Below are 57,671 nucleotides of genomic sequence, written 5' to 3'. Positions count from 1 at the left end.
GCGATAATCGCGGCGGTACTGACGATGATATCGTTGCGCTCGGCAGGCTTAAACAAGGGACTTTTTGGCGAAAAATGAGAACCAGGCCCCCGACCCGGCGATCGCTTAAACAAATAAACCGGATAAGCAATCAGGGGCGCATAGAAACGGACAAGTTTCTCCGCAAAACCCATCTGGTCATATTTTGACTCTGGGATTGGGTACCAACTCTCATCGGTATCAATGTTGCCCGTGTTGGAGTGGTGGGTGCGGTGGGAAATACGCCAACCATGGAAAGGCACCAAAATCGGCGTGTGGCTCAAATGCCCAATCAAGTTGTTGAGCCATTTGGACTTAGAAAAAGATCCGTGGCCGCAATCATGGCCAACCACAAACAAAGCCCAAAACATGGTGCCCTGGGCAAACCAAAAAATGGGATAGAAAAACCAAGAATCTAAATAAGCGGCGATCGCATAGAGGCCAGCGATGATCCCAATATCAAGAAAAAAATAGGCGAGGGAACGGAAGACAGAAGGCTGAAAACAGTAGTCTGGGATGGCTGCTTTCACATCCTTGAGGGTGAAGGGCAGATCTTGCCGTAGAGACTCGCGACTCCCTGGGGAGCGGACTGTACTTTGCATTCAGTTTCAAAAAGAGATTAACAAATGTTTACAATTCTACTGCCTTTTGTCAGGATGCAGGGGAAATCGCCGCAAAATTCCTGAATTTCGTTTAATTTTTCCCATTGTTTGGCCCTGGCGATCGCCACAGAACTTCTTCAAGACTTCTCTGTAGAATAGGAGCTAGTCCATTGCAGAAAAAGTTTTATGTCCACTACCACTGAACCCACAGATCGTTTATTTGGGGCCTTACCTTACCTATTACCCCTCGTCTACGCTTTGCCCTTCGGTCTGCCGTTTTTAATGCGCTTTCCGATCCTGGCGGTAATCTATGTGCCTTTACAACCCCTAATCCGCCTTTATTCATTTCCCTTTGCAGGGCTGATTATTTTCTTCATTCTCTATGCTGCGGTGGTACGCAACAGCAAAATTAGCCACTTCATTCGCTTCAATACCCTCCAGGCGATTTTGATTGACATTGCCCTGGTGTTGTTCGGGATTTTAATTCGCTTTTTTGGCTTTGGGGGCGGCAGTCTTCTCGTTGAAACCCTTTCAAATGTTGCCTTTCTCGGTACTTTAGTGGCTTGTCTCTATGCAATGGTGCAATCGATCCTCGGCAAATATGCGGAGTTGCCGACTATTTCCCAGGCTGCCTATTCCCAATTACCTTATTAATCAGACGAAATAGGCAAAATTCTGGAAATTTAGGGTCTAATCGGGAAACTTTTTTGGGGTCATCCCCGACAGATAATCATGGTGAAGTATTAGGGAAATACAATGGCGAAGTTGATGATGTTAGAGCCTTATCAATTATTGTTGGGCGGCGTAGTGGCGATCGCCTTTCTCACGGTGGGCCTGACGGTGGGGGTCAGCAATGCCCTGGGGCGCAATATTCTTAAACCCCGGCAGTTTACCTGTCAGCCCGTCATAGAACCCCAAACAGGAGACTTGATGTGGACGGTCTTTCATCAGGGCCAAGGGCAACCGCAACCTTGGCTGCAAATGGTGCCGGGCATGGAAGGGGATGTGTCCCCCAAAAGTCGTTGTGAGCAGGTCGCCCAGCGCCTAGATTCCCTAGTGCCACAGCAACTCCGCGCCCTCACCTATCAGCCCAACCCAGCCACCCCAGAACGGGAAGCAATTTGTGCTCTGACTCAAACGAAAGGCGGCCCTTGTACGACGCTCCTAATTTTGAAGCCAGAGACAGACCCAACGCAGTTTTTTGCGGATCTGACCCTGCCCCTACGCCGATGGGGAGAGGGGATGCAATTAGAAACCGCAAACCAGGTGCCCCTCGACCTACAGCCCTTACTGGAGCCAGCTTCTCCCTAGAGTTCTGGGCGGCTTAAATGTGGCCTAAATTTCACCTGGGCGATCGCCAAGACAAATCCCTAAGCCCCGCGCGGTTTTCACCAAAGTTCCCTCCGGATCAACGACCCGATTGATCTCAATGGCCTCACTAATGGGCGCACTAGACACCTGGCCATTTTGCCAAGTCACCATGTGATCAAATTTGCCCTGGGCGATTAAATCCACCGCCGCGACCCCAAAGGCCGAGGCCAGCAAACGGTCTAGGGGTGAGGCGATGCCCCCCCGTTGGATGTGGCCCAATACCGTTACCCGCGTCTCTGCGCCAGTCTTTTTGGCCACCTCATCGCCCATGTATTGACCGATGCCCCCCAGGCGACATTCCCCAAATTGCAATTCGTGTTTGAGGGTTTCCCCAGAGGTGGTACAGACCGCCTCTGAAACAACGACAAGGGTATGACCATTACCGGAATTTTGGCGATCGCAAATAAACTCACACACCGTCTGTAAGTCGTAGGCAATCTCTGGGATCAAGATTACATGGGCACCGCCAGCAATCCCTGCATTTAAGGCGATGTGGCCGGCATCTCGCCCCATGACTTCCACAATCATTACTCGGTTGTGACTTGCCGCCGTAAAATGCAGTCGATCTAAAGCTTCTGTGGCAATATTGACCGCTGTTTCAAACCCAATGGAACGTTCCGTAATGCCCACATCATTGTCAATGGTTTTGGGGATGCCCACGAGGTTCATGCCCCCCAGGTGTGCTAATTTCTGGAGAATCGCCAAGCTACCATCGCCGCCAATCCCGACCAGTGCATCCAGCCCCAAGCGGTGATAGGCTTCGCCAATTTCTTGAGATCGATCCTTTAGGGAACCGTCTTCCATGGGAAAAGCAAAGGGATTACCTTTATTGGTTGTCCCTAACATGGTGCCCCCCATCGTTAACCAAGTATCGACTTGATCTTCGGTGAGGACGATGGTTTCTGGTGGCTCCTGGAGCAGGCCTAGGGTCGCTCGACAGATACCAATCACTTCCCAACCGTATTGATGTCGGGCACAGCGAGTTACAGCCCGAATCGCTGCATTCAAGCCGGAGCAGTCGCCGCCACTGGTGAGTACACCAATTTTTTTTACGTTTCCCATAACTGATGCTGTTTACCGTTGTCCTAAAGCATTTATGACCTGGGGCCATTGGGCCTATTGTTAATCAGGAAACGGCGATCGCCACAGCCTCTGAGATGATTCGTTTAATTTTTTGACAGTTATTTACTGATATGGCTGATAAGTCAGCGATCGCTCACATCCCCAGGGAAATTTACAGGGAAACTTTAGGATGCGAGGTAATGGGGAATAATCACATCAGGAATACTTTGCCCCGTCAAACAATGCCAATGGCAGGTAAACAGGTCTGGTTGTTGGCAGCGCAGAGAGGCGATCGCCGGTGCTGCCGGGAAAGGCCAGAGTCGATCAAAAATCAACCGCTTTTCCGGCGAGAAGGAAAACTGTAGCAGGTAAACCCCAGGCGTAGCCCCAATGGAATCGAGGAGTTGGTAGCCCAGATAATACAAGCTTTGGCGCTGTTCATCCCGGAGATCGATGGGCTGGTGGTAGGAGTTGGGCATTACCCCTTCACCGATCACTTCGCCGTACAAAGGCCCCTTCGCCGTGTAGATAATTGGTAGCCAGTGATCACCTAAATAGTTGTGGTTACAGACCCGGTGGGTTGTGTGTTTCTGCACCCACTGACGCCGCTCCTCAATTTTGCGACAGGCTTGAAATACTTTTTGGTGCGTGAAAGAAAAAGGCTCTGGTAAATCAATCGTCAAGGGACAAACGAGGACGTCGCGACCCTGGGACTGGCCCCCGTGCCGAACCATCGCCGGTGTGAGCACTTCTACTTCTGTGCCCTCGGCCTGCTGCACAATTGCCGTTTTAAATGCCTTAATCATCCGCTCCGTAACGGGGGAAGCAGAGATAAATTTGCCAGAATGCTTTAATTCAGCATTGACTAAGATGATGACCTTAGAGGGTGCTGAACGTCGGGATGGGGCTGCCACCTTTGGGGTTAAATGTGGGTAATTCAATCTCAGACAGGCTATGACGACGATTTTTCACTGCAAGGCGGTAACTCACACTTTGTAAGTCGGCGTGGAGTTGGCGATTCTCCCTTTGCAGCTTCTCTACTTTATCGCGAACTGTTGCCATTCTCTCAGCAAATTTTTGCCGATAGATCTGCGGTAGTTCCTGAACCACCTGTTCTAACCGCCGACTGCGATCGCCTAATTCTTTAACGGATTGGCGCAATTGGGAAATTTCTTGATCTTTCTGGGTCAAGCGCTCTTGATAAAAAACGACTTGCTGTTCAACCTCTTGGAACTGCTCCCGGAGGCGCTGGAGTTCTTCTTGGTGCTGGGCTTCTAGCTCCGGGGCCGGGTCATCATTGCCCTTGACGAGACGAAATAACTCCTGGGACAGTTGCTGCACCAGTTGATCCCGCAGTTGGAGTTCCTGCTGGAGTTGGGCGACATCGAGGGGTTGGGATTGACGGGGTTCGGTTGTTGCCACGGTTATTCATCACTCCATTGATCAAGGGTTTGGGGTTAAATCGTCCGATATGTACATCAATCTAGACAAAATTTGCACCGCCCGAAGGATAGAAAAGACAGTCTTTCGCCTATGACTTTTTACTGGAACTGGCCAGTATAGACCTAATAATATCTAATGCTTTGGAAAAATGCCTGTCTTCGGGGAAATTTTGTAAGAAAATCGCCATTCGTGGTTTCCCCCTTGCGGATAAGATAAAGGGGATTTTTAACAAGCCCTGTTTTTCTTCACATGAGTATTGCAAGCAATCCCCCGATTAAGTTTGGCACTGACGGTTGGCGTGGCATTATCGCCGATGATTTTACCTTCGCTAATGTTTGTAAAGTGACCCGGGCGATCGCCAGCTACCTAGAGACGGCCTATGGGAAGGATCGTCCGGTGCTGGTGGCCTATGACACCCGTTTTTTTGCAGACGAATTTGCCCAGACTGCGGCGGAAGTGCTCGCGGATCTCGGTTGGACGGTGCAGGTGGTAGAGCGGGATTGCCCGACCCCGGTGATTGCCTACAATGCGAAGTTTCTTAATTCTGCCGGCGCGTTGATGTTTACGGCTAGCCACAATCCGGCCCCCTACTGCGGGATCAAATATATTCCCGATTACGCCGGGCCAGCGACCCCAGAAATCACCGACACGATTGTGGCGAATATTGCCAGTGCTTCGGCGGAGATGCCCACGGGCAAAAATGGCGACAAAATTTCTCGGTTTGACCCGAAACCTGCCTATTTAAAATTCATCTACACCCTCCTGGATGTGGACAAGATTCGTTCAGCGGGCCTGAAGGTGAAATATGATGCGCTGTATTCCACGTCGCGCGGTTATTTAGATGAAGTACTCGCCCACTGCGGCTGTGAAACGGAATCATTTAATACCAGCCGTGATGTTTTGTTTGGCGGTGGGATGCCAGAACCGAAAGGCTCTCAGTTGGTGGGCCTCGTGGATGCGGTAAAAGCGGATCAAGCGGATCTAGGCTTGGCGACCGATGGTGACAGCGATCGCTTTGGGGTTGTGGATGAATTGGGGAATGTTTTAACGCCCAACACAATTCTGCTCTTGCTCGCGCGGCACCTGCTGAAAAACAAAGGTCAAAAAGGGGCAATCGTCCGCACGGTGGCCACAACCCATTTGCTCGACAATTTGGCCGCAAAATATGGCTTAGAAATTTTTGAAACGGCAGTCGGCTTCAAGTACATCGGCGAAAAAATGCGCGAAACCGCTGTCCTCATTGGCGGGGAAGAATCCGGTGGTTTGAGTGTGCTCGGTCATATCCCGGAAAAAGATGGCATTTTGGCGGATATGCTCGTGGCCGAGGCGATCGCCTACGAAGGTAAGCCCCTGTCTCAGTTAGTCAAAGAAGCCCTCGAAGATGCCGCTGGGCCGCTCTTCAACAAACGCTTGGATCTGCACCTGGAAGAACCCCACAAAAAGGCTGTCTTGGACTTCTATAAGGCGACGCCCCCGAAAACCGTGGCTGGTTTAGCGGTCAAGGAAGTGGGCTTAAAAGATGGTGTGAAACTGTACCTCGAAAATGGCAGTTGGGTGCTCCTGCGTCCTTCTGGTACAGAGCCGTTGATGCGGGTTTACATGGAAACGGATTCTGCGGCCCTTGAAGCGAAAATTGCCTCAGAAATGGAAGCGGCGATCGCCAAACTTGATCCCGCGAAATAAACGAATTTCCTGTTGAACTTTTTCGACCTCCTTAAGAAGCTTAAGGAGGTTTTTGGTAGTATTTGCCTCAAAGAAAAAATCGCAAATAAGGCTGTATCGAAATTTTCAAAAAAATAGCAATCCACCAAAAGTTATTATAATTGATAGCCTGTCAGACTTTAAAAGCTAGCGATTACTAGATTAGAATTCATAAAATGATTTTGTTTGATTTACCAAAAACGAGCCCCTCCTTCAAATAAGCTTCTGATGCTGTCATCTAAAGAAACGCCATTGTTGATCTGTTCCAATTCATCAAAAATATCTGGAACATCTGGAATAGAGTGGAGTACCAATTTTCTTTGTAACGTATAAAAATGAGTGTATGTTCCCTCTGTTTCTATTGAGCAAGCAACTATATAAAAACCCTGTAAACCCAGGTGATTTAAGCAGTCATGCAATGTTTTGAATTTGTTGGCGACACTTTTTCCATTGATATATAAACTTAAAATTTCATTAGTGATACCGCGCCCTAAAAGCTGTACTCGAAGATTCAAAGACTGATAAACATTTAAAGACTGATAGGCTTTGGTTTCGTTGTGATTGCTGTTTTTGACTAAGTGGTTGGGTGAAGATTTACTCTGTTGTTGACTAGGTGGAAGATTTTGATTTAATACTTCTTTTGATTCTTGTGGCTGCTTCTCTTCAAGTTCGGGTATGTATAGAATTGGTTTAACCATTCTCCATTCGGGAGCCTCTCCATTTACTCTGGCATAAAACTGGGCAGATTTTATTAGAATTGTCTTAGTGCTAGGAATCTTATTAAAAACACTTAATATTTTCTCGGAGATAAATTCATATTCTAAAGGAGTCTTTTGGACGTCTTTTGGTCTTGTTATGACTACCAATAACATTGGTGATTTTAGTTGCAAATTACAGGTGACTTTACTTCCACGCACCATCTGGTTGACATACTTCTCGACTTCAGGAAGATTCGAGAATGTCAATTCATCAATCGACATAAATATAGCCCAATAAGTTTAGATTTTGTCTACTCCATATCATTAAAACCAAAATGCATAATATTTTCCACTCGAAAGCTTGTAATCTTTCTTAAATGAGTGTTTTTTCAAAAATTATAGACAGATACTTTATATGCACAGTTCACAATTTAGGCGATCGCCTTGAGATTTTTCTCGATGTGCGCCTGGGGATCATGGTCACGAATTTGGCGAATAAAGAAATCCTCTAGGGAAACTCGCGCCAATTTCAAATCTAATAATCGCGCCTTCATCAAGCTTAGGGAAGCGATAAACTTTTGGGGATCTCCCTCCAAATGGCCGATCCAATGGTGATCCTTGCGGGCCAAATCCGGCACCCAAGACCGTAACGCTGCCTCGGTGCCCCCTTCGATGACGACTTGATAGCGATCTGCTGCCCCTAAAAGCTCATCTAAAGTACCTTGGCAAATAATTTCTCCCTTCGACAAAATCGCCAGGCGATCGCAAATTAGTTCCACATCCGCCAAAATATGCGAATTAAAGAAAATCGTTTTTCCCTGGGCCTTTAGGGACAAAATAATTTCTCGCACTTGGTAGCGACCGAGGGGATCGAGGCCCGACATCGGCTCATCGAGGAAGACTAAATCAGGATCATTGATTAACGCCTGGGCCATCCCTACCCGCTGGAGCATCCCCTTGGAATATTTGCGGAGTTGCCGCTTTTTCGCCACTTCCTGGGCCAGTCCCACCGTATCCAGCAGTAATTTAATCCGCTTTTGTCGCTTGCCGCGCGGAATCTGAAATAAACCCGCCGTAAAATCTAGAAATTCCCAGGCCGTCAAAAAGTCATAGAAATAAGCATTTTCCGGAAGGTAGCCAATGCGCTGTCGGGTCTGGCGATCGCCAAACGGTTTCCCCAACAACGTCGCATTGCCCCCAGTCGGTCGAATAATACCTAGGAGAATTTTCAAAAGAGTTGTTTTGCCTGCCCCATTTGGCCCCAGTAGCCCGAAGGTTTCACCTGCCAAGACTTCGAGGGAACAACTTTTCAGGGATTCACTGGTTTTGTTGAGCCAAAAGCCGGTACGGTAAGTTTTGCAAAGGTCCCAGGTCTTGACCACTGCCATACCATCGGAGGAAGGAGATGCGGACTGCATAGGGCAATTTCGTGACAAATTGAAACAATTTAGGGAATTTCAGGCTAAGCGTTTGAACCAAACGACAAGATCGATAAAATATAGTCTGGTTGATTATATTAAACTTTTAACCAAATTCTTTTTCTGTTGAGAGCATTGAGAGGAAAACTCCTTTGAAAAAATTACTTGCTATTGCTTTAACCGTACTTGCTACTGTTTTTGCCTTCGGGACTCCTGCATTTGCCGCTGACGCTGCTGCTGGTGCCCAGGTATTTGCCGCTAACTGTGCCGCTTGCCATGCTGGTGGTAACAACGCAGTCATGCCCACCAAAACCCTAAAGGCTGATGCCCTAAAAACTTACCTCGCTGGCTACAAAGATGGCAGCAAGTCCCTCGAAGAAGCGGTTGCCTACCAAGTAACCAACGGACAAGGGGCAATGCCTGCTTTCGGTGGTCGTCTAAGCGATGCTGACATTGCTAACGTTGCCGCTTACATCGCTGACCAAGCAGAAAACAACAAATGGTAAACGACTGATTGCCTCAAAATCAGTTGCAACCCATTCCCCCATAGACCAGTTATTTTGCTTAAATAACTGGTTTTTTTATGGCGATTAACCCTCTCGACAGATAAACTTCAGAACAAAAAACCTCCCCAGATGGAGAGGTCAAGAAATAAATTAATCAAAGCATTCGTTTTTGAGATTTACCGCAACAGTAGCCTAAACAAACCACTCGTCCATTGCCTGTTCTTTGGTGTTGGTATTCCGAGAAGGAGTCGCCCGGTCAAAAGTCATGTGAATCGAACGGGTTTGTTCCCCATCGGCAGCCACAGCCACAATCGGATAATCGATATTGCCGTCCTGGAAAGACATCTGGAAGCGGAATGTGCCATCGGGATTCAGTTTGATCGGTTGGCCGCCAATGGTGACAGTGGCATCGGGTTCCGTCGCGCCGTAAACAATCAACTCTGCATCGGCCACGAGCCAGAATTTCCGGGGACGCGCTGGTGGCATCGACGCAAAGCCAGCACCGGACATATTCAAGCCGGACATATTGAGACCAGAAACGTTGGGGGCTGCCCATAGTCCTGCCCCAGAGGGGAAGACATAGGAACTGATGGATTCTTGGGGCGGTACTGAGCCAGCCACATGTTGCATCGAACCAAACAGAGACCCAGCAATACGTTGGGCTTCGAGGGATTGGAGATCGCCAAAGATTTCGTCGTAGATGGGACTAGAGGTACTTTCGGCAGCGGCAGCAGCAGCTTCTGCTTGTTTCTTGGCTGGGGGTACCAGGTTGTAAACGGTTTTTCCTTTCAGTTCTTCATCCCACTGGACGGTCACAAAGATGTCTTCTACCCAGTCGCTGGGATAGACGGGGGGAATGCGAATTGCGGTGGAACGGGCCAAGCTTAACCAACGGCCATCGGCGCAACGGTAACCGATTTCGACAACGTAATCGCGATCGCTAACGGGGACGGGGAAATACCATTCCCGCGCCATTTCATCACACAAATATTCTTGGACGTTGTGGGGGGTCTGGTAGTCGAGGTTGATGTCCGTGACGTCATAGAGGCGCAGGGCGATCTGCTGGCCCCCTTGGTTCCGCAGGTATTGCTTGTGGTCGTTGGGGATATCCCAGTAGGCGTAGGCCCATTGGGGATCGCGGGGTAAGAGAACGATGCGACTTTGACCATAGCCGCCGGGGAGGTCACCGAGGTCTTCATCGACACTGGCGAGATCGAGCTCGATGGGATCATCTTGACCAACTTCAAATTTTGCTGCTTCCACTTGAGTTTCCTCCTCTTGGCTATTGACTGGGGTGATGGATTCAGTTTTGTCGGGGGTGACTGAGGCTTTCGGGTTGTCGTAGCTTGAGCGTTTTTTCACCTCAGCGAGGAGTTGATCTTTGCGCATCCGACTATAGCGGCTGATGCCGAGTTTGCTGGCGAGCTTCCGTAGTTGCCTCAGGGTCATATCTTCTAGATTGTCTGCGAATCCATTGCCTACTGTGGTGGTCATGGGATGGGCTCCTCCGTTGCACGAATTTTGGACTGATACAGGGTAGGCGCTTGCATCGGTTTTTTTGGCGATCGCCTGTTGTTTCATGTTTTAGCAGAGAATCCTGGGTTTCGTGATCCCAAAAGTCAAGATATGTTGACTTTTAACGAATTCAATGGCTTTCAGTGATTTTTTATGTTAGGAAACTGTGACTTTTGCGTCTAGGGTAAGTATTTGTGCTTGGTTAAAAGGACGAATTTGAGTGATTCTGCCCCGGGCCATAGGCAAGGGATTTGGAAATCCGCTAAGATGACATCGCCCATTTGTAACATCCCGACATTATGATTCGCCTCGAAACGGTTTCTCCCCACCAGCAACTTGTGATTACGCCGCCTGCATCGGGCCTCAGTTTGCAGGGAAAGGTGCGGATTCCGGGGGACAAGTCCATTTCCCACCGGGCGCTGATGTTGGGGGCGATCGCCGAAGGCGAAACGATCATCGAAGGCTTGCTATTGGGCGAAGATCCCCGCAGTACGGCGGCCTGTTTCGCGGCGATGGGGGCCAATATTTCAGAATTAAATGAAACGGAAGTCCGGGTGCAGGGGGTCGGCCTCGGTAATCTGCAAGAACCAGATAATGTCCTCGATGCGGGCAACTCCGGCACTACGATGCGCTTGATGATGGGTTTGCTGGCTTCGTCGCCGGATCGCTTTTTTGCCGTGACTGGAGATGGTTCCTTGCGATCGCGGCCCATGTCTCGGGTTGTCAATCCCCTAAAGGAAATGGGGGCACAAATTTGGGGCAAAAAAGGCAATACCCTCGCTCCCCTGGCGATTCAAGGGCAACAACTCAAGGGAATTCATTACCATTCCCCTATTGCGTCAGCCCAGGTCAAATCCTGTGTATTGTTGGCGGGACTCTTGGCAGAGGGGCAAACCACCGTCACCGAACCAGCCCTTTCGCGGGATCACAGTGAACGGATGCTCCGGGCCTTCGGGGCGAATCTCACCATTGATCCCGAAACCCACAGCGTGACCCTTGACCCCTACCCGACGTTGCGGGGCCAAAAAGTGGTGGTGCCGGGGGATATTAGTTCGGCGGCTTTTTGGATGGTGGCGGCGGCGATTGTGCCCGATTCTGATTTGACCATTGAGAATGTGGGGATTAATCCGACCCGCACCGGGATTATTGAAGCGATGCAGATGATGGGGGCGGACATGACCCTTGATAATGCGCGGGAAGTGGCCGGGGAACCGGTGGCGGATCTGCGGGTGCAATATTCTCCCCTCAAGGGCTGCACCATCGGCGGCGAGATTATTCCCCGGCTGATTGATGAAATTCCGATCCTGGCGGTGGCGGCTTGTTTCGCAGCAGGAACAACGATTATTAAAGATGCTGAGGAGTTACGGGTCAAAGAAAGCGATCGCCTCGCAGTGATGGCCGCAGAATTGGCGAAAATGGGCGCGAATATTATCGAGCATCCCGACGGCCTAGAGATCATTGGGGGCACCTCTTTAAACGGAGCAGAAATGGATAGCTATACTGACCATCGCATTGCCATGAGTTTGGCGATCGCCGCTTTAAATGCCAAGGACGAAACCCGCATCCACCGAGCCGAAGCCGCCTCCATTTCCTATCCCACCTTTGTCGAAACCCTCACCAACGTTTGTCAGTTTGAATAGTAGATTTTGCTGCCATTAAAGCGCATTTTCACCCCCGTTGCAGGAGACAAAACTAACCCCTTGCGTTTGGCCGCGACGGGCACTTGATCCAATAAGGTTAAGTCTGTTTGGGTGGCGATCGCCGCCAGACCCAGGCGCAACTCCACCATCGCTAGAGCTTCCCCGGCACAACGACGCACACCGCCCCCAAAGGGCATAAATTCGTAGGGCGTAAACTGCCGTTCCAGGAACCGTTCAGGGCGAAATTCCCTAGGATTGGGGTAGAGATCCGGGCGCTGGTGGAGCAGATAAATTGACCCCATCAGCACCGTGCCAGCCTCAATGGAATAATCGAGCAACTGGGTGGTGGTAACAGCTTGACGAGCAAAAGTGAACATCGCCACGGGATTAATCCGTAGGGTTTCATTGCAAACGGCTGCGAGGTAAGGCAAACGGTAAATGTCCATCGGGTCAGGATTTTCGCCCAAGGCTGTGATTTCGACGCGGACTTTTGCCATCACCTCCGGGTGGGTATGGAGCCAATAGGTGCCCCAGGCCATGGCGATCGCCGTCGTTTCGTGGCCCGCAAACAACAGCAACATCAACTCATCGCGTAACTGTTGATCGTCCATGGTGTTGCCCGCTTCGTCAGTGGCCGCCATCAGCAGGGACAAAATGTCAGTCCGCTCCGGGTCGGGATGGGCGCGGCGTTCCTGCAATTCGGCGTAGATCAACTCATCTAGGGCTTGGCGATCGCGGATAAAACTGCCCCAGGGACTCCAGGCTCCCAAATCCTTTTGCAACGACGTAAAAAAGAGAAAACTATTGGCGATGGGCGAGGTAAACCGATTCAAAATCTTGCGGGTCATCGCCATAATCGGCGCGTAGCGATCGCCCCCCTGTACCCCAAAGACCACCTCAATGATCGTGCGTAGGGTAATCTTTTGGGTGATGTCCTGCATCTGGAAAGCTTGGCCCGGCTTTAACTGAGACAGTTCCTCCTCAATAATTTGGGTAATGAGCGCCCCATAGTTGTGCATCCGCGCCCCGTGGAAGGCTGGCATGATCAACTTTCTTTCTTGCCGATGGCGATCACCGCTCAAACTCACCAAAGACTGTTGCCCCACCAGGGGTTCAATAATGCCGTTTAACTCCCCAGGGGCCGCAAAAGCCTGGTTACTATTACTGAGCAACTGCCGTATCGCCTCAGGATGATAGGCCAAAATCAGGGGCTGGTCGTAGCCTGCCGCTGGCATGTAGGCGAGATCGGAGGCCGAGCTTGCTAAGCGGGTCAAATACCCCACAGGATTCAACAACGATTGTAACTTTTGCTGAAACTTTCCCGTAGATAAACGCGGAATGGACTTGAATTCAGTGGCGATCGCCATAGGTTTGACTCGATAGGGTGAAGGGCCTTGTTTCCCTATTGTGACACTTTTGTCCAGAGAACCATACTCGCCAAAAACGTCCCTAAGCCAGAAAAAATCAGAGTTTGACGGGAAGCCCAAGGGAATTTTTATAAATTTTTCTTATATAGAACCGAAACTATGACGATATTTTCTTGTATTGACTCTAGTCTATGGTATTGCTAAACTCAGGCATAACAGCACAAGTTCAGGAGTAAACCCTTGATCCCTGCAACTCTCCACCAACTGAAGGTGTTTGAAACTACGGCTCGCCATGGCAGTTTTACCAAGGCAGCGGAGGAATTATCAATCACCCAACCGACGGTTTCTGGACAAGTGAAACAACTGACCCAGACCATCGGGATGCCACTGTTTGAACATATTGGCAGAAAGCTATATCTCACGGAAGCAGGTGAGGAACTCCTCGCAACCTGCCAAGAAATCTTTGAACGGTTGGATAACTTTGAGATGAAGTTGGCCGCCCTGCAGGGAGCGAAACGGGGTCAACTCCGCCTTGGGGTAATCACCACAACCAAATATTTTGTGCCGCGTATCCTGGGGGAATTTTGCCAAGATTACCCAGATATCGACGTGTCTTTGCAGGTAATCAATCACCAACAGCTTCATGATCGGATGGCGAATAATCTAGATGATCTCTACATCCTGAGTAATTTGCCCGATGATCTTGATGTCCATGCGCAAGCATTTTTGGACAATCCCTTGGTGGTGGTCGCCCGCGCCGATCATCCCCTGGCTCGCCAGAAAAATCTCCCTCTGTCTGTGTTGGACGGGGCCGATTTTGTGACGCGGGAAATGGGGTCGGGGACACGACTCGCGGTCGAAAAACTCCTGGCAGAACATGATGTGTCGGTGCAGGTGCGCCTGGAACTGGGGTCAAATGAGGCGATTAAACAGGCGATCGCCGGTGGTCTAGGGATTTCTGTCTTGTCCCGCCATACTTTGATCACGGAGCCTCCCCACGGCGAATTAACGGTGTTGGATGTGGAGCATTTTCCGATCCAGCGCCATTGGTATGTTGCCTACCTCGCCGGGAAACAACTGTCGGTGATTGCCCAAGCCTTTTTGGAGTTTATGGTCCGGTCTAGCCAGAAAACTCTCGAAAACTCAGGGCGGCGATCGCTTGCTCTGCAACCCTAAAAGCTCAAAATTGTTGGGCCATTTCCCGTGCCTTTGGTAGGTCGAAGTTGGTAATTGCCCAACTAGCAAAAAAGATGGGTCATCAGCCCGCTTTTCCCTAAGCAAATTATTTCAGCGTCATCGTCATATGAATACTTTTTTCAGTCAGAGTGTCTGGCTTGTTCCCTGCTATCCTTTGCTGGGAATGGGTCTATCGGCGCTATGGATGCCGAGCATCACCCGAAAAACAGGGCCACGGCCTGCGGGCTACGTCAATATGTTGCTTACTTTTATGGCCCTAGTCCATAGTTGTCTTGCCTTCATCGAGCGATGGGAACAGCCCGCCCTAAAACCATCGTTAACTTGGCTCCAGGCGGCGGACTTGACCCTCAGCATCGACCTCGATATTTCCAGCATTACTATCGGAGCGCTGATTCTGATCGCCGGGATTAATTTACTCGCCCAACTCTATGCTGTGGCCTACTTAGAAATGGATTGGGGCTGGGCGAGATTTTTCGCGACCATGAGCTTATTTGAAGCGGGGATGTGTGCCTTGGTGCTCTGTAATTCCCTTTTCTTTAGCTATGTGGTGCTCGAAATTCTGACCCTCGGTACTTATCTGTTAATTGGCTATTGGTTTAACCAGTCCCTGGTGGTCACGGGGGCGCGGGATGCGTTTCTAACAAAACGGGTCGGCGATCTGTTCTTGCTGATGGGTGTAGTGGCTCTGTTGCCCCTTGCTGGTACTTGGAATTTTGATGATCTGGCTGAATGGGCGGCAACGGCAGAACTCGATCCGACTTTGGCAACGCTGCTTTGCTTGGCCTTAATTGCGGGGCCGTTGGGGAAATGCGCCCAGTTTCCTTTACACCTCTGGCTTGATGAGGCGATGGAAAGTCCTGTCCCGGCAACGGTGGTGCGGAATAGTCTCGTGGTTGGTACTGGAGCCTGGGTGCTGATTAAGTTGCAGCCGATTTTTGCCCTCTCGGATTTTGCTTCTACTTTTATGATTGCGATTGGGGCAACGACGGCCTTGGGGGCAGCCATGGTGGCGATCGCCCAGATTGATATCAAACGTTCTTTGTCCTATTCCGTCAGTGCCTACATGGGCATGGTCTTTATGGCGGTGGGTTCCCAACAGGATCAAACGACATTGGTCTTGCTACTCACCTATGGCGTGGCGATGGCGATTCTCGTGATGGCGATCGGTGGCGTTGTTTTAGTCAATATCAGCCAAGATTTAACCCAATATGGCGGCCTCTGGTCGCGGCGGCCGATTACGGGGATTTGCTACCTTGTCGGTGCTGCTTCCCTCGTTGCCCTACCGCCGTTTGGTGGATTCTGGAGCCTGGCCCAACTGACAACAAATTTTTGGAAAACAAGTCCGATTCTGGCCGTGATTTTGATTACGGTCAATGCCTTGACTTCCTTTAGCATCATGCGAGAATTTGGCCTAATTTTTGGCGGTAAGCCGAAGCAGATGACCGTGCGATCGCCAGAAGGATTATGGGCCTTAGTCTTGCCGATGGTGATTCTTGCGGGTTTCGCCCTCCACAGTCCTTTTATTCTGGCGAAACTGAATTTTCTACCGGATTGGCACCAGTTGAATCTGCCCCTGGCTGCAGTTTTGATTATTTCGACCATGGTCGGTGGCGGTACCGCGATGTATCTCTATCTCAATGAAAAAATCAATAAACCGATCCATATTTTTTCAGATCCGGTGCGGGAATTTTTCGCCAAGGATTTGTACACAGCGGAGTTGTATAAAAACACAGTTATTTTTGCCGTTGCCTTGATTTCCAAAATCATTGACTGGTTAGACCGCTATTTTGTCGATGGGGTGATCAACTTTCTCGGTTTAGCAACCCTTTTCGGTGGCCAAAGTTTGAAATATAACAACTCTGGGCAAAGCCAATCCTATGCCCTCTCAATTGTGGCCGGTATTCTCCTCTTTATTGCCGCTTTATCGTATCCCTTGCTGAAGCATTGGCAATTTTAAAGGGGGATGCATTAACGATTTTCGCTGAAATATTTATGACCTTCTCCGAAAGATTATGCTGAGTTTCTTACTGTTTTTACCGCTCGTCGGCATTGGGGCGATCGCCCTTTTCCCCAGGCCCCTGACCCGGATTGTGGCAACGGTGTTTACGGTTGTTACCCTGGCGATCAGTAGTGGCTTATTGATTAACCTCAACCTCCAAGATGCTGGTATGCAATATACCGAATTCCATAATTGGTTAAGCATCCTGGGCCTCAATTACAACCTCGGTGTGGATGGTTTATCTTTGCCGCTGATTGTCCTAAATAGTTTGCTGACATTGGTCGCGATCTATAGCATTGGTGAAAGCAACCACCGTCCGAAGCTTTATTACTCCCTCATTTTGTTGATTAATAGTGGAATTACAGGGGCTTTGATTGCTAATAACCTGTTGCTCTTTTTCCTCTTTTATGAAATTGAGTTGATTCCTTTTTATTTACTAATTGCCATTTGGGGCGGCGAGAAAAAAGGATATGCCTCGACTAAATTTTTGATTTACACTGCCATTTCTGGACTCTGTGTATTGGCGGCATTTTTAGGGATTGTGTGGCTTAGTCAATCGAGTAATTTTGACTTTGAGAATTTAACCCTAGAAAACCTTGAATTTAACACCAAGGTAATCCTGCTCACGATTTTGTTGATTGGCTTTGGGATTAAAATTCCCCTTGTGCCCTTACACACCTGGCTGCCCGACGCCTATGTAGAAGCAAATCCAGCGGTAACAGTTCTGTTGGGTGGTGTTTTTGCGAAATTGGGCACCTATGGCTTGGTGCGCTTCGGTTTGCAACTGTTCCCGGATGTGTGGTCTACGGTTTCCCCCGCCCTCGCAGTCATCGGTACGGTGAGTGTGATGTATGGTTCCCTGGCGGCGATCGCCCAACGGGATCTCAAGCGGATGGTGGCCTACAGTTCCATCGGTCACATGGGTTATATCTTGGTTTCGACCGCCGCCGGAACAGAGTTAAGCTTGCTCGGTGCCGTGGCCCAAATGATTAGCCACAGTTTAATTCTGGCGCTGTTGTTCCACCTCGTCGGCATTATCGAACGCAAAGTTGGCACAAGAGATCTTGATGTGTTGAATGGCTTGATGAATCCGGTGCGTGGCTTGCCGCTGACCAGTAGCCTGTTGATTTTGGCAGGAATGGCCAGTGCCGGGATTCCTGGCTTGGTCGGTTTTGTCGCGGAATTCCTGGTGTTCCAAGGTAGCTTTAGCCGCTTCCCGATTCCGACGCTGTTCTGCATCATTGCCTCTGGGTTAACGGCGGTTTACTTCGTGATTTTGCTTAACCGCACCTGTTTCGGTCGCCTCGACAGTCACACCGCTTACTACCCCAAGGTGTTTGCTAGTGAAAAAATTCCGGCGATCGCCTTGACGGTCATTATCCTTTTCCTTGGTTTACAACCCGCCTGGCTCACCCGCTGGATCGAACCGACCACTAGCCAATTCATTGCCGCCATTCCCACGGTTCAGACCATTGCCTTGACTCCCGCTGAATTGTCGAAAGCACCCTAGTCAATCAGACGTTCTCGCTTGACCGATTCGCCCAGCATTTTCCTCAGGAACAAAGCACTATGATCACCACGAAAATTCCCCCTTCAACCCATCCCCATGCCGATGTGATCCATCGCCTCGAAGCCGGGGGGTCAATGTTGCCCGACACCCCCGAAAACCTGATGCAGATTATCGGCATCTACAAAGCCTATGCCGTGCCGATGGATTTCTACTGGCGGGATCTGCTGTACATTGCGGAACAAGTTTTCTTAGAGCCTTTTCGCTTCTTTAAATACTTCATTTCCGACGAATATCTAGAACGGCAAAACCATTACGCCGGCGACCAAGCTGATCTCCGCATTTGGCGCGGTACAGGCTCCGCCCACCCGGAACTGTTGGAATTTATGAAAAAAGGGGAAACCTTTAAATCCTCTAAACTCTTCCATCACTTGTTCCACGACCGGATCAACATGGAATTCGCCGAAGCTTGTATGCGGGCAATGCTATGGCATGGGCGGGACATGGGCCTTGGTAAATTTGATGCCTATCTCGATTCCGACGAATATAAAGCCAACGCCGACCGCGCGATCAAAGCCTACTTCAAGAAAAACCCGGTCATGTTGGGCTTATATAAACTTTTCCCCGATATGTTTTTGGAGCAGGTGCGCGAACTCTCCTATTACGCCAACCTCGGACTGTTTTGGGAGGTGATGGCCCCCGTCTTCTTTGAAATGTCCGATATCTACGATGAAGGCGGCTTTAAAGGTGTCCCCGATGCGATGAATTTTTTGGTGAATGGCATTTTTGCGATCGCCGGTCGCCCCATTTACCACCACGTTTATATTGATGGCGAATGCTTTGAAATTATCCCCAAATCGAAGGGTTTTACTTGGCTCTATGAGGCTGCCTTACCCTACGTCGAAGCTGTGTTTTACCGCACCGCACCTTTCCGGGGGACAAAATCCTACAACGCCCAGGCCCACGAAGTGCCCGACGCGCAAAAGGACTTTCATTACGGCATTTTGTACGCCGATGTTTTCCCCGTCGGCACTGCCGGCATTCCGCCGACATTGTTGATGGATGATATGTATCACTTCCTCCCCCAATATCTCAAAGACTACTACAAGGAACATTGCCGGGGCGAAGATGATGAGCTGATTCAATTGGGCATCACCTTTCAGCGGTCGATGTACAACGTCACCTCTGCGGTGATCCAAGCCCTACGGACAGCCTTGCTTTATCCATTAGATGATCCCAATCCGAAACATTTACAGAAAAATCGTGAATTTTTTGAAGCTCAAATGGATCGTTTTCTCCGGCCAGAAGCCCGCTTACGGGACATTCAAAACGCAGAATATCGTTAATCTATTTTGAATTTTTTTATTGATTCAATCGGAGCTTAAACAATGCCAAGTATTGTAGATATTGCGGTGAATAATGAGGGTTTTTCGACCCTGGTGGCCGCCGTGCAAGCCGCAGGTTTAGTGGAAACTTTAGCCGGAGAAGGGGATTTTACCGTCTTTGCGCCCAACGATGACGCTTTCGCCAAATTGCCCCCCGGCACGGTGCAAACCCTCGTACAAAATCCGCCTCAGTTAGCACGCATTCTCACTTATCACGTCGCGGCGGGGCGGTTAACTAAGGATGATTTAATCAAACTTGGAGAAGTGACTTCCATCGAAGGTTCTCCCATTCCCATTAATGGTGAAGATGATTTTGAGGTCAAAAATGCAACGGTTTTAGCGGCTGATATCGAAGCTGACAATGGCATTATTCATGTAATTGATAATGTTATTTTGATGGGCTAATTTTTCTAGAATCAAAAAACAAAAAGGCTTCTATCTATAACGGATTAAGAAGCCTCTTTTTTTGGACTATTTAAGCTGATTTTAAGGAGTGGTGATCGCGGCGAGTTTTTCTTCGTATTCCTGCAGATCTAATGCCCCGGAGAAGGTTTCAAATTTCCCAGTTTCCGTCGATGCCAAAATAAAGAAAGGCGTACCGTTTAGACCCAACTGTTGAGCCAGTTCAAGATCCTGTTGAATAGCCGGTTGGGCATCTTGGCGATCGCCTTCAAACTTTTCTAGATCTAGGCCCAGATTTGCCGCAATTTCTTGGTAGAGTTCTTCCCCAAGGCGGTCTTGATTTTCAAAAAGCTGATCATGGTATTCCCAGAATTTCCCCTGTTGTTGGGCGGCCCAAGATGCCTCTGCTGCCGGGATTGCTTGGGGGTGAATTTGAGCCAAAGGCAAGTGCTTATAGACAAGAGTAACAGTGTCACTGTTTTGAGCCATAAACGTTTGCAAAGTGCTATGGGCGCGGGCACAGAACGGACATTCAAAGTCAGAAAATTCGATCAAGACCACGTTTAGATCCTCAGCACCCAGGGTGGGGCTATCGCCAATGACCGTCTGTGGTTCCGTCAAGACCTGCTGTTGAAAATCCTCAGCCGCCTTTTGTTGTTCTTCCTGTTGGGCCTGTTGTTGGGAGAGTTGGTAATTTTGTACCGCATCAATCAACACTTGGGGATTGTCCCGAATCACCTGGAGGATTTGCGCTTCCAGTTCCGGATCGACATTGACATCCGCTTGGGCTGTCTCTTGATCGCCATTACAGCCCCAGAGACCAAACCCAAGACAAAGGGCAGAAAAAAGGACAAGCATTTTTCGGGAAAAACCTTGCCCCATAGATAACGAAAGAATCATTAGATCTTCAATAAAAATTGCGCTTCTAGTCTATCTAAAAGAGAACCTGTTTTAGGGCAGCCAACAGAAGCGTCACATTTTCCTTGCGGGCGTTATAACCCATCAGGCCAACACGCCAAACCTTACCCGCCAGATCCCCTAAGCCCCCAGCAATTTCGATGTTGTACTCTTTCATCAACTGGGCAGCCACGGCAGCACCATCGACCCCATCGGGAATGCGCACTGTGGTGAGGGTCGGCAGACGGATTTCACGATCCACATGGCACTGTAACCCCATCTCTTCGAGGCCCGCCCAGAGGAGATCTGCTGCCTCCTGGTGCCGTTGCCAACGGGCTTCTAATCCTTCCTCAGCGACGAGCATCAAGGCTTCCCGCAGCGCATAGTTCATATTAACCGGGGCGGTGTGGTGATAGACCCGTTTCCCAGTACCCCAATATTTGCTGACCATGGACATATCTAAATACCAGTTTTTCACCGGCGTCTTGCGATTATTCAGGACATCCAGGGCGCGGGGGCTGAGGGTCAGGGGGCCAAGGCCAGGGGGACAAGCGAGGGCTTTTTGGGTGCCGCTGTAGGCGAGGTCAACGCCCCATTCATCGAGGAAAAGAGGCACACCGCTTAAGCTGGTCACGGTATCGATTAGGAGCATCGTGCCGTGCTTTTCACAAATTTCCTTGACACCTTCGAGGGGTTGTCTGGCTCCCGTAGAAGTTTCGGCGTGGACAAGGGCCAGGATTTTCGGCTCGTGCTGGGCAACGGCAGCACTGATTTCTTCGAGGGTGAAAGCCTTACCCCAAGCAGTGGAGAAAGTATGCACTTCGGCGTCATAGCGGCTGGCCATATCCACGAGGCGGTGACCGAAGTAACCATTGATGCCGATCAAGACTTTATCGCCGGGTTCGACCATGTTGGCGAGGGTGGCTTCCATGGCGGCGCTGCCAGTACCACTCACAGAAATCGTGAAGGGGTTTGCGGTCTGCCAAGTGTAGCGGAGGAGATCCTTGACGTCCTCCATAATTTCAAGATACTTCGGATCGAGGTGGCCGATGGGAGGCATAGCGAGAGCGGCTAAAACCCTGGGGTGGGCATTGGAGGGGCCAGGGCCGAGGAGGAGCCGGGGCGGCAGGTCGAGTTGCTGAACAGGTTTACGGTAAGTATTTTGGACGGTGGGGCGATCGCTCATGGATAGTTAAGCTCTAAGGACTGTATTTAATCAGATTTTTATCGGGTTCAATTTTCCCATATTGTCGGGGCCATCAAGCGAGGGAAGTCTGATGTTTAAAGAATTTAAACTTTGAAAATATTTAATTGTTCCGACACCCTTTGGGGATCTTCTGGCGTGGTAGTGGTTATTTTCTTGGGGATGCCTTTGCGTAGGCCGACGGCAATTTTACTATGCTTTTCAATTTGGGTCATGACTTGTTTTGCCCGTTGAATGACGCTCTTGGGTAAACCGGCTAAACGACCAGCTTCAATCCCGTAGGAACGGTCAGCGCCACCGGGGCGAACTTGGTGCAAGAAGATAATTTCTTCGGGCATTTCTTGAACCGTTACTTGATAATTGGCGACATTTTCTAATAATGAAGCCAACTCATTTAACTCATGATAATGGGTCGCAAAAATTGTTTTCGCTTTGATTTCTGTGGCGAGGTATTCTGATACTGACCAGGCGATGGAAAGGCCATCAAAAGTTGCGGTTCCCCGGCCAATTTCGTCGATTAAAACCAAAGATTTTTCGGTGGCATGGTTGAGGATATTGGCGGTTTCATTCATCTCCACCATAAAGGTTGATTGGCCCGTAGCCAGATCATCGACGGCACCGACCCTGGTGAAAATGCGATCACAAATGGGAATTACAGCGTTTTGGGCGGGGACAAAACTGCCCACCTGGGCCATCAGTTGAATCAAGCCCGTTTGCCGGAGATAACAACTTTTACCGCTGGCGTTGGGGCCAGTAAGGATAATCAAATCAGGATAGGAATTCTGAGTGCGGCCGAGGTAAGTGGAGTTGGGCACAAAGAGGCCCATGCCCAGGGATTTTTCGACGACGGGGTGGCGGCCTGCTTCAATTTCTAGGGTTTTTTCCGTTGTGATTTCAGGACAACAATAACCTTGATAAACGGCGGTTTCCGCGAAGCTCGTCAATACATCCAGGGCGGCGATCGCCTTAGCAGTGGTGCGAATTTGGTCGGTGTGTTCGGCCACCTTGGCGCGGAGGGTGGCAAAAATTTCGTATTCCAGGCTGCAAATGTCGTCCTTAGCAGTGAGGATTCGGCTTTCTCGCTCCTTTAACTCCGGGGTGATGTAGCGTTCTTCGTTAGCGAGGGTCTGTTTGCGCAGATATTCGTCGGGAGCCTTGTCCGCCTGGGAGCGGGGCAAACTAATGTAATAGCCGAAGGTCTTGTTATAGCCGACTTTGAGCTTACTGACCCCCGTCCGTTCCCGTTCGGTAATTTCTAAATTCGCCAACCATTCCCGGTCTTCCACTTGGGAGCGACGCAGAAAATCGAGGTTTTCATCGACCCCATCCCGGATCAAACCTCCTTCTTTGATGTGAATCGGCGGCGAATCCACCAGGTATTGCAAAACGTGCTGTCCCAGGGCTTCTAATTCCGGCGGAAAATCTTTCACTGCCTGAAGATAAGGCGATCGCCCCTCGGTGGCCAATTCAGCGAGGTAGGTTAATTTCGTTAAAGATTCTGCTAAAGCATATAAATCGCGGGCATTCGCACTACCAGAGCCAATTCTCCCAGCAATCCGCTCTAAATCGTAAATTTGCTTCAGTAATTGACGAATATCTTGGCGGAGATTTGTATTCTCTACCAGCTCTGCGACGGAATCCAACCGCTTGGCGATCGCCTTTGGATCTAATAAAGGTTGCAACAACCACCGCCGCAGGGCGCGGCCCCCCATGTTGGTACAGGTTACATCCAGCGCCCAGAGTAGGGAGCCGTAAAAACTGCCGTCCCGCACCGTCTGGGTAATTTCGAGGTTACGCCTCGTCTGGTGATCCAGTTGCAAAAAGGCATCGATGCTGTAGGTTTTGAGGCTTTCAAAGGGCACCTTGTAGGCCTGCTGGGTTTCCTCTACATAGGCCAAGAGTCCCCCCGCCGCCCGCACCGCCAGGGGTAAATGTTCGCAGCCAACCCCCTCCAGGGAACGCCACTGGAAAGTCATCAAAAGCTTGGGTTTCGCCTCATTGAGGTCAAATTCCCTGGGCGATCGCAACGCATAACAAAAGTCCGACGGCAGACAAGCAGGCAGGTGGTTTTGCAATAATTTTTGGCGATCGCCTGGCCGCATCAAACGGTTTAAATCCGGAGCATCGCTGGGATAGAGCACCTCCGAAGGTTGCAAACGCAGGAGTTCCAGATTTAAGGCTGCCAAATCCTGGGCCTGGGTGGTACAAAATTCCCCCGTAGAAATGTCGGCATAGGCCAACCCCCAATGGTTGCCGGCGATCACCACCGCTGCGAGGTAATTATTTTGCCGCGCTCGCAACATCCCATCATCGGTGAGGGTGCCTGGGGTCAAAACCTTTTGCACTTCCCGCCGCACCATTCGTTTTTCCGCGTGGGCGGTGGCGGCGTCTTCTACTTGGTCACAAATGACGACCCCATAGCCTTTTTCTAAAAGCTGGGTGCTGTAGCGTTCGAGGGCATGGTGGGGCACCCCTGTCATCGGTACGCGGCCAATGCCTTTGCCGGATTCTTTGCTGGTGCAGACCAACTCCAATTCGCGAGAAACGGTGATCGCATCCATGAAAAAGCACTCGAAAAAGTCGCCGACCCGGTAGAGCAAGATATTGTTGGGATACTTATCCTTAAGGTCTGCGTAGTGCTGCATCATCGGTGTGAGGAGTTCCCGATTGAGCTGGCGATAATCTGCGTTGGGAATGTCTTCGGCGCTGGGGTTACGGTTGGCAGCAGGCATGAAACTTGGCTTCAGTCACGGACAAGTATTCTATCTTAGCGGCGATCGCCTTTTTCCTTAGGAGTCTCCTGGGAGATTGCCCCAAAAACCTGGGTAATAAAGTTTAAGCCAGATATCCAGCTAATTTTTCTTCGAGTTTAGCCACGGCCATGCGGGGCGGAAAACGGGGCAATTCTTTTTCCTGACCATTTTCGAGCAGACACAAAACCGGAATTTCGTACTGGTAGCGTGTAAACCACTGGGGATTTATCGTAATGTCGCGCATTTCGAGTTGGAATTCTACCTGGGTCACCTGGGCCAATTTTTCGGCGAGGCCCTCACAGAGATGACAACCGGGTTTTGTGTAAAAAATAATTTGCTTCACAGTACGATCGGTAACAAAAACGTTTAAGAAAAGTAAAGATCCGATGAGAAATGTAGAGAATTTAGGGGGTGATTACATTATTGTTCCTGGCTATCCTTGATAATTTTTTTAGTATTTCAGCTTATTGACAAACTGAATTGATCTTACATCTAAGGAAATTGTGGCCTTGTTTCCATGGGAAATCGGGTGGCAAAGCTAAAGCGAGAAGCATGGAATGTCAGCAAATGAACCCTTTATTAGAAACCATTGATCATGTATTTTCTTCAGGTACTTTAACCAAGCAGGATGCAAGGGTGATCAATCAATGGCTCTGGAAAACTCCCATGAGTGATGCTCTGTATCAAGCGTTAGACCAGTTGTTGCAAGGCATCGAAGCGGGTTATATCGCCGTACGTGGTACCTAAGAAACTAAAACAGCACGATTACATCAATTACAAAGCCGTCGTGTCGAGGCGATCGCCACCCAAGCAAACGGGCAAAAAGAGAGAGCCCGGGTCAAGCAGCGATCTAAACGTCGTTTTTTAGAAGTTAGGCCGGGTAAATTCGCGACTGACAAAGCCGATTTCTAGCAGTTGTTGGTAGGCCTTTTCGCCGAGGTCGCTGGTAGGACTTTGGGAGCGAATCACCTGGATCAGGAGGGGCACTGCCAATTCGGGTTTTTCTTGGACACGGTGGACGAGGGCCAAACGGTAGGTGGCGGTGTCGCGCATTTCCCCAGCGGCGATCGCCGAACGTCGCTCTGTATCATAAACAGAATTGTCTAAACCCTGGAAACTATTGGCTAGATCTAGGTGAAAATTAGAAAGCTGATTATAAACTTGACGCGCTTCCTGGAGTTTAGAGACGGCAACCTCGTAATCTTTGGCGGAAATGGCGGCGATCGCCTCATCCATTACCTGGGAAGCCCCGGACATACTGAGGATGCTGCTTTGGAGGGGGCGGAGTTCGCTGCTACTCCCTTGGACAGCCTCAGGCTGCGCCGAAACGGATGGCATCATGGCCAAGGAACACCCCATTGCCAAACTAGCGAGTGGAATCAAACGGTCGATAAAATTCATAATGTTCGTCAAGTCTTGTTTTGACACAATAACAGTACTGATTATGTTGTACATCTTGATCCCACAGTGGGAACAGACAAGGAGAGCTTAGGCCTATGGCACGCCCAGGGGGGACACCACAGCAACAAGGTCTTATTTTACAACGGGGACATACGGAACTTTTACTTCATCAGTTAGAGGATCGCCTCCTGGTGGCATTTCGCAGTTCTGATGTGGATCTTCTCGATATTGTTCCAGGATTAATGTATCGTCCCTTACCATCGGGGCAGCCAGATATTTTATTCGAAGAAATTCTTGTACCGCCAGAGGATTTCGCCACCTCCTTGAGGGCCGCGTGTCAACATCCCGATATTCTCTTTGCTTACCCGGTTTATCAGCTAGCAGACTCGGCTGAGGGCTTTGTCTATCTGACCCAGCAAATCACCCTCCAATTCGCCCCGGAGGTTTCCCCAGCAGCCCAAAAAGCGATTGGCGATCGCCACTACCTTAAAAAAATTCGTCCGCTTCCGGGGGCCGATCAAACGTTTATTTATGAACTAACGGCGCACACTGACCCCGATCCCCTCCGGTTAACCCAAATCCTCCAGCAAGATCCGGCGATCGCCCTCGCTGAACCCAATGTTTTGCTTCCCCTTGCGGTGCGGCAAATGTCCTTGGCGACAAATCCCCAAGGCCGCCACTGGTACCTAGACGCCATTCAAATCCCCCAAGCTTGGCAAATGACCAAAGGCGATCGCCAGACGACCATTGCCGTGTTGGCCCCTGACCTCGATTTAGAAAATTCTGCCGAGCCAACCGCTGCAACAAGCGAAACTCCCTATGGTGCCATTCCAGAAATTCGGCCCACGACCTGGGGTAATACCATTGCTCAGTTGGCGATCGATGTTGCCCCAGAATGCACCCTATTGCTCCTGCAACTGCCCCAGTACTTAGATGATGCACTCCTCGAAAAAGTCATCGAAGCGGCGATCGCCCAGGGGGCCGCAGTGATTCTTTTGGCTTGGCAACTGGCGACGATCAACGGGCCTCTCTCCCTGCGGCAAAGTTTAGCTCTCCACCGGGCAGCTACCCAGGGAAACCGGGGTCAAGGGTGTCTGTTGGTAACGGGAGCCGGGGATGCCAATCGCCCCTTAGCCGGAATCATTTATGAACGTCACTGGCCGAATCAACTTTTTCAGGGGCCGACCGCTTGGCTCGACGGGAAGGGTAATCATCCGGCAGTTGTGACCGTTAGTGGTTGTACTGAGGCGAATAAAAAAGCTAGCCATAGCAACTGGGGAGAGGCCGTTAGCCTTTGTGGGCCAACGAATCCAGGTACACCAACCCTTTGGCTACCAGAACAGGGCATGGTCGCCGTCCCACCGGAAATTAGTGATGACTTGGGGGCCGAGATAGATCCGGTTGAAGCTTTAAATCAGCAGGGTAGCACCTTAGAAGCTGCCGCTTTAGTGGCGGGAGTCGCGGCATTGGTCTGGTCAGTGAATCCGAAGCTGACGGGGTGGGCCGTGCGGGAGATTTTACAAACCACAGCCGAAAAAATTGTCGATTTAACTGGCGATCGCCAATTGCAGCTAAATCTGGGTACCTATGACGCCCAGGGTCATTCCCCATGGTTTGGTTACGGTCGTGTGAATGCCTTGGCAGCAGTTGCCTTAGCCCAGGGCAATCAGCCGGACTGACAGAACAACAGGCATTAACTATTTTGGCCATCGATTAATGTCAAAGCCAACAATGGGACTTGAACCCACGACCTACGCATTACGAATGCGTTGCTCTACCGACTGAGCTATGTTGGCGCTTTTGCGAGAATTTATTGTACTACATTTTTCTGCGGCGCTTGGGGAAAATTTTTTCGGTTATTGGTGCATGAGTTGGGCCAGCTTTTGCTTGAGGCGTTTGGCTTCGGCGGGATTTTGGGTCTCATGGAGGGCGATCGCCTGCTTAAAGAATTTCTGGCTTTCGGCGATTTGGCCAATGCGGAACAGGAGCGCGGCTAAATTTTGGTGCGCCCAGGGATTGAGGGGGTTTAATTTCAAGGATTTTTCGTAGGCGTCAATGGCTTCGCCCACCCGACCCAGAGTTTTGTAGGCCAAACCGAGATTGTAATAGCCAGGGGCAAAAGTGGGATCAATTTTGAGGGTGATCTGATGTTGGGCGATCGCCGCATCGGGTTTGCCGAGGGTCTGTAAAAGCGCGCCGAGGTTGTGGTAAGCCCCAATTTTTAGCTTGTCTTGGAGGGGTTGTTCCCCAGCGAGTTGATAATGCTTGATCGCTTTTTCGGGTTCGTGGTTCTGGCGGAAAGCATTACCCAGGTGGTAATGAAGCTCATAGCGGAGGTTGGCGCTTTCGTTCGCGCTGTATTTCAAACCCTGCTTGAGAATCTTGAGGGCCTGTTTGGGTAACCCCTCACCCAAGTAAATACCCCCCAACTTACTGCACACATAGGGGTCATTGGGATGGCCTTCGTAATAGGTCTCCATCGCCAATTTGGCCCGGGTGCTCTTTTCTAATTTGGCGATCGCCGTCCGTTGATAGCCCGTATGGAAAATGGCCACCTGGGGTAACTCTGTAATCTGCCATTGGGGTTTTGTGGCCAACAAAGTTTGTACGCTGTCATCAATCATCGCGTGGTAGGGCCGCGAAAATTCTAGGGAGGGGTGACGGCGAAATAACCGTGACACCAGGGAGTAGGGGGATTGACTCGCGCCAATTTCATAGCGGAGCAAATTGACAACCAAAGTATCAGGCTTGGCGATCGCCGCTTCGATGGCCGGAATTACCTTCGAGTTTAAGGTCTCATCGGCATCCAAAACCAAGACCCATTCTTTCGTCACCAGCTTGAGGGCTTCGTTCCGGGCCGCCGCAAAATCTTGATTCCAGTTGAAATGGCCCACCGTCGCGCCAAATCCCTTGGCGATCGCCACCGTTTCATCCGTTGACCCCGTATCGAGAATCGCGATTTCCCCCACGAGATCCTGCACACTCTTGAGACAATCCCCCAGGGCATCCGCTTCATTCTTGACGATCATGCACAAACTTAAGCGATCTTTTATGGCGGCCACTGGTTTACATCCCAAACTCAATACAACATTCAGGCAAATTGTACCGGAAAGTGCTTCACTCTCTTTTCCAATCGCTAGACAAAAAAATAAGGGAGTTACCTCCCCTTGGCGAATCTTGAAATCATTCAGCAAAAGCTAGTTGGTATATCAACTGCTCAGCACTACGCCTGTAAAATCTTTAAGCTAAGAGATTCACCGTAATGGCCGCACCAATCAATAGAACTCCCACAGCTAAGGCAATTACCCCTAGCATCGTGTAATCCAGTCGTCTCTGCGCCGAGGACTTTTCCTCTTCATAAACCTCAGGCGTTACCGCGTAGTTATTGACTAAACCCTGCTCACTGACTGTATAACCAGCCGTTGTATCAACGCTCTTATCTGTTTCTTGTTTCGGGTCTGGGGTGAATTCGCCTTCCCGCGCTTTCCTTGCTGCGACTTCTGCCGGCACAAGCTCTTCACCACTACTAATATCTTCAGGTTTTAGGTTTTCAGGAACAGAAATATTTTGGGTATCCTTATCCATAAAATGAAATACCTCGCTTTCTTGCAATAAAGATTAAAATTGACGATCTTCCAAAGCTTTGAAGCTTATTTCAATTTTAATCAACACTTTCATTATAACAATTCAATAACAGGCCATCATCTATCGAACGTAAGAGATTAGTGCCAATCAATAATATTTATTATTCTGCTTTTTCTCTTTTAAGAAGAGTTACCTTAAATAATTCTTAGGCTTGATTTAAATGACTCAAATAACTGACTTTCACTAACCTTAATCCGGTAGTTACCGTCGTGGAATCAAGCTACAAACAAACTTTCGTCGATCATTTGCCAAGTCGAGGTTGTGGAGGCAATCAAACTTTTGTACCGGAATTTTTTTGCCATTAATGCGTAATACAGCGCGATACTCCCAATAATACTTTGCACTGCGCTTCAGAGATACCAAACAAATTTGTTGCTCTCCGTAAACACGGCATAACTCACCGTAGGCTGGTGCTGCCCACCAACAAAGCCCGATTAGAATAACGAAACAAATAACGCGCCCCATACTGCCCTAAACAAAAAAAAGCCGAATACCAACTATAGTATCCAGCCCTCGGAGATTGACAATGAAAATTGAAGAGGTTAGTGCAAAGACTTAGAGGAGACCGAAGAAGTGGAGTACCCCTTGACCTGTTGCTACTTCGAGAATGATCGCTGCGATGAAACCGATCATTGCCATGCGGCCGTTGAGGTTTTCAGCAGAAGCGGTGAAACCAAATTTCTTGTCGTCCATGATGGGTACCTATGTGAAGAAAATAAAATTGCTTGCTGGTATCAGCTTAACAAACTGTTACGTTAATCCGCCACAACTCTGGGGCCATGATTGTTTGATTTAAGTTTTAAAATTCATAAGTAAAAATTATATTTTGGCCTAAATAACCGTAAAGCAGGAGGGCCAAACAGACAAAAAAAGTAGCCGTAGGCTTGAAGCTACGGCCTTTGCAGTCAAGGGACAATCATGTTTGGCGGTTAATAGCCAGATTCTTCTTCGTATTCGTATTCTTTCTTTTTCTCCGGAATGTTAACCGCCGGAGGTTGGTAGGGAGTTTCGTCAAGGGTGTCATCGTCCCAAACGTCACCGGCGACGTCTTGGGGGTAGCTAGGGGCTGGTTCTTCGTACTCGTAGGCTGTGTCGTCGCCCCAGTTGCTACTTTCGTCGTAGTCGTCATAGCTCATGGCGCGGGCCTGCTGGCGTTGGGGTGGGGGTGGGGCGATCGCCTCTTCTTCCCACTCATCTTCCCAGGTATTAATCGGTTGGCGCGTTTCCACAGGACGGGAAATTGGCTGCTGGAGGGGCACCCCCGTACCCAGTTGATTTTCCGGGCGGGCAGTGGGCGCGTAGTAGATATCTTCCTGTTCCCGTTCCCAGGGAGGACGACCAATGCCTAGGCGTTCGAGGAAACCCACACTAATTTGACTGAGGCGCTCTTCGGCCCCCTCAAAGACAATGAGCCGGTTGGGGCCGCTACTCACGACTTCTTCAATGGGCAGTTCGTAGGTGCTGATCACCTGTTCTGGAATTTGGGGCAAGCCAATGGAAGCGATAATGATCGAAGAGACGGTGCCGCTCTCGAGGTCAAACTGAAAATCACGCACCCGGCCTAGGGGTTCACCCGCTTCCGTAATTACTTCACTGTTGATCAGAGGACTGTAAGCTTCGACATCCACATCAGCCAGCACATCCTCATCTTCAACGAGAATGACATCTCCGGTTTTGGTGATCGCCTCTAGATACATATATTTGGGCATTCCAGAGACCGAGAAAATACTATCCCGTAGCCCCAAGGAAACAACTTCGCGACGGTCAATGTCCACTAATACATCCTTGACGACCCCTAGGCGCGTCCCTCGATTGCGGGTGATCACCTGGGTGTTAATGAATTCGTTGCGTAGGCGGATAGAATCAATGCTCATATTGTCTAAATTAATGGCGATGCGTTAGTGGAAACAGGAAAAATCAGCTTAAAGGTAACGGGGACATGTGAAGGTTCAGGGGAAACAGCACCGGAAAGTTCCGTACAATAGCAAAAGCAAAATGTTGAGAGAATTGATCTCGACTGTGCACCGTAGCCTAGTGGCAATTATTCAGCAGACTCTATCATTTCGGGGTATTCTTGACAACTTTTCCATTGCGTGGGTGGTTTTATTTTAGCGAATCGCGCCGGAAATTTGAGATGATCATTTTTTTCCAGCAAGGGATTTCGTTATAATTATCTGCCGATATTGCCGGCTGTCTCTGTACTTTTTGCGTATTTGCCACAACTTCCAAAGATCTATGGTGGAATTAACCGATTTAAAGCGTTTCCTCGAAACTGTCCAAGCGCACCTGGGGAAAACCCAGGACTATCTTTGACCTAAAAACCTTAGACGCGAAGATTTTTGACCTCGAACAACAGGCGGCCCAGCCAGAATTTTGGGAGGATCAACAAGGGGCCCAGGACATTCTCCAAGAGCTAACGGAGCTAAAGGGCACCGTAGCCCAGTATCAACAGTGGCAGGGTCAGTTTGAAGATGCGGCGGCGATCGCCGAATTATTGACCGAAGCAGAAGACCCGGCCCTCCTCACGGAAGCGATGGAAAACCTTGATGGTCTCCAGAAGGAACTAAACCGCTGGGAACTACAGCAGATGCTCTCCGGGGAATATGACAACCTCGGTGCTGTGCTGACGATTAATTCTGGGGCCGGGGGCATCTCCGCCCAGGACTGGGCGGAGATGCTGTTGCGGATGTACACCCGCTGGAGCGAAAAACAAGGCTATAAGGTGCGGCTGGCAGAAATTTCCGAAGGGGACGAAGCAGGCTTAAAATCGGCCACCCTCGAAGTGAGCGGGCGTTACGCTTTTGGGTATCTCAAGCATGAAAAAGGCACCCACCGCTTAGTCCGAATCTCACCCTTTAATGCCAATGGCAAACGCCAAACCAGTTTTGCTGGGGTGGAAGTGATGCCCATTTTGGGAGACGATGCTGTTAAAGTCGATATTCCCGAAAAAGATTTAGAGATCACCACATCCCGTGCAGGCGGCAAGGGCGGCCAAAACGTCAATAAAGTCGAAACGGCGGTACGGATTGTCCATTTACCTACGGGGGTGGCTGTGCGCTGTACCCAAGAGCGATCGCAGTTACAAAACAAAGAAAAAGCCCTGGCGATCCTCAAGGCAAAATTATTAATCATTGCCCAGAAACAACGGGCCCAGGAAATCGCTGAAATTCGGGGAGATATGGTGGAGGCCGCCTGGGGAAATCAGATCCGGAACTATGTTTTTCACCCTTATCAAATGGTCAAGGATCTGCGCACCAACCACGAAACAACCGACGTGGATGGGGTCATGGATGGCGACCTCGATGCTTTTATTGAAGCTTCCCTGCGCCAGGACACCTGGGTGGGAGACTAGCACCGGGGAATGGGGAACGGTGAGCTAAAATGCAAGGTGGCAAAATTTCGTGGCTTCTTCAGTTTTGGATATTTTTCGCCTCAAACGCTTCGATCAAGTCGTCCTCGCTGCCTTTTTTAGCCTTACGTTAGCGGTGGCACTGCTGTGGGGATTTGGCGATCGCACCCCCACCCAAGTGCAGGCCTTTAGTTGGGAGGGGCAACAAATTGGGGTAACGGACGAACAATTTCAACTGTCCTTTAACCAGGCCCTCGATCCAGCTATCGTCACGGAAAATTTCACCATTGAACCACCCCTGGCAGGCCGCTGGAGTTGGGTCGGCAAAACATTTTTCTATAGCCTCGATGAACGCCCCATCTACGGCCAGGATTATCAATTTAAACTAGCTGCTCCTACCCCAGAAGCGGCAGAGAAGCCCAATATTGTGCCTTTCTTGAGTCGGGTAAAAAGTCGAGACCGGGCCTTTGCTTACATTGGCACCGACGGCACTGACCGGGGCCGCTTGATTTTGTATAATCTGACTCGCCAGGAAAAAAGTGTCCTCACCCCAGCCGACCTCATCGTTCTTAATCTCGATGTGTATCCTGAAGGCGATCGCCTATTATTCTCTGCCATTCCCCGTGGATCGGCCCAGGCTGAGATTGGCGACCAACAACTTTATACCGTGAGCACAGGCTTAAATTTCCAAGGCTCTACCGCCACCCCCCCACCTGCCGGGCGCATTCAGTCTGTCTTAACAGCCACAGACTATCGCAATGGGGCCTTTCAACTTGCGGACAATGGAGAACGGATCATTATTCAGCGCACAAATCGAGAGAATCCCCGCGATCGCAGTTTGTGGGTCATTGAAGGCCAAGCCGAGCCCCGCGCCCTAGGGATTCCCGCCGATGACTTTCTCCTCGCCCCCAATGCCGAAGTTGTTGCCATTTCCCAACAAAATAAACTCTCCCTCGTTCCCCTAAATCGTAATGGTGGTGCCGTCCAAGCCAAGGAAGAATTTACGAAGCTCCTCGCTTTTTCCCCCGACCAAACCCAACAAATCGCTCTTAAACAGGCCAATGGCGTTTACTCCCTCCACCGCATTGACGCCCAGGGAGAAGCCACAGAAATTTTACGCACCCTCACGCCGATTATTGATTGTCGCTTTGAACCCCGCGCGGCGGAACTTTTGTATTGCCTCAAGCTGGATCGAAATGAAACCTCAGGCCAAGTGCTTGAGGAACCTTTTCTCAGTGCTTTGAATCTCAAAACGGGGGAAGAAACCGCCCTCCTCGCTTTACCGAATTACCGGGATGTGGGCTTGAGCATTGCTGCCGATGGGGTTGCCCTCCTCTTCGATCAAGTGGTCACGACTCCACCAACCCCCACCAGTGATCTGTTTACTTCCACGGGCCTGGCGGTGGAAGGAGGCCGACTTTGGCTATTGGCGCTCCCGGAATTGGAGACAGATACAGAAATTCAGCCTGTTCCACCGGAATCTCTGCTGCCGGGCTATCAACCCCAGTGGATTCCTTAACGACTTTTTTGCTGCACTTTCCTTTTTTAATGGGAGCAATCAGCCCCCGTAGATCCTATGACCGTTTTGAAAACCATGACCCGCATTGATCGTCTTGCCCTCCTGTTGATTGTGATCTTTAGTCTGATGATCGGCATCGGTGTCGGCGGTGAGCAACTGTGTGGCGTGGATTGTCCGATTAATACCGGGCCGAGGGTGCGGGAATTTTCTTGGCAGGAACAACGCATTGGTGGTGATGATACGGCCTTTATTTTGACCTTCGACCGACCGATGGATGCGGTGGGGGTTGAGGATAATTTAGTCATTGATCCGCCGCTCCCTGGCAAGACCAGTTGGGCGGGTAAACGTTTGGCCTATACGTTGCTGGCACCGGCTCCCTATGGCCAGGATTATCAATTAACCTTACGGGGGGCGCGGGAAAAATTTGCGGCTTCGGGAAATCTAGGCAAGACGATGCAGCCATTTTCCAGTAGTTTTCGCACCCGCGATCGCGCCCTGGCCTATGTGGGCACCGATGAGACACAGCAGGAAAAGGGACGGTTAATTTTATACAACTGGACAAAGGACGAGAAACGCATTTTAACGCCGCCGAATTTGGTGGTGCTGGACTTTCAGGTGTATCCGGAAGGGAAAGCAATTTTGTTTAGTGCGGTGGATCGGACGCGCCCAGCAGAAGGGATTCAGGATAGTCAACTTTATCGGGTGAGCACAGGCCTTGGGGAAGACGACACTTCTTCAGATTTAGAACTGGTTTTAGATAATCGCACCTACCAAAATTTGCAGTTTCAACTCGCAGCGGATGGAGAGGCGATCGCCGTGCAACGGGTCAAGCGGGATGATCCAGCGGACTTTGGGCTGTGGCTCGTGATGCCTGGGGAAGAACCGCAACCGTTGGGCTTGTCGGGGGGAGATTTTGCGATCGCCCCGGATGGGAAAACCATTGCTCTACCCCAGGGGAAAGGGATTGGTATTTTTTCCCTAGAAGATATCCAAGAAGAACCCCTCGACTTTTTGCCCCGTTTCGGTCAGGTGGTGACGTTTTCGCCCGATGGGACAACGGCGGTATTGGTGGATTTCAACAGTGATAATCCAGAATTGCGCTACCGGCGATCGCTTTATTTGGTCAACAGCCGCAACCAGGAACAAAAATTACTGGATACGGACGGCTCGGTGCTAGATTGCGACTTTAACCCCACGGAAACCCAGCTTTATTGTTTACTGACAGAATTAATCCCTGGGGACGAATACCGGGAGCAACCCTATTTTGCCCAGATTGATCTCGAAACCCAGACGGTCTATCGCCTCGCCCAGTTGACCCAATACCAAGATATTGCCCTCAGCATGGCCCCCGATGGTCTGGGGTTGCTCTTTAGCCAGGTGGTGACGGACATTACCGACGTGGAAGAGCCTTTTTTCCGGACGGCATCCGGGGAGGCGATCGCCGGCGGGCAACTCTGGCTCATTGTTCCTGGTGAAACCCCCGACCAAACTCAGTTGGAGGCCCTACCCTTTGCGGGAGTTTATCCCCGTTGGTTGCCCTAGAATCAGCTTTTAAAGCAGGATTGAGGCCCGTTCTGCCAATGGCGATCGCTCACCTTTGAGGAGGGTAATGTGACCGGCGATCGCCTCCTGTTTAAATTTTTCTACCACATAGGTCAGCCCATTACTGGACGCATCCACATAGGGATTATCAATCTGCTCAACGTCCCCGGTGAGGATAATCTTGGTGCCCTCCCCGGCCCTGGTCAAAATGGTTTTTACCTCGTGGGGCGTTAAATTTTGCGCCTCATCAACGATCAAAATTTGTCGGGGAATCGTGCGGCCCCGGATGTAGGTCAAGGGTTCGATTTGCAATAAGCCTAATTCCATCAGTTCCTCGTAGCCGTGCCGCCAGTGGCGCGGTTTGTCTTTGAGGTCTTGGGTATTGAAAATGAGATCTAAATTGTCGTAAAGGGGCTGCATCCAGGGGGTAAGTTTCTCTTTTATTTCCCCCGGCAGATAGCCCAAATCTTTGCCCATGGGCACAATGGGCCGTGAAATGAGCAGTTGATTATAAAGACGTTCCCCGGCCACTTTCGCTACCCCAGCAGCAAGGGCCAAGAGGGTTTTACCTGTGCCCGCTTTCCCGACCAACGTCACCAGTTGAATCTCATCCTGTAGCAATAATTCCAGGGCAAATTTTTGTTCACGGTTGCGCGCTTGGATATTGGAAACCGGGGCTTTCGTTGCTTTATGGAGGGGCACCACCTGATGCTCGTCGCCGCGACAAATCCCCAGGGCAGTGTGGGTTGGCTTTAGGCGATCAACGAGGGTTACCGCCTGATTGGGAAAAAAGCTTTCGGGTAGGGTAATGGTTCCGTCTTGGTAAAATTTGGCGATCGCCTCTGCATCCACAAAAACTTCCGCCGTCCCCCCATAAAACTCATCGAGGTTGACCTTGCCCGTTTCATAATCTTCGGTGGTCAGACCTAAAACTCCGGCTTTAATGCGTAGGTTCGTGTCCTTACTGACGAGGACGACCGGACATTGACAATTATTTTGTTCCGTTAGGGCCACCGCCAAAATTTCATTATCGCCAGAATCCCCTGCCAATTCCGTCGGCAAAGTTTCGAGAATTTCTGGTTTACAGAGGGCGACCCGCAGCAAGCCTCCCTGATCGAGGGTGATTCCCTGCACCAAAGATCCCCCATGGCTGAGGGCATCAAGGGTACGGGAAACTTGTCGGGCATTGCGACCGATGGAATCGACTTGTTTCTTGAAACGGTCTAATTCTTCAATAATCGTGATCGGCAAGACCACTTCGTTATCCGCAAAGGACAGCATCGCCTTGGGATCATGGAGCAGGACATTCGTATCCAGGACAAAGACTTTTTTCATAGAGATCTGCCAAAGGATCAATAGCTCATAGTTCTATCGTCCTTTGTTTGATCCCGTCAGTGTTACCTTTGCAATAAAAATTCTTTTAGGAAGAACCGAGCTTATGGGTTAATAAAGTATTTAGGCAATTAATTCTCAACAAAGTTAACCCGTTTATATAATTCTGAAAGTTTGATTTCTAACGCAGCAAACTTGAATTTGATGACAGCATTTTCCCCCATTAATTCAGTTAGTAACCATTGGCGATCGCCTACCTTTTGATAAAGCTCTACCCGTGGGTAAGTCTGATCGATTAATAAATACTCCTGTAACTGGGGAATCGTGCGATAAAGGGAAAATTTTTGATTTTTATCAAATCCTTCGGTGGAGTTAGAAAGTACCTCAGCGATCATAGAGGGGTTTGTCACCGCCATTTGGCTCTCGTCTAGAAAAACTGGTGCGCCTTCAATCATCATCACATCAGGATAAAGATAACTAGCCACATCTGGTAACCAAAGACGCATATCACTGACGAAGATTTCGTATTGGCGATCGCTGATTTCAAACGGCAATAAGCGACTTAGATTTAAAGTCAAGCGATTGTGATTTGCGGAAGCCCCTGCCATGGGAATAATTTTTCCTTGAATAAATTCATGTCTTAAGACTGATCTCGCTTCCTGTTCGAGATAATCTTCTACCGTAAAAAGTTGAGGGACTGTAGAAATCATTATCGATCTCCGATTTCATTGAGCCGATAGACGGTTAACGTTGCTTTGAAGCCAATATTAAGAGTCTTTTTCTATTTTTAACAAGATGGTCTTTAAAATAAAAAGTAACGTTGGGCCATGGGTAAAACAGTGGCCGGTTCACAGACGAGCATTTCCCCATCGGCCCGCACATGGTAGGTTTCAGGATCTACTTCCATTCTAGGCAGGTAATCATTCAACTTCAGGTCGCGCTTCGTCAGGTTGCGGCAGTTGGTAACAGGTAAAACGGTTCTCTGGAGACCCAATCGTGTCGCCACATCTGCTTCCATGGCCGCTTGGGAAACAAAGGTGAAGGCGGTAGATTGCATTGATTTCCCAAAATTGGCGAACATTGGCCGCATGTGGATTGGTTGCGGTGTGGGGATGCTGGCATTGGGATCGCCCATCTGGGCGTAGGCGATCGCCCCACCTTTGATCACCAGTTCTGGCTTGACGCCGAAGAAAGCGGGTTTCCAGAGACAGAGATCGGCGTATTTTCCTTCCTCAATGGAGCCGACGTAATTGGAAATGCCGTGGGTGATCGCTGGGTTAATTGTGTATTTGGCAACGTAGCGTTTAATGCGAAAATTATCGTTCTCCCCAGTGTCCTGGGCCAGAGCGCCCCGTTGAACTTTCATCTTATGGGCCGTCTGCCAGGTGCGAATGATTGTTTCCCCAACGCGCCCCATGGCCTGGGAATCCGAGGAAATCATGCTAAAGGCCCCCAAGTCATGCAAAATATCTTCGGCGGCAATGGTTTCCCGACGGATGCGCGACTCGGCAAAGGCGACATCTTCAGGGATACTGCGATCGAGGTGATGGCAAACCATCAACATATCCAGGTGTTCTTCTAGGGTGTTGAGGGTGTAGGGACGGGTCGGGTTTGTTGAAGATGGCAATACATTCGCTTCACCACAAACTTTGATAATGTCCGGTGCGTGGCCACCCCCAGCCCCCTCGGTGTGGTAGGTGTGGATGACGCGATTTTTAAAGGCAGCGATCGTATCTTCCACAAAACCTGCTTCGTTTAGGGTATCGGTGTGGATTGCGACTTGCACATCAAATTGATCGGCGACCGAAAGACAATTGTCGATGGCGGCGGGTGTTGTACCCCAGTCTTCGTGGAGTTTGAGGCCGATTACCCCGGCACGAACCTGTTCGATTAGTCCTTCCGGTTTGGCACTGTTGCCCTTCCCTGTAAATCCTAAATTTATTGGAAACCCTTCGGCGGCTTCGAGCATCCGAAAAATGTGCCATTCTCCAGGGGTGCAAGTGGTCGCATTGGTGCCCGTGGCGGGGCCAGTGCCGCCACCAATCATCGTCGTGATCCCAGAGGCGATCGCCACCTCGATTTGTTGGGGACAAATAAAATGCACGTGGCTATCGATGCCCCCAGCGGTGAGGATATGGCCTTCACCGGCGATCGCCTCGGTGCCGGGGCCAATAATAATGTCGATATTGTCTTGGATGTCAGGGTTGCCAGCTTTGCCGATTTTGTAAATTTTGCCATCTTTGATGCCGACATCGGCCTTGACGATGCCCCACCAGTCCACGATCAGCGCATTGGTAATTACCGTATCTACCGCCCCATCAGCGCGAGTAACGGCGGACTGTCCCATACCATCGCGGATCACTTTCCCGCCCCCAAATTTCACCTCATCCCCATAGGTGGTGAAATCCTGTTCCACTTCCAGCCACAGTTCCGTATCTGCCAAGCGCAGGCGATCGCCCACCGTGGGGCCATAGGTTTCTGCATAGGCACGGCGCGACATCCGGTAACTCATGGGGACTCCTTCTTGCGTTGAGGCTCAAATTCTCAGTCCAGATTACCCCATCTCCCAAGCCCTGAACCGTAGCTGAGACAACTTGTTAGGAAAGAGGATAGTCTATTTATATTTATGGAATTGAAGGTTGATTTGTAAGAATAGATCGATACTCTCCAGAATATTTAAATAATCTGAGTACCATACGTATCAAGAGATCATAATAATTTTCAAAAAGACTAATTTGCTCTTCTATTGGCAGGTTTGGAATTTCTCCTTCATGAAATAATGGATTACGTAAATTTCCACGAAAAGTATCACCAGTCATCTGTTTTGGTATAAATCTAAAAACTTTGTTGATTTCACCTAGTTTTTGTTGGATGTTTTGATTGTTTATTTTATCTGACGAAATTCCATGATCAAGCAGGCATTTAGACATAAAGTATTCATATGCTATGATCAATGTCGCAAGTTTTACATCCATATATCTTTGTCTATTTATTTCGACCATAAAACTAATCAGGCGATTTATATTTAGAGTTGCTTGTTTAGTATTGAATTTTGCTTGCAAATCAACATAATTAGAATAAATGCAACTAAAAGCATTCGGTATTCCTCTATGGATGAAAGAGTTGTCAATGACGGAATAATTTCTATTTAAAGGATGCTGTGGATAGTTAGTTATTGAGTATTGAATAGCTTCTTTTTCGGATTGGTATTCGATGACAAAAGGAAGAATTGAATTCAATCTTAGAAAACTCAAAAATTTGCTAATAGACTGTATTTGGTATTGAATATCTTCCGTGGTTTCATGCTTTTTAAATGGAATAAGCATTTCTGAAAGAATCGCCCCACTCAGTCTTTCCATCTCAATAAAAGCCAAAATTTCTTTCGTATTTTTAAGTGACTGAAAGTGTATTAATTTTTCTTGAATTTCAACATAAATTTCATTATCATTTTGATGAAAATTGCTCAAAAAAACTTTTGCGTAATCTGGCTGTATTAGACTACATGATTCTTGACTTAGTTCAACGTAGAATGGACGACAATACAAGAAATCAATATTTTCTTCCGTATCTGAGCAACAAGATTTAACGTTTAAGACCTTGATCTTTTTACAGGCTATGTTCCAAGTGTTATCAGAAGATACTCCTATAAAAAAATTAATCCTACGGGGGATTAGTCCATAATTTTCTTTTGATGTTAAAACAAGTATGGACTTACCACAAACATCAACACATAACTCCCAAGAATATAGAGGGGATTGATGAACTTCTCGGTAAAAATACAATACCAGTAATCTTGAATATTTATTATTTAATATTTTGAGGATAAACAATAAAAAAATGCTATGAAGGCCATACCCTTCACCATACATGTATGGTATTACCGAAAATTTGTAAGTTTCTCCTAGGCGATTTTTAAAGTATTTTTTCCCAATCATGCTCTTGTTGAATAATTGTTTTTTGGATTGTTAAAAAGACTTCCTGTTACAGTTTTATCTCCACTAAACACAGGCGATCGCCCACCGTGGGGCCATAGGTTTCTGCATAGGCACGGCGCGACATCCGGTAACTCATGGGGACTCCTTCTTGCGTTGAGGCTCAAAATTCTCAGTCCAGATTACCCCATCTCCTAAGCCCCGAACCGTACTGAGACAACTTGTTAGATCAGCGATATTTCACCCGCAAACTTCAGGATTTGAACTTTCATTACCCAAAATGATGGCAGGGTTCTTTTTCCCTTGGGGAGGCGCTACCTTAAACGAAAAAATAGCAAGCAATACGCCCCCATGGATTTAACCTGCCCGCTTCCCTTACAAAATACTTCCCATGTACTGTTAGCCCATGGCGGCGGTGGCAAACTGATGCAAGACCTCATCGACAAAATGTTTGCCACAGCCTTTGGTGAGCCTTGCACGAGCCATGATGCGGCGGCCTTACCAGTATCGGCGGAGAAACTCGCGTTTACGACGGATTCCTATGTGGTGCAGCCCCTTTTTTTTCCGGGGGGAGACATTGGCAAATTAGCGATTTACGGCACGGTGAATGATCTGGCGATGGCGGGAGCACGGCCCCTGTACCTTAGTGTGGGCTTCATTTTAGAAGAAGGCTTATCCTTAGAAACCCTCTGGCGGGTGGTGGTCTCGATGCAGCAGGCGGCCCAGGCCGTCGGCGTACAGATCGTCACAGGGGATACGAAGGTGGTGGAACGGGGTAAGGGGGATGGTCTGTTTATCAACACATCAGGCATTGGCATTATTGAATCTGGGCTTAATATTCAACCGAAGGCGATCGCCCCCGGAGATGCGATTTTAGTCAGCGGAGATCTCGGTCGCCATGGCATCGCGATTATGGCCCAGCGGGAGGGGTTAGCCTTTGAAAGTCCCATTGAAAGTGACTGTGCTCCCTTGGTGGAGCCGGTACAGGATTTGTTAAAAGCGGGGATTGGGGTGCATTGTCTGCGGGATGTGACGCGGGGTGGGTTAGGGGCGGTCTTGAATGAGTTGGCGATCGCCGCTGGATATCAGTTTAAAGTCCATGGCAATCAAATTCCTGTAATTGAAGCAGTGCGCGGGGCCTGTGAAATTTTTGGCTTTGACCCAGTACATATCGCCAATGAGGGCCGCTTTGTGGCGATTTTGCCAGCAGCAGAGGCGGCGGAAGGCCTAGCGATTTTACAGCACCACAACCCCAACGCCCGTCAAATTGGTCTCGTGACAACCCAAAACTGTGGGGAACAACATTTGGCGATCGCCCCCGTGATTGTAGAAAATGATCTGGGGATAACACGCATTTTAGAACGTCTGAGTGGTGAACAATTACCGCGAATTTGTTAAGTATTTTTTGTACATTGATTAAAATTATTAACTGTCAAATTCCCTGGAATTAAACAACAAAATAATTGTTTTATAACGCGATCAAATTTATATTAATTCGCAAAAAGCTGGTGCTGATTTTTATACAATCAAGGTTCGTTTGTAAGACTTAACATTTTAGAGAAAAAGCTTAAATTTTTCTGTAGAATTCTGAGGTTTCAAGGCGTTTAATTGATCCTTGGGATTAATCCTTTTTAAGATGAAAGCAAAGGCGATCGCTGCCTGATTTTTACTGTCATTTGAGACGATTACCATGGCCATTTCCCATGCGGTTCCTGCGGATAAACGTTTTCGGGTGCTGGAAGTCGCCATGAAACGGAATCAATATCGCCAAGATACCCTGATCGAGATTCTGCACAAGGCCCAGGAAGTCTTTGGTTACCTCGAAGATGAGGTGCTTGAATATGTGGCGCGGGGGTTAAAACTGCCCCTCAGTCGAGTGTACGGGGTGGCGACGTTTTATCATTTATTTTCCTTAAAACCGAAGGGGAAACATACCTGTGTCGTCTGTTTGGGGACGGCGTGCTATGTGAAAGGCTCCCAAGAACTCCTCGATAAAATTGATGAAACTCTCCACATTAAACCGGGGGAAACAACGGCAGATGATCAAATTTCTTTGGTTACGGCGCGCTGTATTGGAGCCTGCGGCATCGCGCCAGCGGTGGTTTATGACGATGAGGTGTGCGGGAAACAGAATGCCGATCAGGTGATGGCAAGGTTGCGGCAGTTGTCTGAGGGAAGTTGACGGGGATCAGGGATCAGATTTCGGAGTTTTTTTATTTGTAGTCAGGATTTGCGGGAAAGATGACGGATTTAGCGGAATTGTTTGAAATTGCTGAGGCGGAACAGGATAGCCATCGGAAAATTCAGATTCGCTGTTGTACGGCGGCGGGTTGTATGTCTTCTGGGAGTTTGGTGGTAAAAGAGGAGCTGGAAAAACGGATTAAAGAAAAAAATTTGGGCGATCGCCTGGAGGTGGTTCCCGTCGGTTGCATGAAACTCTGTGGCTTTGCGCCGTTGGTGGATGTGAGCGAAGAGACTTGTTTTCAGCAGGTGATGCCAGAAGTTGCCCCAGAGATCGTCGATGTAGCATTGGGAGAAACGCCCTCGAATAAGCTGGAAATTTGCGATCGCCAAGCGCCATTTTTCACGTTACAAAAACCCGTGGTACTAGAAAATAGCGGCAAAATTGACCCGGAACGGATTGAGGCGTACATTGCGCAGGGTGGCTATCGGTCATTGCACCAAGTGCTCGAAGATCTGACCCCGATGGCGGTGGTGGAAGAAATTACCCAGAGCGGACTACGGGGGCGTGGCGGCGGCGGCTATCCCACGGGATTGAAATGGGCGACCGTCGCGAAAATGCCGGGGGATCAAAAATATGTCGTCTGTAACGCCGACGAAGGGGATCCGGGGGCATTCATGGATCGGGCGGTGCTGGAAAGTGACCCCCACCGGGTACTTGAAGGGATGGCGATCGCCGGCTATGCCGTGGGCGCAAACCACGGATATATTTACATTCGGGCCGAATATCCCCTCGCGATCCAACGCCTCGAAAAAGCAATCAAACAGGCTAAGAGCAAAGGTTTACTCGGCAGCCAGATTTTTAATTCCCCCTTCAACTTCACCATCGACATCCGCATTGGCGCAGGAGCATTCGTTTGTGGCGAAGAAACCGCCCTAATTGCCTCCATCGAAGGCGGACGGGGAACCCCCAGACCCAGACCTCCCTACCCCGCCCAGTCCGGACTGTGGAGACATCCCACCCTAATCAACAACGTTGAAACCTACGCCAACATCGTCCCGATCATCCGTGAAGGGGCAGACTGGTTTAGCAGCATCGGCACCGAAAAAAGCAAAGGCACAAAAGTCTTTGCCCTCACCGGAAAAGTTACCAACAACGGCTTGATCGAAGTGCCGATGGGAACCCCTGTCCGGCAAATTGTCGAGCAAATGGGCGGTGGCATCCCCGACGGCGGCACAGTCAAATCTGTCCAAACCGGAGGGCCCTCCGGCGGTTGTATTCCGGCGGACTACCTTGATACACCCATCGAATATGATTCCTTGATCAAACTTGGCACAATGATGGGTTCCGGCGGCATGATTGTCATGGACGAAGCCACTAGCATGGTTGATGTGGCGAAGTTTTACATGGAATTTTGTCAGTGCGAATCCTGCGGTAAATGTATCCCCTGCCGTGCCGGAACGGTGCAGATGTCGGGACTGTTAAGCAAAATGCTCAAGGGACAGGCTGCCCCCAAGGATATCGAACTGCTCGAACAACTTTGTCACATGGTCAAGGACGCGAGTTTATGTGGGTTAGGACAGAGTGCGCCGAATCCAATTTTAAGTACCCTGCGCTATTTCCGTGATGAGTACGAGTCCCTCGTGGCGGGTAATACCGATTAAATTTTTTTAAATTCCCATGCAGTTCTTGCAGAGAGAACCTTAAGCAAAATCGCAAAACTATGGCAGTTAAAACTTTAACGATAAATGATCAGCTAATCAGCGCCCGCGCTGGGGAAACGATCCTTGAAGCCGCCCGTGATGCAGGGATTCACATTTCGACCCTGTGCCATCTGGAGGGGGTTTCCGATGTGGGAGCTTGTCGTCTCTGTCTCGTGGAAATTGAGGGGAGTAATAAACTCCAGCCCGCCTGTGTGACGGAGGTGATGGAGGGAATGGTCGTCCAGACCCACACAGAAAAATTAGAAGAATATCGTCGGATGACGGTGGAATTGCTCTTCGCGGAAGGGAACCATGTTTGTGCGGTCTGTGTGGCGAATGGCAATTGTGAGTTGCAGGATATGGCGGTGGAGGTGGGGATGGATCATTCGCACTTTCCGTACCAATATCCAAAACGGGAGGTGGATATTTCCCACAAGCAATTTGGCATTGACCATAATCGCTGTATCCTTTGCACCCGCTGTGTTCGGGTCTGTGATGAGATCGAGGGGGCGCACGTCTGGGATGTGGCAAATCGGGGCGGTGAATCGAAAATTGTCTCTGGTTTAAATCAGCCTTGGGGGGCGGTGGATGCCTGTACGAGTTGTGGCAAATGTGTGGATGCTTGTCCAACGGGATCGATTTTCCGCAAGGGAGCCACCGTAGGCAGTAAACTCGGCGATCGCCAAAAACTAGAATTTTTAATTACCGCACGCACAAAAGGGGAGTGGACAAGATAATGGCGCAAGAAACCCAACAAAAAATTCGATTTGCAACAATTTGGTTGGCGGGTTGTTCCGGTTGCCACATGTCATTTTTAGACCTCGATGAATTTTTAATTGAGTTGACAAAATATGTGGATGTGGTCTTTAGTCCCGTCGGTTCCGATGTCAAAGATTACCCTGAAAATGTCGATGTTTGTCTCATTGAAGGGGCTGTTGCCAACCAAGAAAATTTGGAATTGTTAGAAAAAGTTCGCCAAAATACCAAGCTATTAATTGCCTTTGGGGACTGTGCCGTAACGACCAATGTCACGGGCATTCGTAACCAAAAAGGTGATGCCCAAACCATTTTAGAACGGGGCTATAAAGAACTCACTGAAGAACACCAATTACCCCAACAAATTATCGGAGGAATTTTGCCGCCCTTATTACCCAGAGTTTTGCCCATCCATGAAGTCGTTGATATCGATTTATTTCTCCCCGGTTGCCCCCCCGATGCCGACCGAATCAAAGCGGCGATCGCCCCCTTATTAGAAGGAAAATTGCCGGAGATGGTCGGGCGAGAAATGATTAAATTCGGCTAGATTTTATGTCCCAAACATTTGCCATGCTGACTGCCGCCGATATCATGAATCCCAATGTGGTGACCATCAAAGGTTTAGCGACCATTGCCAGTGCCACCCAATGTATGCGCGTGAATAAAACCCGTGTATTAATGGTTGATCGTCGCCATGTTCACGATGCCTACGGCATTTTGACCGCCACCGATATCGTCAGTAAAGTGATCGCCTATGGTCGTGATCCAAGGGCAATACGCGTCTATGAAATTATGACCAAACCTTGTATTTTCGTGAGTCCCGATCTGGCAGTTGAATATGTTGCTCGTTTATTTAGTCAATGGAATTTGCACAGTGCCCCCGTCATGACTGACAAACTTTTAGGGATAATTACCGTTGAAGATTTAATTAGCAAAAGTGATTTTCTAGAACGTCCCAAAGAACTATTATTTGCCGCAGAAATGCAAGCCGCAATTCAAAAGGCAAAATTAATCTGTCAAGAAAAAGGACATGATTCGAGTGACTGTATTCAAGCATGGGCAATGGTGGAAGAACTACAAACTGAAACCGCCTACCAACAATCCCAAAAAGTAAATAAAACCGCCCTTGAAGAATATTTAGAAAAAAATCCAGAAGCCATCGATCATTTAATGGTTGATAATTGGTGTAGTGGTTAACAGTCATAATTCGTTAAAATAAAAACTATTTTAATCAACACATTTTTAGCGTTCGTTTGAAAAATCATCTAGGAGTAAAAAATGTCTAAAACAATCATTATTGATCCCGTGACGCGCATCGAGGGACATGCCAAAATTTCCATTTATCTAGATGATCAAGGGGAAGTCAATGAAGCCCGTTTTCATGTCGGGGAATTTCGGGGGTTTGAGAAATTTTGTGAAGGTCGTCCTTTCTGGGAAATGCCCGCCTTAACTTCCCGAATCTGTGGCATTTGTCCCGTCAGTCACCTAATTGCATCCTCAAAAACAGGGGATCAATTATTAGCTGTAAAAATTCCTGCAGCGGCAGAAAAATTACGGCGAATGATTAATCTTGCCCAGATTACCCAATCCCATGCCCTCAGTTTTTTCCACCTCAGTAGTCCTGATTTAATCTTTGGTTGGGACGGCGATCCAAAGACGAGAAATGTATTTGGTTTAATTGCCGCTGATCCTGATTTAGCACGGGGTGGAATTCGTCTAAGAAAATTTGGACAGGACATTATTAAAATCCTTGGGAGCCAAAAAGTTCACCCCGCCTGGTCAATCCCCGGTGGTGTGCGATCGCCGTTAACAAAAGAAGGACAAACTTATATTAAAGAGGGTTTACCGGAAGCAAAAAATACCGTTAAAAATGCCCTGAGTTTATTTAAAAAAATTCTTGACTCCCATCAGGAAGAAGTGGCAGTTTTCGGCAATTTTCCGAGTCTTTATCTGGGTTTAATAGGCGAGTCCGGCGCATGGGAACATTATGGCGGCATTTTGCGGATGATCGATAGCCACGGCAATATTGTGGGCGATCGCCTTGATCCGAACAATTACCGTGAATTTCTTGGGGAAAAATTACAGGAAGATTCCTACTTAAAATCCCCCTATTACAAACTTTTTGGCGAAACGGGTGTTTACCGCGTCGGGCCTTTAGCACGGCTAAATATTTGTGAACATTTTGGCACAGAAGCCGCCGATCAAGAACTGATTGAATATCGACAACGGCACGGCAGAATTGTGCAGGCTTCCTTTGTTTATCACCATGCCAGACTGATTGAAATATTAGGTTCCCTCGAAAGAATTGAGCGGATGATTGATGATCCTGATTTATTTTCTAATCGTTTACAAGCAGAGGCGGGGGTCAATCAAACCGAAGCTGTTGGTGTGAGTGAAGCACCACGAGGAACCCTATTTCACCATTATCAAGTGGATGAAAATGGACTGCTTAAAAAGATAAATTTAGTGATTGCGACAGGACAAAATAACTTTGCCATTAACCGCACTGTCACCCAAATTGCCAAACATTATATTCACGGTGAAACTGTTGCAGAAGGCATTTTAAATCGGGTGGAAGCTGGGGTTAGAAATTATGATCCTTGTTTAAGTTGTTCAACTCATGCCGTCGGACAAATGCCGATGATTTTACAATTAATTTCCCCCGATGGTTCTCTTGTTAAAGAAATTCGTCGTGACAGTTAATGAAACAGACTCTAATTATTGGTTATGGTAATACCTTACGTTCTGACGACGGGGCAGGACAAAAGGTTGCGGAAGCTTTTTTTAATCAGGAAAATATAAAGGCGATCGCCACCCATCAACTCACCCCTGAATTAGTGGAAGATTTGGTACAAGTGGAGCAGGTTTATTTTATCGATGCGGCTCCCGTTGAGACCTTAACGATTAAACCTATTCAACGGAGAGATAATGAACACAATTTTGGACATTTTGTTGACCCCAAAAGCCTTTTGAATTTAGCCCAAGAAATCTATCATTATGCGCCCGATGCTTACTTAGTTTTAATCCCTGCTCAAGATTTCAAACTGGGAGAAAACTATTCTGAAATAACCAAAAATGCCATTCAAAAAGCAATTCAACTTTTGCAAAAGCGACTTACACCATGCATGAAGTAGCCATTATGACAGAAACCGTGGCGATCGCCTTTTTTCCGTGATTCAATTTTTTAATGTCATAATAGATTAAAAGCTCAAACCAAACGTTATGTTATTAGAACTCAAACGTGTTCAAGTTCCCCCTGGTCAGCATATTATCTTACGGGATATTACTTGGCAGGAATTCGAGCAAATTTTGACAGACTTAGGCGAACATCGTGCGGCTCGGATCGCATATAAAGATCAATTTTTAGAGATTATGACTCCATTAGCCGAACATGAAGATAATAAAGAAATTGTTAGTGATTTAATCAAAGTATTACTGGAAGAACTCAACATAGAATTTCGTTGCTTAGGCTCTACCACATTTAGAAAAGAAACATCCCAAGGACTAGAACCCGATCAATGTTTTTACATTAAGAATGAAGCAAAAATACGGGGCAAAAGTCGCATTGATTTAAGCATTGATCCTCCACCTGATCTTGCCCTTGAAATTGACATTACATCTCGCACCTATCCTGATATTTATGCAGCATTAGGCGTTCCTGAACTGTGGCGATTTGAGCGAAATACTTTACAAATTAATGTTTTAATTGATGGTCATTATCAAAGCATTAGTGATAGTCAAATTTTTGCGGGTTGGAATCTAATTCAAGTCATACCTCAATTTTTGGCAGATAGTAAAGTTGAAGGACGCACCACTATTCTACGAAAATTCCGTCGATGGGTGCAACAGCAGAGGTCATAATTGTTATGCATGAAGTCGCAATCATGACAGAGACCGTGGCGATCGCCTGTGCCTCAGCCGAGCAAAAAAACGCTGCAAAAATTGTAGGTTTGACAATGCGGATTGGGGTAATGAGTGGGGTGGTGCCAGAAGCCCTGAGTTTTGCCTTTGAGGCGGTGGCAGGCGGAACCCTTGCCGAACAGGCTCAACTAATTATTGAAACAGTTCCTGTGACCTGTTATTGTGCCCAATGCGATCGCCCCTTTACACCCTCTGATTTATTTTATGAATGTCCGTTATGTAGTAGTTTAAGTCAACATATTTTAAGTGGTAAAGAAGTCGAATTAAAATCCTTAGAGGTGATTTAAATTATGTGTGGAAATTGCGGTTGTAACGCTGTTGAAAAACCTGTGGAAATTCATACCCACGCCCATGATCATTCCCACGGGCATCATGACCATCATCACCCCCACGACCATGAACATCACCATCACTATGATCACAATGGGAACCATAGCCATGCCATTGATATTAATCAATCCATTTTTGCGAAAAATGATCGTCTAGCTGAGCGTAATCGTGGCTATTTTTTGGCGAAAGATTTATTTGTTATTAATGTCGTTTCGAGTCCCGGATCAGGGAAAACGGCATTATTAGAATGCACCATTGAGCAATTAAAAAATAAACTGAATTCAGCCGTCATCGTGGGCGATTTAGAAACGGATAACGATGCCCAACGGCTACGAAAAAATAATATTTCGGTTGCCCAAATTACTACAGGAACTCTTTGTCACCTTGATGCGGCAATGGTCTTAAATGCCGCCCGAAAACTTGCCCTTGATGGTGTTCATTTATTAATCATTGAAAATGTAGGCAATTTAGTTTGTCCCGCTGCCTATGACCTTGGTGAACATAAAAGGATTGTCTTACTGTCTACGACAGAAGGGGAGGATAAACCATTAAAATACCCGACAATGTTTAAGTCTGCTGATGTTGTCATTATTAATAAAATTGATATTGCTGAAGTGGTGGGTTTTGACCGTAATTTGGCATTAGAAAATATCAAAAAAATGTGTCCCCAAGCAGAAGTTTTTGAACTATCGGCGCGCACAGGGGAGGGCATGGATAACTGGTCAAACTATCTTCAAAGCCAGTATCAAATGATTGTTGGGCAACCTGTATTAATTCCTTGAATTTCTTGTGAAACGACGGTTAAGGTTAGAGATTCAAGGCACAGTGCAGGGGGTTGGTTTTCGTCCCTTTGTTTACCAATTAGCGACAGCACTCAATTTATTTGGTTGGGTGAATAACTCGGCTGCGGGGGTCACTATTGAAGTAGAAGGTGGGCGATCGCTTTTAAATTTATTTCTCGAAAAACTGCAAACAGAGTTGCCCCCCCATGCCAAAATTGATGCTTTAAAATATCAATATTTGGAGCCTATTGGGTTTAAAAAGTTTGAAATTCATGCCAGTCAAACTGGGGAAAAAATAGCGATTATTTTGTCCGATTTGGCTACCTGTTCTGAATGCATTGCAGAAATTTTTGCCCCCCAAAATCGCCGTTATCAATATCCTTTTACGAACTGCACCCATTGCGGCCCCCGCTATAGCATTATTGAAACCCTGCCCTACGATCGCCCCCTAACGTCAATGGCAGATTTTCCGATGTGTGCCGACTGTCAACGGGAATACGAAGACCCCGGCGATCGCCGTTTCCATGCCCAACCCAACGCCTGCCCAATTTGTGGCCCTAAACTTGAATTTTTGAGTCATTGCCAAGGGCAAGAAAATACAAATCAATCACCTTTAGAGGCAGCAATTCAATATATTCGTGATGGAAAAATTGTCGCCCTAAAAGGCTTAGGCGGATTTCAGTTATTAGTCGATGCCAGAAATAACAAAGCAGTACAACAATTGCGAGATCGGAAACAACGTCCTGATAAACCCTTTGCAGTGATGTATCCTGATTTGCCGTCCATTAAAAATGATTGTTTTCTGCCACAATTAGAAGAAGAATTTTTGACTTCCCAAGCCAGTCCGATTGTTTTATTACAGAAGAAAAAAGAATTTAATCTTGCTGAAAATGTTGCGCCGCACAATCCGAATTTAGGAGTAATGTTGCCCTATACTCCGCTACACCATTTGTTATTAAAAGGCCTGAATTTTCCAGTCATTGCAACCAGTGGTAACCGCAGTGATGAACCCATTTGCATTGAGGAAACTGAAGCGCTAGAGAGGCTCAAAAATATTGCCGATGGCTTTTTAATTCATAATCGCCGAATTTTGCGTCCGGTGGATGATTCAGTGGTGCAAGTGATGAACAATACGCCTATAATTTTGCGGCGATCGCGGGGCTATGCGCCAGAGCCACTCACCTTAAAACGAACGCTCTCGAAAAGTGTTTTGGCAATGGGGGCACATCTAAAAAATACGGTGGCGATCGCCCAAAAAAATCATATTTTTCTAAGTCAGCATATTGGTGATCTATCCAATCAATTAACACTACAATCGATGGAAAAAACATTGCAGAAATTAAGTCAAATTTATGACTTTCAACCTGATATTATTGCCTGTGATTTACATCCTGATTACCTCTCTACACAATACGCTAAAAATCTCGCGCAGAAACTGAATATTTCTTTGATTTCAGTGCAGCACCACCATGCCCATATATATGCTTGTATGGCGGAACATCAGCTTGAATCGCCGCTGTTAGGGGTGGCTTGGGATGGGACGGGATATGGCGAAGATGGCACAATTTGGGGCGGTGAGTTTTTCTGGGTGACAAAACAGGGTTGTGAAAAAATTGCCCACTTTAAACCGTTTCCGTTACCGGGGGGAGATCAAGCGAGTCGAGAACCCCGCCGTAGTGCTTTAGGTTTGTTGTCTCAATTTTATGATTTACAGGTATTGAAAAAGTTAAATTTACCCACAATTCAGGCTTTTTCTGCAACAGAATTGGAATTGCTTTTATTAATCTTTAAAAAAGACATTAATACGCCATTCACTTCTGGTGTTGGACGCTTATTTGATGGGGTTGCCTCTCTGCTTGATTTAAGGCAAAGGGAAAGTTTTGAAGGACAGGCAGCGATGGCTTTAGAATTTTCAATTGATGGTTTACAAATACCAGATTTTTATCAGTTTCAATACACAAAAAATGATTCAATATTAGAGATTGATAGTCATGGTTTATTTCAGGGTATTATTCAGGATTTACAAAATGACTTGCCTGAAAATTTTATTGCGGCAAAATTTCACAATACCTTGGTAGAAATTATTTTTGATATTTATCTGCATACCCTTAAGCTTGGTTTTAATTCTCGAAAAAATATTGTCTTAACGGGGGGCTGTTTTCAAAATAAATATTTATTAGAGAAAACGATCCAAAAGTTGGAATCTAGCGGGGCAAATGTCTATTACCCACAGAAATTTCCGCCCAATGATGGGGCGATCGCCTTGGGGCAGATTATGGTGGTTGCTGGACAAGCGATCTGATTTTTACTGTTGGAAAATCATCCAGAAGAGCCTCAACAAAAAGCTTAATAAAAAAACTTAAAACTAATAACATCAAGGCGAAAAATTCGTTAGGATAAACAGTAGCCAATCCAATCAAAATATTGCGAAAATATGTGCCTTGCTGTGCCGGGAAAAATTTTAGAAATTACAGGGGATGACCCCCTTTTTAAAATGGGTCGCGTTAGTTTTAGCGGTGTGGTGCGGGAGGTGAGCCTCGCCTATGTGCCGGAAGCCCAAGTAGGGGATTATGCAGTGGTTCACGCGGGGTTTGCCCTGAGTGTTTTGGATGAAGTGGCGGCAACAGAAACCCTTGCCACTTTGGCGGAAATGGAGTCCTTTGCGGGGGGGGATAGTGAATGAAATTTGTTGATGAATTTCGCGATCCCGCAGCGGTTCAGAAATATGTGCAGGCGATCGCCGCCCTTGTGACCCGTCCGTGGACAATCATGGAGATCTGCGGCGGACAAACCCACAGCATCGTTAAATACGGCATCGATCAACTGTTGCCCCCCGAAATTACCTTGATTCATGGCCCCGGTTGTCCGGTCTGTGTTACTCCCGCTGAACTTATTGATCAGGCGATCGCCTTGGCTCAGTTGCCTGAGGTGGTGTTGTGTTCCTTTGGTGATATGTTGCGCGTGCCGGGGACAAGGCTCGATTTACTCTCAGTGAAGGCGCAGGGGGCAGCCGTAAAAATGGTTTATTCCCCCCTCGATGCCCTAAAACTGGCGCAGGAAAATCCCGATAAAGAGGTCATTTTTTTTGCGGTGGGCTTTGAAACGACCGCACCGACGACGGCGATGGCAGTCTACCAAGCCGCCAAATTAGGACTAACCAATTTTTCCCTCTTGGTCGCCCATGTGTTAGTGCCGCCGGCGATGGAAGTGATTTTGTCCGCCCCGGATCGAACCATTCAGGGTTTTTTGCTCGCGGGTCACGTCTGCACGGTGATGGGTTATCAACCATACGAGGCGATCGCCAAAAATTACCAAATTCCCCTAATCGTGACGGGGTTTGAACCCTTGGATATTGTGCAGGGGATTTATCTCTGTGTGAAACAGTTGGAGGAAGGGCGATCGCATATCGAAAATCAATACCGTCGCGTCGTCCAAGCCGCAGGGAATGCCACGGCCCAGCAATTAGTGACCGAAATTTTTGCAACTGTGCCCCGCACTTGGCGTGGCATCGGTGAAATTCCCCAGAGTGGTCTCGGTTTGCGCGAAAAATATGCCGCCTTTGATGCCTCTCGCAAATTTAAGCTAGATTTGACGCATTTCCAGTCCCAAACATCTTCTTCTTGTATCAGTGGCGAAATTCTGCAAGGTCGAAAAAAACCCAAGCAATGTCCCGCCTTTGGCACAACCTGCACCCCAGAACGTCCCCTTGGTGCGCCGATGGTTTCCTCCGAGGGAGCCTGTGCTGCCTATTACCGTTACGGCTAAATTTCCCTTGGCGATGACATCAGAGAATAAGGAAAATTAACGACGTCGCCTGGATTTTTTGCGGGGCGATCGCCAAAACGTTTGCCAAGCCGTCTGGAATCCCGTCCAAGTGCTACGTCCCCCCCGTTGCACCTGTTGAATTTGTCGTTGGGTGTGCTTCAGTCCTTTTTCTGTCTGCTGGAGAATCCCCCGGGCACTTTTAAAACTAGCTTCGAGTTCATCGGTTAATTCCGTAATATCTCCCCCCGTACGCCGGAGGGCATCGAGGGTGCGCGGCAGTTCTCGGTTGAGGGTATCGAGGAGTTTTTCTGCGCTACGGGCCGCCCGTCCCAGTTCCAAAAAGGCCGGGAAAGCAGCGGCGAGGACAGCAGTGAGGCTGAGGGCAACGAGCAAAAAAGACAGGAGTAGCCAAAAAAGGGGATCTTGCACTGTAAATGAAACGGTTTAATTTTGGGACGGGTCAATCTCTTGGACAGGAAGGAGTTCCTCTTCTTCGGCATCGAGGCGTTGGGCTTCGGTTTGGCTCGCTTCAATCCCAGCGGCGATCGCCTCCTGTAACCGCTGCAGCGTATCTTCCCAATTGCGACGGGCCGTTTCCGAGAGTTGATCGGCGTGGAGTTGTAGACTATCCGAGAGATCCTCCGCCAGTTCTGGCAACGCTTCGAGGGATTTTTTGAGAATTTTTCGGGTATCTTTACCAGAGCGCGGTGCGAATAATAAACCGGCGATCGCCCCCACAGCGCCCCCAATGAGCACACCGCCCACAAAGGCCCCACCATTTCGCTCAGCCATACTGAAGTTCTCCCATTACACAAATCGCCTCCATTGTAGTATTCAACCCGGCTTCTACTAAAACCGATGAAAATTGTTCTCCAACGGGTGCAACAATCCCACGTCAACGTCAATCAGCACATTGTCGGCCAAATCAACCAAGGCTTAACGCTCCTCGTCGGCATTTCCCCCACCGACACCGACGCCGAATTACAGTGGCTCGCCCGCAAATGCCTTGATCTGCGCCTCTTTCCGGATCCTGAGGGTAATCCCTGGCAAGCCTCGATCCAAGATATTCAAGGGGAAATCCTTGTGGTTAGTCAATTTACCCTCTATGGCGACTGTCGTAAGGGCCGACGACCATCCTTTAGTGGTTCTGCCAAACCAGATCAAGCCGAACAGATTTACGAAAAATTTGTGGCTTTCTTGCGCCAAAGTGGGCTGAAGATCGAAACCGGACAATTTGGCGCCATGATGCAGGTGGAAATTAGCAACGATGGCCCCGTGACCCTCCTTCTAGAGCGCGAAGCTAAACCCGCCTGAATTGGCCCTAAATTTCAGTAAAGTTTTCCCCCAGGTTTTTACGAGAAATATGGCTTTGTAAAGCAGTGGGCAATATTGAGATACAAATATTAAAAGTTGGGCGATCGCCGTTTCAGTTCCCCCACGCAAAAGGCGATCGCCCCATGGCATAAGCCTTTGCCCAATTCAGCCCTCCCGTACTGCTTGCCCAATTCCCAGGACAAATTCCCCCCGACGAATTCCCCTGAAATTAAGGGAAAAGAACGATAGTAAGATTTTCAACAAGCAGTTAACGTGATGAATTTCCGCCAAAGCATAGAATCATGACAGATCAACAAAAAACAGCGATCATTACTGGTGCCTCGTCCGGGGTCGGACTCTATGGGGCTAAAGCCCTCGCCGATAAAGGCTGGCATGTGGTCATGGCCTGCCGCAACCTCGAAAAAACCGAGCGAGTCGCCAAAGAAGTTGGTATCCCCGAAGCCAGTCGGACGATCATGCACCTTGATCTCGCTGATTTCGATAGCGTCCGTAAATTCGTCGCCGATTTTCGGGCAACGGGTAAAACCCTAAACTCCCTAGTTTGTAATGCGGCGGTTTATCTGCCCCTCGCCAAGGAACCCCAACGCAACAAAGACGGTTATGAACTTTGCGTTGCCACCAACCATTTGGGTCATTTCCTGCTCTGCAATCTGATGTTGGAAGACCTCAAAAATTCCCCCGCTGCAGACAAACGCCTTGTGATTCTCGGCACTGTCACCGCGAACCCGAAAGAAGTAGGTGGTAAAATTCCCATTCCTGCGCCCCCCGACCTTGGGGATCTCCAGGGAATGGCCGCTGGCTTTAAGCCCCCTGTTGCCATGATCGACGGCAAAATCTTTAAACCCGGTAAAGCTTACAAAGACAGCAAACTCTGCAATATTCTCACCATGCGGGAACTCCACAACCGCTATCACAAAGACACCGGGATTATCTTCAATTCCTTCTATCCGGGTTGCGTTGCCGAAACGGGCCTCTTTAGAAATCACTATGGTCTATTTCGGAAGATCTTCCCTTGGTTCCAAAAAAATATCACCGGGGGTTATGTCACTGAAGAAGTGGCCGGAGAACGTCTCGCTAAAGTTGTTGCGGATTCTGGCTTCGATGTATCTGGTGTTTACTGGAGTTGGGGAAACCGCCAACAGCAAGGACGGGAAGCCTTTATGCAAGAAGTTTCTGATGAAGCTCTCGATGACAACAAAGCAGATGTCCTTTGGGATCTCAGCGCCAAGTTAGTGGGGATGCCGGCCTAATTTCTATCCTGATTCCTATTCCTTAAGAGAGTAATTTAATTGTTAACATCTCCCATCAAGGGAGATTTTTTTTCTCACGAAATATTCTCCATTGCCTATATTTTTAGGGTTTAAAGTCGCGTATTAGGGCAAGTATCAAGGGTCGAGGCGATCGCCTTGGGGAATCTCTGCCGAAAGGGGCGCGGATTCTTGGTTTCGCGTCTATATTGGACACTAGCGCAACCCTTACGTCTCTATGCTAA

Annotated in this window: 56 protein-coding genes and 1 tRNA gene (2 of these 57 running past the window's edge); 32 read left to right on the top strand and 25 right to left on the bottom strand. The window is 48.5% G+C overall.

Features of this window, described 5'->3' with window-relative positions:
• Window positions 1-620: the 5' portion of a fatty acid desaturase gene (locus AACT35_RS08155; RefSeq protein ID WP_030006707.1), read on the bottom strand. The gene continues 433 nt to the left of window position 1, outside the view; only the first 620 of its 1,053 coding nucleotides appear in the window; it begins with the start codon at window positions 618-620; its stop codon lies off the left edge, out of view.
• A gap of 186 nt (window positions 621-806) precedes the next feature.
• On the opposite strand from AACT35_RS08155, the gene AACT35_RS08150 reads away from it, so the two are divergent.
• Window positions 807-1,274 carry a Tic20 family protein gene (locus tag AACT35_RS08150; protein ID WP_012305798.1) on the top strand — a complete coding sequence of 156 codons (468 nt, stop codon included), beginning with the start codon at window positions 807-809 and terminating at the stop codon, window positions 1,272-1,274.
• 102 nt (window positions 1,275-1,376) lie between these two features.
• Entirely contained in the window at window positions 1,377-1,931 is a 555-nt protein-coding gene (locus AACT35_RS08145; RefSeq protein WP_012305799.1) for a COP23 domain-containing protein, read from the top strand.
• Window positions 1,932-1,955: 24 nt separating this feature from the next.
• Here the strand turns inward: AACT35_RS08145 and AACT35_RS08140 are convergent, their stop codons facing one another.
• From AACT35_RS08140 to AACT35_RS08130, 3 genes are all read right to left on the bottom strand, one after another.
• A complete protein-coding gene (locus tag AACT35_RS08140) occupies window positions 1,956-3,053 on the bottom strand; it encodes an ATP-dependent 6-phosphofructokinase (protein WP_012305800.1) in 1,098 nt (365 codons plus the stop codon).
• 185 nt (window positions 3,054-3,238) lie between these two features.
• A complete protein-coding gene (locus AACT35_RS08135; RefSeq protein ID WP_030007882.1) occupies window positions 3,239-3,967 on the bottom strand; it encodes a hypothetical protein in 729 nt (242 codons plus the stop codon).
• Window positions 3,933-4,475, bottom strand: a complete 543-nt coding sequence (locus AACT35_RS08130) for an Npun_F5560 family protein (RefSeq protein WP_012305802.1) — start codon at window positions 4,473-4,475, stop codon at window positions 3,933-3,935. The genes AACT35_RS08135 and AACT35_RS08130 overlap by 35 nt, the downstream gene beginning before the upstream one ends.
• A 270-nt stretch (window positions 4,476-4,745) precedes the next feature.
• On the opposite strand from AACT35_RS08130, the gene AACT35_RS08125 reads away from it, so the two are divergent.
• The gene (locus AACT35_RS08125; RefSeq protein ID WP_099240429.1) at window positions 4,746-6,179 is read left to right on the top strand and encodes a phosphoglucomutase/phosphomannomutase family protein; all 1,434 of its coding nucleotides are present in this window, start codon (window positions 4,746-4,748) and stop codon (window positions 6,177-6,179) included.
• Between the two features lie 209 nt (window positions 6,180-6,388).
• Here AACT35_RS08125 and AACT35_RS08120 read toward each other — a convergent pair whose 3' ends face one another.
• Both AACT35_RS08120 and AACT35_RS08115 read right to left on the bottom strand, forming a co-directional pair.
• Window positions 6,389-7,177 (bottom strand): hypothetical protein, encoded by a 789-nt coding sequence (locus AACT35_RS08120; RefSeq protein WP_099240426.1) that lies wholly within the window; start codon window positions 7,175-7,177, stop codon window positions 6,389-6,391.
• 149 nt (window positions 7,178-7,326) lie between these two features.
• Window positions 7,327-8,313: an ABC transporter ATP-binding protein gene (locus AACT35_RS08115; protein ID WP_099240423.1), complete on the bottom strand. Its 987-nt coding sequence runs from the start codon at window positions 8,311-8,313 to the stop codon at window positions 7,327-7,329.
• A 152-nt stretch (window positions 8,314-8,465) separates the two neighbouring features.
• On the opposite strand from AACT35_RS08115, the gene AACT35_RS08110 reads away from it, so the two are divergent.
• Window positions 8,466-8,819: a c-type cytochrome gene (locus AACT35_RS08110; RefSeq protein ID WP_012305805.1), complete on the top strand. Its 354-nt coding sequence runs from the start codon at window positions 8,466-8,468 to the stop codon at window positions 8,817-8,819.
• 192 nt (window positions 8,820-9,011) lie between these two features.
• On the opposite strand, the gene AACT35_RS08105 is transcribed toward AACT35_RS08110, so the two are convergent.
• The gene (locus AACT35_RS08105; RefSeq protein ID WP_099240478.1) at window positions 9,012-10,313 is read right to left on the bottom strand and encodes a DUF4912 domain-containing protein; all 1,302 of its coding nucleotides are present in this window, start codon (window positions 10,311-10,313) and stop codon (window positions 9,012-9,014) included.
• A gap of 320 nt (window positions 10,314-10,633) precedes the next feature.
• Between AACT35_RS08105 and aroA the strand changes: the two genes are divergently transcribed.
• Window positions 10,634-11,974, top strand: coding sequence for a 3-phosphoshikimate 1-carboxyvinyltransferase (aroA, locus tag AACT35_RS08100; RefSeq protein WP_099240421.1), 1,341 nt, complete (start codon window positions 10,634-10,636; stop codon window positions 11,972-11,974).
• On the opposite strand, the gene AACT35_RS08095 is transcribed toward aroA, so the two are convergent.
• Window positions 11,962-13,341, bottom strand: a complete 1,380-nt coding sequence (locus AACT35_RS08095; protein WP_099240418.1) for a cytochrome P450 — start codon at window positions 13,339-13,341, stop codon at window positions 11,962-11,964. The genes aroA and AACT35_RS08095 overlap by 13 nt on opposite strands.
• Window positions 13,342-13,581: 240 nt before the next feature.
• Here AACT35_RS08095 and AACT35_RS08090 point away from each other — a divergent pair, with 240 nt between their 5' ends.
• From AACT35_RS08090 to AACT35_RS08070, 5 genes are all read left to right on the top strand, one after another.
• Complete coding sequence (locus tag AACT35_RS08090; protein ID WP_062431791.1) at window positions 13,582-14,517, top strand: LysR family transcriptional regulator; 936 nt, start codon at window positions 13,582-13,584, stop codon at window positions 14,515-14,517.
• Between the two features lie 127 nt (window positions 14,518-14,644).
• Complete coding sequence (locus AACT35_RS08085) at window positions 14,645-16,495, top strand: NAD(P)H-quinone oxidoreductase subunit F (RefSeq protein ID WP_099240416.1); 1,851 nt, start codon at window positions 14,645-14,647, stop codon at window positions 16,493-16,495.
• A gap of 55 nt (window positions 16,496-16,550) precedes the next feature.
• Complete coding sequence (locus tag AACT35_RS08080) at window positions 16,551-18,047, top strand: NADH-quinone oxidoreductase subunit M (RefSeq protein WP_012305811.1); 1,497 nt, start codon at window positions 16,551-16,553, stop codon at window positions 18,045-18,047.
• A 59-nt stretch (window positions 18,048-18,106) separates the two neighbouring features.
• A complete protein-coding gene (locus AACT35_RS08075) occupies window positions 18,107-19,390 on the top strand; it encodes a CO2 hydration protein (protein ID WP_012305812.1) in 1,284 nt (427 codons plus the stop codon).
• 42 nt (window positions 19,391-19,432) lie between these two features.
• Window positions 19,433-19,834, top strand: a complete 402-nt coding sequence (locus AACT35_RS08070) for a fasciclin domain-containing protein (RefSeq protein ID WP_065709897.1) — start codon at window positions 19,433-19,435, stop codon at window positions 19,832-19,834.
• Between the two features lie 81 nt (window positions 19,835-19,915).
• On the opposite strand, the gene AACT35_RS08065 is transcribed toward AACT35_RS08070, so the two are convergent.
• From AACT35_RS08065 to AACT35_RS08050, 4 genes are all read right to left on the bottom strand, one after another.
• A complete protein-coding gene (locus AACT35_RS08065) occupies window positions 19,916-20,689 on the bottom strand; it encodes a DsbA family protein (protein WP_254048067.1) in 774 nt (257 codons plus the stop codon).
• A 76-nt stretch (window positions 20,690-20,765) separates the two neighbouring features.
• Window positions 20,766-21,914 carry a pyridoxal-phosphate-dependent aminotransferase family protein gene (locus AACT35_RS08060; protein ID WP_012305815.1) on the bottom strand — a complete coding sequence of 383 codons (1,149 nt, stop codon included), beginning with the start codon at window positions 21,912-21,914 and terminating at the stop codon, window positions 20,766-20,768.
• Between the two features lie 104 nt (window positions 21,915-22,018).
• The gene (gene mutS, locus AACT35_RS08055; protein ID WP_099240409.1) at window positions 22,019-24,664 is read right to left on the bottom strand and encodes a DNA mismatch repair protein MutS; all 2,646 of its coding nucleotides are present in this window, start codon (window positions 24,662-24,664) and stop codon (window positions 22,019-22,021) included.
• 103 nt (window positions 24,665-24,767) lie between these two features.
• Entirely contained in the window at window positions 24,768-25,028 is a 261-nt protein-coding gene (locus AACT35_RS08050) for a glutaredoxin family protein (protein ID WP_099240406.1), read from the bottom strand.
• Window positions 25,029-25,252: 224 nt separating this feature from the next.
• On the opposite strand from AACT35_RS08050, the gene AACT35_RS08045 reads away from it, so the two are divergent.
• On the top strand, window positions 25,253-25,432 hold the full coding sequence (locus AACT35_RS08045; protein WP_143592280.1) for a hypothetical protein: 180 nt from the start codon (window positions 25,253-25,255) through the stop codon (window positions 25,430-25,432).
• A 117-nt stretch (window positions 25,433-25,549) separates the two neighbouring features.
• On the opposite strand, the gene AACT35_RS08040 is transcribed toward AACT35_RS08045, so the two are convergent.
• Complete coding sequence (locus AACT35_RS08040; RefSeq protein ID WP_012305818.1) at window positions 25,550-26,086, bottom strand: hypothetical protein; 537 nt, start codon at window positions 26,084-26,086, stop codon at window positions 25,550-25,552.
• 95 nt (window positions 26,087-26,181) lie between these two features.
• Between AACT35_RS08040 and AACT35_RS08035 the strand changes: the two genes are divergently transcribed.
• A complete protein-coding gene (locus tag AACT35_RS08035) occupies window positions 26,182-27,765 on the top strand; it encodes a S8 family serine peptidase (RefSeq protein WP_099240403.1) in 1,584 nt (527 codons plus the stop codon).
• Window positions 27,766-27,809: 44 nt separating this feature from the next.
• Here the strand turns inward: AACT35_RS08035 and AACT35_RS08030 are convergent.
• The 5 genes from AACT35_RS08030 to AACT35_RS08010 form a co-directional block, all read right to left on the bottom strand.
• Window positions 27,810-27,882 (bottom strand) — tRNA-Thr (locus AACT35_RS08030).
• A 60-nt stretch (window positions 27,883-27,942) separates the two neighbouring features.
• Window positions 27,943-29,115 (bottom strand): tetratricopeptide repeat protein, encoded by a 1,173-nt coding sequence (locus AACT35_RS08025; RefSeq protein ID WP_254048066.1) that lies wholly within the window; start codon window positions 29,113-29,115, stop codon window positions 27,943-27,945.
• A 211-nt stretch (window positions 29,116-29,326) separates the two neighbouring features.
• Window positions 29,327-29,671: a hypothetical protein gene (locus AACT35_RS08020; RefSeq protein ID WP_012305821.1), complete on the bottom strand. Its 345-nt coding sequence runs from the start codon at window positions 29,669-29,671 to the stop codon at window positions 29,327-29,329.
• Between the two features lie 615 nt (window positions 29,672-30,286).
• Window positions 30,287-30,424, bottom strand: coding sequence for a chlorophyll a/b-binding protein (locus AACT35_RS08015; protein WP_012305823.1), 138 nt, complete (start codon window positions 30,422-30,424; stop codon window positions 30,287-30,289).
• Between the two features lie 236 nt (window positions 30,425-30,660).
• Entirely contained in the window at window positions 30,661-31,605 is a 945-nt protein-coding gene (locus tag AACT35_RS08010) for a PRC-barrel domain-containing protein (protein ID WP_012305824.1), read from the bottom strand.
• A 364-nt stretch (window positions 31,606-31,969) separates the two neighbouring features.
• Between AACT35_RS08010 and prfB the strand changes: the two genes are divergently transcribed.
• The 3 genes from prfB (at window position 31,970) to AACT35_RS07995 (ending at window position 36,141) form a co-directional block, all read left to right on the top strand.
• Window positions 31,970-33,083, top strand: a protein-coding gene (gene prfB / locus AACT35_RS08005; protein WP_099240473.1) for a peptide chain release factor 2 whose coding sequence is annotated in 2 segments (ribosomal slippage) — window positions 31,970-32,041 and window positions 32,043-33,083 — 1,113 coding nt in all. Because the reading frame shifts where the segments join, the coding sequence is not laid out codon by codon here.
• Window positions 33,084-33,132: 49 nt separating this feature from the next.
• Entirely contained in the window at window positions 33,133-34,599 is a 1,467-nt protein-coding gene (locus tag AACT35_RS08000) for a hypothetical protein (RefSeq protein WP_099240400.1), read from the top strand.
• 57 nt (window positions 34,600-34,656) lie between these two features.
• Complete coding sequence (locus tag AACT35_RS07995) at window positions 34,657-36,141, top strand: Ig-like domain-containing protein (protein WP_030007903.1); 1,485 nt, start codon at window positions 34,657-34,659, stop codon at window positions 36,139-36,141.
• A 9-nt stretch (window positions 36,142-36,150) separates the two neighbouring features.
• Here AACT35_RS07995 and AACT35_RS07990 read toward each other — a convergent pair whose 3' ends face one another.
• From AACT35_RS07990 to AACT35_RS07970, 5 genes are all read right to left on the bottom strand, one after another.
• Complete coding sequence (locus AACT35_RS07990) at window positions 36,151-37,476, bottom strand: PhoH family protein (RefSeq protein WP_012305828.1); 1,326 nt, start codon at window positions 37,474-37,476, stop codon at window positions 36,151-36,153.
• 128 nt (window positions 37,477-37,604) lie between these two features.
• A complete protein-coding gene (locus AACT35_RS07985; RefSeq protein ID WP_099240397.1) occupies window positions 37,605-38,183 on the bottom strand; it encodes a Uma2 family endonuclease in 579 nt (192 codons plus the stop codon).
• 92 nt (window positions 38,184-38,275) lie between these two features.
• Window positions 38,276-39,985 carry an urease subunit alpha gene (gene ureC / locus AACT35_RS07980; protein ID WP_099240394.1) on the bottom strand — a complete coding sequence of 570 codons (1,710 nt, stop codon included), beginning with the start codon at window positions 39,983-39,985 and terminating at the stop codon, window positions 38,276-38,278.
• A gap of 112 nt (window positions 39,986-40,097) precedes the next feature.
• Window positions 40,098-41,408: a hypothetical protein gene (locus AACT35_RS07975; protein WP_099240392.1), complete on the bottom strand. Its 1,311-nt coding sequence runs from the start codon at window positions 41,406-41,408 to the stop codon at window positions 40,098-40,100.
• 46 nt (window positions 41,409-41,454) lie between these two features.
• Complete coding sequence (locus AACT35_RS07970; RefSeq protein WP_216820563.1) at window positions 41,455-41,544, bottom strand: hypothetical protein; 90 nt, start codon at window positions 41,542-41,544, stop codon at window positions 41,455-41,457.
• Window positions 41,545-41,756: 212 nt separating this feature from the next.
• Between AACT35_RS07970 and hypE the strand changes: the two genes are divergently transcribed.
• From hypE to hypD, 14 genes are all read left to right on the top strand, one after another.
• Window positions 41,757-42,803, top strand: coding sequence for a hydrogenase expression/formation protein HypE (gene hypE, locus AACT35_RS07965; RefSeq protein WP_099240389.1), 1,047 nt, complete (start codon window positions 41,757-41,759; stop codon window positions 42,801-42,803).
• 292 nt (window positions 42,804-43,095) lie between these two features.
• The gene (gene hoxE, locus AACT35_RS07960) at window positions 43,096-43,587 is read left to right on the top strand and encodes a bidirectional hydrogenase complex protein HoxE (protein WP_099240387.1); all 492 of its coding nucleotides are present in this window, start codon (window positions 43,096-43,098) and stop codon (window positions 43,585-43,587) included.
• Between the two features lie 59 nt (window positions 43,588-43,646).
• Window positions 43,647-45,251 (top strand): NuoF family protein, encoded by a 1,605-nt coding sequence (locus AACT35_RS07955; RefSeq protein WP_099240384.1) that lies wholly within the window; start codon window positions 43,647-43,649, stop codon window positions 45,249-45,251.
• Between the two features lie 59 nt (window positions 45,252-45,310).
• Window positions 45,311-46,027, top strand: a complete 717-nt coding sequence (gene hoxU / locus AACT35_RS07950; RefSeq protein WP_099240381.1) for a bidirectional hydrogenase complex protein HoxU — start codon at window positions 45,311-45,313, stop codon at window positions 46,025-46,027.
• Complete coding sequence (locus tag AACT35_RS07945) at window positions 46,027-46,593, top strand: oxidoreductase (RefSeq protein WP_099240379.1); 567 nt, start codon at window positions 46,027-46,029, stop codon at window positions 46,591-46,593. Before hoxU ends, AACT35_RS07945 begins: the two co-directional genes overlap by 1 nt.
• A gap of 5 nt (window positions 46,594-46,598) precedes the next feature.
• Window positions 46,599-47,243, top strand: a complete 645-nt coding sequence (locus AACT35_RS07940) for a CP12 domain-containing protein (protein WP_254048065.1) — start codon at window positions 46,599-46,601, stop codon at window positions 47,241-47,243.
• 81 nt (window positions 47,244-47,324) lie between these two features.
• Window positions 47,325-48,749 (top strand): Ni/Fe hydrogenase subunit alpha, encoded by a 1,425-nt coding sequence (locus AACT35_RS07935; protein ID WP_099240377.1) that lies wholly within the window; start codon window positions 47,325-47,327, stop codon window positions 48,747-48,749.
• A complete protein-coding gene (locus AACT35_RS07930) occupies window positions 48,749-49,180 on the top strand; it encodes a hydrogenase maturation protease (RefSeq protein WP_099240374.1) in 432 nt (143 codons plus the stop codon). Before AACT35_RS07935 ends, AACT35_RS07930 begins: the two co-directional genes overlap by 1 nt.
• Before the next feature lie 88 nt (window positions 49,181-49,268).
• Window positions 49,269-49,907 (top strand): Uma2 family endonuclease, encoded by a 639-nt coding sequence (locus AACT35_RS07925; protein ID WP_030006021.1) that lies wholly within the window; start codon window positions 49,269-49,271, stop codon window positions 49,905-49,907.
• 5 nt (window positions 49,908-49,912) lie between these two features.
• Entirely contained in the window at window positions 49,913-50,254 is a 342-nt protein-coding gene (gene hypA, locus AACT35_RS07920; RefSeq protein WP_099240371.1) for a hydrogenase maturation nickel metallochaperone HypA, read from the top strand.
• Window positions 50,255-50,257: 3 nt separating this feature from the next.
• Window positions 50,258-51,079: a hydrogenase nickel incorporation protein HypB gene (hypB, locus tag AACT35_RS07915; RefSeq protein ID WP_099240368.1), complete on the top strand. Its 822-nt coding sequence runs from the start codon at window positions 50,258-50,260 to the stop codon at window positions 51,077-51,079.
• 7 nt (window positions 51,080-51,086) lie between these two features.
• Window positions 51,087-53,381: a carbamoyltransferase HypF gene (hypF, locus tag AACT35_RS07910; protein WP_099240366.1), complete on the top strand. Its 2,295-nt coding sequence runs from the start codon at window positions 51,087-51,089 to the stop codon at window positions 53,379-53,381.
• Window positions 53,382-53,513: 132 nt separating this feature from the next.
• Window positions 53,514-53,762: a HypC/HybG/HupF family hydrogenase formation chaperone gene (locus tag AACT35_RS07905; RefSeq protein WP_099240364.1), complete on the top strand. Its 249-nt coding sequence runs from the start codon at window positions 53,514-53,516 to the stop codon at window positions 53,760-53,762.
• Entirely contained in the window at window positions 53,759-54,844 is a 1,086-nt protein-coding gene (gene hypD, locus AACT35_RS07900; RefSeq protein WP_099240362.1) for a hydrogenase formation protein HypD, read from the top strand. Before AACT35_RS07905 ends, hypD begins: the two co-directional genes overlap by 4 nt.
• A 36-nt stretch (window positions 54,845-54,880) precedes the next feature.
• Here the strand turns inward: hypD and AACT35_RS07895 are convergent, their stop codons facing one another.
• Both AACT35_RS07895 and AACT35_RS07890 read right to left on the bottom strand, forming a co-directional pair.
• Entirely contained in the window at window positions 54,881-55,273 is a 393-nt protein-coding gene (locus AACT35_RS07895) for a hypothetical protein (RefSeq protein WP_012305844.1), read from the bottom strand.
• 15 nt (window positions 55,274-55,288) lie between these two features.
• Window positions 55,289-55,636: a YtxH domain-containing protein gene (locus AACT35_RS07890; RefSeq protein WP_012305845.1), complete on the bottom strand. Its 348-nt coding sequence runs from the start codon at window positions 55,634-55,636 to the stop codon at window positions 55,289-55,291.
• A gap of 66 nt (window positions 55,637-55,702) precedes the next feature.
• Here AACT35_RS07890 and dtd point away from each other — a divergent pair, with 66 nt between their 5' ends.
• From dtd to cax, 3 genes are all read left to right on the top strand, one after another.
• Complete coding sequence (gene dtd / locus AACT35_RS07885; RefSeq protein ID WP_099240360.1) at window positions 55,703-56,158, top strand: D-aminoacyl-tRNA deacylase; 456 nt, start codon at window positions 55,703-55,705, stop codon at window positions 56,156-56,158.
• A 302-nt stretch (window positions 56,159-56,460) separates the two neighbouring features.
• Window positions 56,461-57,429 carry a protochlorophyllide reductase gene (locus tag AACT35_RS07880; RefSeq protein ID WP_012305847.1) on the top strand — a complete coding sequence of 323 codons (969 nt, stop codon included), beginning with the start codon at window positions 56,461-56,463 and terminating at the stop codon, window positions 57,427-57,429.
• 235 nt (window positions 57,430-57,664) lie between these two features.
• Window positions 57,665-57,671 carry the start of a calcium/proton exchanger gene (cax, locus tag AACT35_RS07875; RefSeq protein WP_099240358.1) on the top strand. It continues 1,097 nt past the right edge of the window, so the window shows 7 of its 1,104 coding nt (coding positions 1-7); it begins with the start codon at window positions 57,665-57,667; the stop codon falls past the right edge of the window.

Origin of the sequence: Synechococcus sp. BDU 130192, from assembly GCF_963876085.1 — a bacterium.
In the GTDB taxonomy this organism is placed as follows: domain Bacteria; phylum Cyanobacteriota; class Cyanobacteriia; order Cyanobacteriales; family MRBY01; genus MRBY01.
Note: the sequence above shows the minus strand (reverse complement) of the source record. Positions and strands in the feature narration are given on the sequence as shown.

Excerpts from the sequence above, each read along its gene's own strand:
- AACT35_RS07990 (WP_012305828.1), bottom strand. The coding sequence starts at position 37,476 with ATGAAAAAAGTCTTTGTCCTGGATACGAATGTCCTGCTCCATGATCCC.
- AACT35_RS08075 (WP_012305812.1), top strand. The coding sequence starts at position 18,107 with ATGATCACCACGAAAATTCCCCCTTCAACCCATCCCCATGCCGATGTG.
- AACT35_RS08045 (WP_143592280.1), top strand. The coding sequence starts at position 25,253 with ATGAACCCTTTATTAGAAACCATTGATCATGTATTTTCTTCAGGTACT.
- AACT35_RS08065 (WP_254048067.1), bottom strand. The coding sequence starts at position 20,689 with ATGCTTGTCCTTTTTTCTGCCCTTTGTCTTGGGTTTGGTCTCTGGGGC.
- AACT35_RS08020 (WP_012305821.1), bottom strand. The coding sequence starts at position 29,671 with ATGGATAAGGATACCCAAAATATTTCTGTTCCTGAAAACCTAAAACCT.
- AACT35_RS07905 (WP_099240364.1), top strand. The coding sequence starts at position 53,514 with ATGTGCCTTGCTGTGCCGGGAAAAATTTTAGAAATTACAGGGGATGAC.
- AACT35_RS08040 (WP_012305818.1), bottom strand. The coding sequence starts at position 26,086 with ATGAATTTTATCGACCGTTTGATTCCACTCGCTAGTTTGGCAATGGGG.
- AACT35_RS07985 (WP_099240397.1), bottom strand. The coding sequence starts at position 38,183 with ATGATTTCTACAGTCCCTCAACTTTTTACGGTAGAAGATTATCTCGAA.
- AACT35_RS07995 (WP_030007903.1), top strand. The coding sequence starts at position 34,657 with ATGACCGTTTTGAAAACCATGACCCGCATTGATCGTCTTGCCCTCCTG.
- AACT35_RS08115 (WP_099240423.1), bottom strand. The coding sequence starts at position 8,313 with ATGCAGTCCGCATCTCCTTCCTCCGATGGTATGGCAGTGGTCAAGACC.
- AACT35_RS07890 (WP_012305845.1), bottom strand. The coding sequence starts at position 55,636 with ATGGCTGAGCGAAATGGTGGGGCCTTTGTGGGCGGTGTGCTCATTGGG.
- AACT35_RS07880 (WP_012305847.1), top strand. The coding sequence starts at position 56,461 with ATGACAGATCAACAAAAAACAGCGATCATTACTGGTGCCTCGTCCGGG.
- AACT35_RS08140 (WP_012305800.1), bottom strand. The coding sequence starts at position 3,053 with ATGGGAAACGTAAAAAAAATTGGTGTACTCACCAGTGGCGGCGACTGC.
- AACT35_RS08070 (WP_065709897.1), top strand. The coding sequence starts at position 19,433 with ATGCCAAGTATTGTAGATATTGCGGTGAATAATGAGGGTTTTTCGACC.
- AACT35_RS08150 (WP_012305798.1), top strand. The coding sequence starts at position 807 with ATGTCCACTACCACTGAACCCACAGATCGTTTATTTGGGGCCTTACCT.
- AACT35_RS07975 (WP_099240392.1), bottom strand. The coding sequence starts at position 41,408 with ATGATTGGGAAAAAATACTTTAAAAATCGCCTAGGAGAAACTTACAAA.
- mutS (WP_099240409.1), bottom strand. The coding sequence starts at position 24,664 with ATGCCTGCTGCCAACCGTAACCCCAGCGCCGAAGACATTCCCAACGCA.
- AACT35_RS07940 (WP_254048065.1), top strand. The coding sequence starts at position 46,599 with ATGTCCCAAACATTTGCCATGCTGACTGCCGCCGATATCATGAATCCC.
- AACT35_RS07935 (WP_099240377.1), top strand. The coding sequence starts at position 47,325 with ATGTCTAAAACAATCATTATTGATCCCGTGACGCGCATCGAGGGACAT.
- aroA (WP_099240421.1), top strand. The coding sequence starts at position 10,634 with ATGATTCGCCTCGAAACGGTTTCTCCCCACCAGCAACTTGTGATTACG.
- AACT35_RS08025 (WP_254048066.1), bottom strand. The coding sequence starts at position 29,115 with ATGATCGTCAAGAATGAAGCGGATGCCCTGGGGGATTGTCTCAAGAGT.
- hypB (WP_099240368.1), top strand. The coding sequence starts at position 50,258 with ATGTGTGGAAATTGCGGTTGTAACGCTGTTGAAAAACCTGTGGAAATT.
- AACT35_RS08010 (WP_012305824.1), bottom strand. The coding sequence starts at position 31,605 with ATGAGCATTGATTCTATCCGCCTACGCAACGAATTCATTAACACCCAG.
- AACT35_RS08035 (WP_099240403.1), top strand. The coding sequence starts at position 26,182 with ATGGCACGCCCAGGGGGGACACCACAGCAACAAGGTCTTATTTTACAA.
- AACT35_RS08145 (WP_012305799.1), top strand. The coding sequence starts at position 1,377 with ATGGCGAAGTTGATGATGTTAGAGCCTTATCAATTATTGTTGGGCGGC.
- AACT35_RS08080 (WP_012305811.1), top strand. The coding sequence starts at position 16,551 with ATGCTGAGTTTCTTACTGTTTTTACCGCTCGTCGGCATTGGGGCGATC.
- AACT35_RS07955 (WP_099240384.1), top strand. The coding sequence starts at position 43,647 with ATGACGGATTTAGCGGAATTGTTTGAAATTGCTGAGGCGGAACAGGAT.
- AACT35_RS08085 (WP_099240416.1), top strand. The coding sequence starts at position 14,645 with ATGAATACTTTTTTCAGTCAGAGTGTCTGGCTTGTTCCCTGCTATCCT.
- hoxU (WP_099240381.1), top strand. The coding sequence starts at position 45,311 with ATGGCAGTTAAAACTTTAACGATAAATGATCAGCTAATCAGCGCCCGC.
- hypA (WP_099240371.1), top strand. The coding sequence starts at position 49,913 with ATGCATGAAGTCGCAATCATGACAGAGACCGTGGCGATCGCCTGTGCC.
- AACT35_RS08125 (WP_099240429.1), top strand. The coding sequence starts at position 4,746 with ATGAGTATTGCAAGCAATCCCCCGATTAAGTTTGGCACTGACGGTTGG.
- AACT35_RS07930 (WP_099240374.1), top strand. The coding sequence starts at position 48,749 with ATGAAACAGACTCTAATTATTGGTTATGGTAATACCTTACGTTCTGAC.
- dtd (WP_099240360.1), top strand. The coding sequence starts at position 55,703 with ATGAAAATTGTTCTCCAACGGGTGCAACAATCCCACGTCAACGTCAAT.
- AACT35_RS08015 (WP_012305823.1), bottom strand. The coding sequence starts at position 30,424 with ATGGACGACAAGAAATTTGGTTTCACCGCTTCTGCTGAAAACCTCAAC.
- hypE (WP_099240389.1), top strand. The coding sequence starts at position 41,757 with ATGGATTTAACCTGCCCGCTTCCCTTACAAAATACTTCCCATGTACTG.
- AACT35_RS07945 (WP_099240379.1), top strand. The coding sequence starts at position 46,027 with ATGGCGCAAGAAACCCAACAAAAAATTCGATTTGCAACAATTTGGTTG.
- AACT35_RS08095 (WP_099240418.1), bottom strand. The coding sequence starts at position 13,341 with ATGGCGATCGCCACTGAATTCAAGTCCATTCCGCGTTTATCTACGGGA.
- AACT35_RS08105 (WP_099240478.1), bottom strand. The coding sequence starts at position 10,313 with ATGACCACCACAGTAGGCAATGGATTCGCAGACAATCTAGAAGATATG.
- AACT35_RS08120 (WP_099240426.1), bottom strand. The coding sequence starts at position 7,177 with ATGTCGATTGATGAATTGACATTCTCGAATCTTCCTGAAGTCGAGAAG.
- AACT35_RS07970 (WP_216820563.1), bottom strand. The coding sequence starts at position 41,544 with ATGAGTTACCGGATGTCGCGCCGTGCCTATGCAGAAACCTATGGCCCC.
- ureC (WP_099240394.1), bottom strand. The coding sequence starts at position 39,985 with ATGAGTTACCGGATGTCGCGCCGTGCCTATGCAGAAACCTATGGCCCC.
- AACT35_RS08060 (WP_012305815.1), bottom strand. The coding sequence starts at position 21,914 with ATGAGCGATCGCCCCACCGTCCAAAATACTTACCGTAAACCTGTTCAG.
- AACT35_RS07925 (WP_030006021.1), top strand. The coding sequence starts at position 49,269 with ATGTTATTAGAACTCAAACGTGTTCAAGTTCCCCCTGGTCAGCATATT.
- hypD (WP_099240362.1), top strand. The coding sequence starts at position 53,759 with ATGAAATTTGTTGATGAATTTCGCGATCCCGCAGCGGTTCAGAAATAT.
- hoxE (WP_099240387.1), top strand. The coding sequence starts at position 43,096 with ATGGCCATTTCCCATGCGGTTCCTGCGGATAAACGTTTTCGGGTGCTG.